We start from the raw sequence: 56877 nt of genomic DNA, 5'->3' as shown, positions 1-56877 counted from the left end.
GTCTAGGGTTCGGGCGGAAAACCGGACCAGTACGAGAGCGGCGTGCGAAGGCCGGGCGGTACGACGGCGAGGCGCACGGCCCGCGATCGGGGGACTTGGTCATGGACCGAACACAGCAGCAGGCCGATCCGCAGGAGCAGCCCGCCGGGACGCCCGGGGCGCCCGCGCGGATCGTCACCCTGACCTCAGGTGACTTCACCCTGACGGTCAACCCTGTCGACGGCAGCGAGATAGAACCGCACCGCCCCGGCACGGAGACCGGCCGCCCCGCCAAGCGCGACGCGGCCGCCCGCAGGGCCCGCGACGAGGCCGCCCGGCCTCCCGCCCTGCCCGGCCCGCCGCTCCCCGCCACGCCCCTGCTGGAGCGCACGGAGGAGCGCGAGCGGCTCGTCCGCCTGCTCGGCCGGGGCCGCTCCGTACGGCTGACGGGCCCCTCCGGATCGGGCCGTACCGCCCTGCTCGACGAGGTGGCCGCCGCCTGCGAGGGCATCGCGCCCGACGGCGTCGTACGGCTCTCCGGGCGCGGCTACCAGCAGCCCCTGGAGCTGCTCTACGCGCTGTACGCGACCGTGTACGAGGCCGCCGCGATCCGGCCGGACCGGATCGACCTCCTCGCCCGCGTCCGGGACATCGGCGCCGTCGTCCTCCTCGACGACCTGGAGTTCGGCGGGAGCGCCCTCGACGAGCTGCTGCGCGCCACCCCCGAGTGCGCCTACCTGCTGGCCGCCACCCCCGACACCCGGGCCCCCTCCGACGACTCGCACCTGGAGGAGGTCTTCCTCGGCGGGCTCGGCAAGGCCGACTGCCTGCACCTGCTGGAAGCGGGCATCGGACGGCCCCTGACGGACGCGGAGACCGCCTGGGCGGGAGACCTGCGGTTCGCCTCCGAAGGGCTGCCGCTGCGCTTCGTACAGGCCGCCGCGCTGCTGCGGCAGCGGGACGAGCTCAACCACGCCGCCGAGGACGACGACGAGGAGGAGCCCGGAGTCTTCGAGGAGCGCCCCCGCGACACGGCCCAGGTGCCGCTGCCGACCCTGGCCGAGGGCGCGGCCCCGGCCGAACTGCTGGCCTCGCGCGTCAGCGAGTCGGCGCGCGCCGCCCTGCGCATCGCCTGCGCCCTCGGCGGGGAGCTGCCGCACCACGCGCACCTGCCCGCGCTGGTGGGGGACACCCACGCGGACACGGCGGTGGCGGAACTGCTGGGCTGCGGGCTGCTGACCCCGGTCGGCGCGCGCTACCGGCTGGCGGCCGGGGTGGCCCGGCAGCTGGAGGAGGCCGGGTACGGGGAGAGTGCGCCGGAGGAGGCCCGTACGGCCGCCCGGCACTACGCCTGGTGGACCGGGCACACCTCGGTGACCCCCGAGCGGGTCGCGGCGGAGGCGGACGCGGTGCTGGCGGCGCTGGCGGGCGCCGATGTGGTGGCCGCGGTGCTGCTGGCCCGTACGGCCGCTCCGGCGTTCGCCGCCTCGCTGCGCTGGGAGGCGTGGGAGCGGGTGCTCCGTGCGGGCTCCGAGGCCGCGCGCAAGGCGGGCGAGGTGGCCGAGCAGGCCTACTTCCACCACGAGCTGGGCGTGCTCGCGCTCTGCGAGGGGCGGCTGGACCGGGCCCGGGCCGAGCTGGAGGCGTCGATCGGACTGCGCGGGGCCCTCGCCGACAAGCGGGGCACGGTCGCGGGCCGGCGCGCGCTGGCGCTCGTCACGGACCGGGAGACCGCCGCGGCGGGCGCGGGCGTGTCGCCGCCGCTGCGGCTGGAGCCGCCGCTCGCGCTGCCCGCGGGGCCGGAGGCCGGGACGCGGCCGCTGCCCGTCACCGGCCCGGCGGCCGGGGCGGTGGCAGCGGGCTCCACGTCGGCCGTGACGGCTCCGCTGCCCGCGGCGGCGGTGACCAAGGTGACGCCGGTGACGCCCGCGGCACCTGCGGCACTCGCGAAGCCTGTGACGCCCGTGAAGCCGGTGACATCCGCGAAGCCGGGGACGCCCGCGAAGCCGGGGACGCCCGCGAAGCCGGGGACGCCCGCGAAGCCGGTGTCGTCCGTGGTGCCCATGGCGTCGGTGGCGCCCGTGGTGCCGGTGGCGCCCGACGGTCCCCTGGACGCCGTGAACCCCGTGGCGACCGTGGTGCCCGTGGACGGGACCGGGCCCGGGGCGCCGGGCGTGCGGCGTCCGGAGACCCCGACGACGCTGTCCCAGGTGTTCGAGGACGCCTTCCCGATCACCCCCAAGCCCGCGCCGGAGCCCGCTCCGGCCGCCGGACCGCCCCGGCGGTCCGCCCGCCGCCGTCCCGCGCTGCTGGCCGCTGCGGGCGTGCTGACCGTGGTGGCCCTGGGCACGGTGGTGAGCCTCACGACGGGTTCCTCGGACGAGCCGCAGCCGCCCGCGCACGGGCCCTCGTCCTCCCCGACCCCCAAGCCGCTGCCGCCGCAGGTGGCCCCGAGCAACAGCGGGAACGATTCTGCGCCGGAGGAGCCGACCGATGCGGCCGAGCCGGCCGAGGCCCCGGAGCAGGAGAGCGACGCCCCCGTCCCCGGCCGCACTCCGGTCCGTACCCCCTCGCAGCGCCCGTCCCCGACGCCGGTGAAGCCCGCGCCGACGAAGCCCGGTTCGCCGAAGCCCACGCAGTCGTCCCCGGACCCGACGGTCTCGCAGACGCCGCCCGTCACCGAGACGCCGGCGCCGACGCCGACGACGCCCACCGAACCTCCGGTCACCACCACGAACTCGGTGCCGGTCACGGCCCCGGGCTCCGCGACGTGAGCGGCCCGGGTCCCGTCCGTCCGTGGGGACGGTGCGGGACCCGGGCCGGACCGGTCAGAACAGGCGGAGCTTGTCGTCCTCGATGCCGCGCATCGCGTTGTAGTCCAGCACCACGCAGTCCATCCCGCGGTCCGTGGCGAGCACCTTCGCCTGCGGCTTGATCTCCTGCGCCGCGAAGACGCCCCGGACCGGCGCCAGGTGCGGGTCGCGGTTGAGCAGTTCGAGGTAGCGGGTCAGCTGCTCGACGCCGTCGATCTCGCCGCGCCGCTTGATCTCCACGGCCACCGTCGCACCGGAGGAGTCCCGGCACAGGATGTCCACCGGGCCGATGGCCGTCATGTATTCGCGCCGGATCAGGGTGTAGCCCTCGCCCAGCGTTTCGATGCGGTCCGCGAGGAGCTCCTGGAGGTGCGCCTCGACGCCGTCCTTGATGAGCCCCGGGTCGATGCCCAGCTCGTGGGAGGAGTCGTGGAGGACTTCCTCCATGGTGATGATGAGCTTCTCGCCCGCCTTGTTGACGACCGTCCACACGCCGGCCTCGTCCCCGGTCCCCTCCTTGAGGGTGCACGGAGGCGACATCCAGTTGAGCGGTTTGTACGCCCGGTCGTCCGCGTGGATCGAGACACTGCCGTCCGCCTTCACGAGGATCAGACGGGGTGCCGAGGGCAGATGGGCGGTGAGGCGGCCCGCGTAGTCGACGGAGCAGCGGGCAATGACGAGACGCATGGTCGGCAACGCTACTCGACGGATGCGCCTCCACGCGATTCGCCCCTGAAAGCCCCGTTCGCGGATGGCGCGTTGTATGCGCATTCTCCTGGTGCGTCACCCATGGGGCGCCTACCGTGGTGAGCGGGAGGTTGCCGAACGTGCACGCAGCGTCGCGGCCTCCTTCCCTGCCCGTAAGACTCCGGCTACCCAATCGGCCGGGGTCGCGAGAGGAGAACCCATGTCGCTCGACGTCTCACCGGCCCTACTCGAACAGGCCGAGCGAGGCGAGGTCGACGAAGCCGCCTTCGTCGACTGCGTCCGGACCTCCCTGCCCTACGCCTGGGAGATGATCAGCTCGCTGGTGGCCCAGCTGAAGGTGGACGGCGGACAGTTCGCCGACAACCAGACGCCGCCGCCCGACGAGCAGGCGCGCGGCCAGTTGCTGCGCGCTCTCGCGAGTGACGCGATACGCGGTGCGCTGCAGCGGCACTTCGGAGTACGCCTGGCCTTCCAGAACTGTCACCGGTTGGCGGTCTTCCCGCTGGATTCCTCGGTGGACGACCGGCTGGCCAAGTTCACTTCGATCCGCGGGCAGCTGCTCAACCAGTCGCCCGAACTGCGGGACTGCTAGCGGTTCTCGTACTTCGCTGCCGCTCCGCGACGGGGAGCGGCAGCCCTTCTCAGCCGAGGCGGGGCAGGACTTCGGCGCCGAGGCGCCGGACGTTCTCCTCCGTCGCGGCGAGATCGCCGGAGCCCTCCGACAGCAGTGCGAACCGGGTGATCCCGGTCCGTTCGGAGGTGGCCGCCAGCCGGTCCGCCGCCCGCTTGGGGGTGCCCACCGGATGCAGGTCGCACAGCAGCTCGGTGTAGGCGACCGGGTCCCGCATCGCGCGCGCCCGGCCGTCCACCGTCACGTGCGCGTCCAGGCCCTGCTTGAGCCATCCCGGCATCGACTTCAGCAGGACCTCGCGGGCGTCCGCCGAGCGGTCCGCCAGCTGGCACACCCCCGCGGAGACGTGGCCCGCGCCCGCCACCCGCTCCTGCGAGTGCCCGGCCGCCAGCGCCGTACGCCGCCACAGCGCGACCATCGCCGCCTTGTCCTCGTCCCCGCTGTGCATGCCCAGCAGCATCGGCAGCCCCCGCTCCGCGGCCAGCCGTACGGACGCCGGCGAGGTGCAGGCCACGATCACCTCCGGCCCCGTCCCGTCACCGTCCAGGGCTTCCGAGGGCCGCGGTACGACGGCTACCTCGCGGAACCCGTACCGCTCGCCGCGGGCTCCCACCCGCGCCTCGGTCAGCCAGCGCCGCAGCAGGTCCAGTGACTCGGGGAAGCCGTTCTCGTACGCGTCCGCCCCGCCCCCGAACACCTCCAGGTCGACCCAGGGACCACCGCGCCCCACCCCGAGGCTGAACCGGCCGCCCGAGGTCAGGTGCAGCAGCGCCGCCTGCTCCCCGAGGGCCACCGGATGTGTGTTCGGCAGCACGCTCACGGCCGTGCCCACCCGCAGCCGCCGGGTCCGGCCGAGCAGCAGGGCCGCCAGCGTCACCGCCGACGGGCAGACCCCGTACGGGACGAAGTGGTGTTCGGCGAGCCAGACCGAATCGAGCCCGGCCTCCTCGGCCACCTCGGCGGTCCGTACCGCCCGGTGCAGTGCCTCGCCCTGTCCCTGGCCAGGGAACTGGGCCGCCAGAACAAACGCTCCTACGCGCATCGCCTTTAGCCTCCTTGCGGCTGGCGCGGCCTCCCCCAGGTGGACCGGCTTCTTGATCCATTACGACTAACGTCTTACTGGCAACAACGTCTGACACGTGCCAAAGGCACGGCCTGACAGGAAAGTTATTGGGATTGTCGGGCCAGTCCCCCCGAGGCGGCCGCCTCTCCCGGACACCCTGCGGCTACCCGGGCCGGCTGCGCGTAGTCTGGGAGAAAGTCACTGCCGTCCGCCCATCCGTGAGGTATACGTGTCACCGCGCCACAACCGCCCCAGGGGCGGCGGGAATCCAGCCGAGCGTCCGGACGACTCGGGTGCCGGCCCGGGGGCGGGCGCAGGGCTCGACCGGTTCGGGCTGGAGCGCACCGAGGAGTACCAGGGCGAGGAGTGGAAGGTCCGGCACGTCGCGGGCGCCAGCGCGGTGGGCAAGCGCTACCGCTGCCCCGGCTGCGACCAGGAGATCCCCTCGGGCACCCCGCACCTCGTGGCCTGGCCCGAGTACGGGGGCGTCGACGACCGGCGCCACTGGCACAAGGCCTGCTGGAACGCGAAGGACCGCCGCACCTCGCGGGTGCAGCGGTCCCGTAACGCGCCCAAGCACTGAGGCCGTCGGCGGCCTGCGCCGGGCCCCGGGCCGGACGTCTCAGACGTCCCGGCGCCCGACCGTCACGTAGGAGAGGGCCACCGCGCCGCCGGTGACCACCATGATCAGCAGCAGGTGCGCGAAGGCGGAGGGCGCCGGGCTGATCTCGCTGCCGGCGCCCGGCAGGCCGAACAGCTGCATCATCGCCACCGGCGCGTTGTACATGATGATCGTGTCGCCGATGCCGGCGGTCGCCTGCCAGACGCTGAGCATCGAGCCGATCACCGGCGGGAGCATGACCAGTCCCAGCATGGAGGCGATCGCCCCGGCCGAATGCCGCAGCAGCGCACCGACGGCGAGCGAGAGCACCCCGAGGAGGGTGACGTAGAGGCTGCCCGCGAGGGCGCCGAGCCACTCGGAGACGTCGTGCGTGCCCGAGCCCGGCCCGCCGTGCGCGATCGCGGCGGCCGCCCCGACCAGGCCGACGGACGCGGCGACGGCGGCGAAGGCCGTCATGCTGAAGACCAGGTACTTGGCGGTGAGCACCCGGTGCCGCTCGGGGGCGGCGGTGAAGGTGGTCCGCACCAGGCCGGTCGCGTGCTCGGAGGTGATCGTCAGGACGCCGAGCACGATCACGGAGAGCTGCCCGACCAGCAGGCCGAAGAGCGCGGGCGAGGGGTACGCGATCTCCCGGAAGGCGGCCTCGTCGGTCTGGCTGATGACCAGCAGCCCGATGCCGACGACCGTCACCACGAGGGAGCCGAGCGTCCACATCGTGGAGCGCACGGAGGTCATCTTGGTCCACTCCGAGGCGAGGGCGTGCCCCAGGTGCGGCCGCGGCGTGGGCAGCGGTGCGTGCCCGGTCATCACCGGGACGTTCGTCGTCGCGCCGCTGGGCGTGGGGACGGTCATCGGGTGTCCTCGGGGTTGTTCTTGGCGGCTGCGGCGAGCTCGCCGGGTTCGCTGGGCATCAGGAAGGGCTGCTGCCCGCCCGCCCCGGGCGGCGGGGGAGCGAAGAAGCCGCTCTGCGGCACCTCGGGAGCGGGCAGCTCCTCCTCCCACGCCGGGACGCTGAGCGGCTCCGGCTCGAACAGCTCGGCCCGCGGGTCCTCGGAGGAGGTGTACTCGACGGAGGAGTGGGTCATCCGCATGTACGCCTCTTCGAGCGAGGCCCGGTGCGGGGACAGCTCCCACAGCCGTACGCCCGCCTCGTGCGCGAGGTCCGCGATGCGCGGGAGCTCCAGGCCGGTCACGCGCAGTGCTCCGTCGGGCTCCTGGAGGACCCGGCCGCCCGCCTTGGCCAGGGTCGTACCCAGCGCGTCCCGGCCATCGGGATCGGTGTCGGCCGCGCGCACCCGTGCGAATCCGGCCGAGTTGTGCGTGATGAACTCCTGGGTGCCCATATCGGCCAGCAGCCGCCCCCGGCCGATCACGATCAGGTGGTCGGCGGTGAGCGCCATCTCGCTCATCAGGTGCGAGGACACGAAGACGGTCCGGCCCTCGGCGGCGAGCTGGCGCATGAGGTTGCGGACCCAGAGGATGCCCTCGGGGTCGAGACCGTTGACCGGCTCGTCGAACAGGAGCACCTGCGGGTCCCCGAGCAGGGCGGTGGCGATGCCGAGCCGCTGGCCCATGCCGAGGGAGAAGCCCTTGGCCCGCTGCCGGGCGACGTCCTGGAGGCCGACCACGGCCAGCACCTCGTCCACGCGCCGCTCCGGTATCCCGGAGAGCTGGGCGATCGACAGGAGGTGCGTACGGGCCCGGCGGCCGCCGTGGAGGGCCTTGGCGTCGAGCAGGGCACCGACGTGGCGCTGGGCGTTCGGCAGGTCCCGGAAGGGACGGCCGTTGATCGTGACATGACCGGCGGTGGGCCGGTCGAGGCCGAGGATCATGCGCATGGTGGTGGACTTCCCGGAGCCGTTGGGCCCCAGGAATCCCGTCACGTGACCCGGCCTGACCTGGAAGGACAACTGGTCGACGGCGGTCTTGGCGCCGTAGCGCTTCGTCAGTCCGACTGCCTCGATCATCTTGCTGCCCCTTACCAGGCCGGGACGACTCTCGCCCGCGTAAGGGTTAAGAGGATAACGAGTCCCCCGCGGTTCCGTCCCGAGCCGATCCCTGAGCTGCCCCTGAGACCGACCCGGGGATCACCCGTAGTACGGAGGACGTCCGTCGTACGACGGACCGGCGGACGTCCCCTCCGTCTCAGGCGTCGCGCGTCTCAGGCGTCGCGCTTCTTCAGGACGAGCAGACCGCCGATCACGGCTGCGGCGACCCAGAGGACCATGATCCCGAGACCGCCCCAGGGGCCGTACGGCGTCTCCGGGTTCCCGAAGGCGTTGGGCACGACCAGCATGATCCTCGAACCGGCGTTGCTGGGCAGGTACTGGCCCACCGAACGCGTCGCCTCGAAGCCCGCGAGGAGGTTCGAGACGATCAGGAAGAACGGGATCAGCAGGCTGATGGAGGCGACCGAGCTGCGCAGCATGGTCGCCACACCCATGCAGAACAGGGCGAGCAGCGCCATGTACACGCCGGCGCCCACCACGGCGCGCAGGACGTTCTCCTCGCCGATGCCGATGCCGGAGTCACCCAGCAGTGCCTGGGTGAGGAAGAACGACGTGAAGCTGGTCAGCAGACCGACGACCAGGGCCAGCGCCGTCGCCACGGCCATCTTCCCGGTCAGGAAGCGCGTGCGGTGCGGGACCGCGGCCAGCGAGGTGCGGATCATGCCCGTGCTGTATTCGGTGCTGACGACCATCACACCGAAGACGATCATGGCCAGCTGCCCGAACTGCATCGAGCTGAAGCTCATCGCGGTCGGGTCGAAGACCATGTCCTGGTTGCCGGTGTCGTAGGTGGCGGCGAACAGCGCGGCGAACCCGACGGTGACGAGGAAGACGAGGGCCAGCGTCCAGCTCGTGGAGGCGACCGTGCGGATCTTGGTCCACTCGGACCGGAGGACGGCAGGGTAGGACATGGTCACTCGCCGTCCTTGCGGGTTGCCTCGAAGCCGGCGCCCCAGGCGGGGACGTCGGCCGGCCGGGCCGGGTTGTCGGGGGACGTGCCGGGGGCCGCCAGGGTCCCCGGTCCCCCCGGCGCGTGGGCGTGGTATTCGACGGAATCCGCCGTCATGCGCATGAACGCTTCTTCCAGTGAAGCCCGTTGCGGGCTGAGTTCGTGCAGGACGATCTGGTGCTGGGCGGCCAGTTCGCCGAGCCGCTCCGAACCCACGCCGTCGATCTCCAGCGTTCCGGTGGCCGGAACGCTGATGGCATCGATCCCTTCCGCGTGCAGGACGTCCTTGAGGCGTTCCTGCTGCGGAGAGCGGAGCCGGACGTAACTGCGCGAGTTCTGCTGGATGAAATCGGCCATCGACGTGTCGGCCAGCAGCTTTCCCTGCCCGATCACGATCAAATGCTCGGCGGTGAGCGCCATTTCGCTCATGAGATGGGAAGAAACGAAGATCGTCCGCCCTTCCGCCGCAAGACCCTTCATGAGATTCCGGATCCAGAGAATTCCTTCCGGGTCCAGGCCGTTGACGGGTTCGTCGAACATCAGGATCTCCGGGTCACCGAGCAGCGCGGCGGCGATGCCGAGCCGCTGCCCCATACCCAGGGAGAATCCCTTCGACTTCTTCTTCCCCACGGGCGTCAGCCCGACGAGGTCGAGGACCTCGCCGACCCTGCTCTCCGGGATGCTGTTGGCCTGCGCGAGGCACAGCAGGTTGTTGTAGGCGCTGCGGCCGCCGTGCATCGCCTTGGCGTCCAGCAGTGCACCGATGTACTTCAGTGGCTCCGGCAGGTCCCGGTAGTGCTTCCCGTCGATCCGGACCGTCCCGCTGGTCGGATTGTCGAGGTCGAGCATCATGCGCATGGTCGTGGACTTCCCCGCCCCGTTGGGGCCGAGGAAGCCGGTCACCACCCCCGGTCTGACCTGGAAGCTGAGGTTGTCCACGGCGGTCTTCGCGCCGAATCGTTTGGTAAGTCCCTCAAGCTCGATCATGCGGCCACGCTAGAGCGCCGAAGGGCCGTACGCCACCTCAAACAGGTGACATACGGCCCTGATGTGCCTGTTTCGCTACCAGCGAGTAGGAACTCGGCGTACTAGCGGCTCTGCTGCGCCGGGACACCGCGGGTGACCGGCTCGTCGTCGACGATCGGGTTGGCCGCCGCGACGGCCGCACCGGTGAGCGTCGCCAGCATCTCGCGGACGTTGGTGAGCTGCGCGTTGATGGAGTCGCGGCGGTTGGTGAGCGCCGCCAGCTCGCGCTCGGACTCGCTGCGGATGCGGTCGGCCTTGGCGTTGGCGTCGGCCACGATGTCCTCGGCCTGGCGCTGCGCGGTCTCCACCGTCTGACGGGCCCGGCGCTCCGCGTCCGTACGCAGCTTCTCGGCCTCCAGGCGCAGCTGCTCGGCGCGGTGCTCGATCTCCGCGAGGCGCTTCTCGGCCTTGGCCTGGCGCGAGGCGAGGTCGCGCTCGGACTGCTCACGGCGCTTGGCCAGGTTGGTCTCGAAGTCCGCAGCGGCCTGGGCGGCCTTGGCGCGGGTCTCCTCGAAGAGGGCGTCGGCCTCCTCGCGCTTGGAGGCCGCGTCCTTCTGGGCCTCGGAGCGCAGGGTGGACGCGTCTCCCTTGGCCTTCTCGACGATGCGGACGCCCTCGTCCTCCGCCTTCGACTTGCGGTCGGCGGCGAACGACTCGGCGTCGTTGCGCACCTGCTGGGCAGCCGACTCCGCGAGCTCCCGGTGCTGCTCGGCCGCGCGACGGGCCTCCTCGCGCAGGTCCTTCGCCTCCTCCTCGGCCAGCCGCAGGATCTTCTCGACCCGGGCGCCGAGACCGGCGTACGACGGCTCGGCGTCGCTCACCTGGGCCTGGGCGTTCTGCGTCTCGAGGTGCAACTCCTCGATCCGCTTTTCCAGAGAGTTGATACGTCCAAGGGCGCTGTCGCGGTCGGAGACCAGCTTGGTAATGCGGTCGTCCACCTGACCGCGGTCGTAACCACGCCGCACGAGCTCGAAGCCGAAGGGGGAGGAAGTGTCGCTCATGGGGTTCCTGTCGAATGAGACCGATGAGGTGCTACGTGAGGTGTTAGGGGAATCCTAGGCGCCCAGGCGGCGTGTCATCGAGTCATTCCACGTTTGATCTGGACAATGACACCCCTTTTGAGTGGCAAGGCGGCAGAATGCTTGTCACTCGTTCGCCTGAACCTCCATCAGGAGCACACATCCACGTGCGCCGACTAGCTCTCTGACGTCTTACCACCCGATCGAGTGGAACCCGCTGCCGCGCCGGCCTTCACGCCCCCCGCGCCCTGGCCGCCCACCGCGGGCTTCGCGCCGCCCGAAGGCGCCTCGAATGATTCCAACGCCTCAAGAACGTCCTGGACACGGGAGATCTCCGCCTGAATGTCCTCGCGACGGCGCACCAGGACCTCCAGCTCACGGCGGCCCTCCTCGACGATCCGGTCGGCCTCCGAACGGGCCTGTCCCAGCGCCGCCTCGGCCTCCCGCGTCAGCTCGGCCTTCTTCTGCTCGGCCTCCTTGAGCAGCGCCTCCGCCTTGCGCACCGCGGCGATGCGCACCTTGCTCGCCTCGCTGCTCGCGTCCGACACCAGCTCCTTGGCCTTGGCCTCGGCCTCGACGCTCTGCTCGGTCGCCGCGCGCACCAGCTTGTCCACGCGCTCGCCCGCCGACTTCATCTGCTCGGCCGACTCCCTGCGGGCCCGCTCGTGCAGCTCCTCGACCTCCGCCTCGACGCGGCCGCGCAGCTCCTCCGCCCGTTCCCTTATGGCCGACGCGTCCGTGCGCGCGCCGACCAGCAGCTCGTCCGCGTCCGTACGGGCCTTCTCCACCATGGAGTTGCCCTCGACGGTCGCCTCCGAGGTGATCCGCGCGGCCTCCTTGCGGGCGGCGTCCACCATCGCGTCGGCCTGCTCCTCGGCCGCCGTGGTGGCGGCCAGGGCCTGCTGCTGCGCGTCGGTGGTGAGCTTGTCCGCTTCCGCCGAGGCCTCCGTGATGAGCCGGTCCACCTGCTCCGCGGCCTCGCTGCGGCGCTTGTTGGCCTCCTCGCGGGCCTCGTCCAGCAGCCGCTCCGACTCGCTGCGGGCCTCGGTACGGACTCGCTCCGCCTCGGTCGCCGCCTCCGCCTTGACCCGCTCGGCCTCCGAACGGGTACGGGTCGCGTGCTCCTGGGCCGAGGACAGCGCCTCCGCCGCCTCCGCGCGCAGCCGCTCGGCCTCGTTCGAGGCCTCGCCCACCGTGCGCTCGTTGTCCTTGCGGGTCTGCGCGGTGAGCTTGTCCGCCTCGGACGCCGCCTCGGTGATGAGCCGGTCCGCCTGCTCGGCCGCCTCGCTCCGCAGCCGGCCCGCCTCGGCGCGCGCCTCGTCCAGGGTCTGCTCGGACTCGCGCTCGGCGGCCGCCAGGGTCTCGTTCGCCGCGACCGTGACGCGGTCCGCCTCCGCGGTGGCCTCGCCGATGATCCGGCCGCCCTCCGCACGGGCGTCGTCCAGGGCCTGCGCGGCCTCCGCGCGCAGCCGCTCGGCCTCCGCCGCGGCCTCGCCGACCGTGAGCTCGTTGGCCGCGCGGGTCTCCTCGACCAGCCGGTCGCCCTCGGCACGCGACTCCACCAGGATGCGCGCCGCGTCCCGCTCGGCCGCGGCAGCCGTCGCCGCAGCCTGGGAGGTGAGCTTCTCCGCCTCCGCGGCCGCCTCGCCGACCAGGCGGTCGGCCTGTTCGGCCGCCTCCGTGCGCAGCCGGCCCGCCTCCACGCGGGCCTCGTCCAGCGTGCCCGCCGCCTCGGTACGGGTCGCCTCCGCCGCCTCGGCGGCCAGGGCGGTGATCCGCTCGGCCTCCGCCGTCGCCTCGCCGACCGTGGCCGCATTGGCCGCCAGGGTCTCCGCGGTGATCCGCTCGGCCTCGGCCGTGGCCTCGGCGACGAGCTGGGCCCCCTCGGCGCGGGACGCCTCCAGGGCCTCCGCCGCCTCGCCGCGGATGCGGTTCGCGTCGTCCCGGGCGTCCGCCCGGGTACGGGCCGCGTCCCGCTCGGCCGACGCCAGGGCGTCCGTGGCCTCGGTGCGCACCCGCTGCGCGTACTCGGCCGTGTCGCTGCGCAGCTGCTCCGCCTCGGCGATCGCGTCGCCGACCGTGCGCTCGGCCAGTGCCTTCGCCGCGTCGGTCTCGGCGCGTGCCTCGCTGCGGACCCGGTTCGCGTCCTCGGTGGCCCGCTCGCGTTCCGCGTAGGCGTCGGCGCGGACCCGCTCGGACTCCTCCTCGGCCTCGGTCCGCGTACGCTCCGCGGCGTGCTCGGCGGCGCTGCGCAGCCCGGTGATCTCCTCCTCGGCCTGCTCGTGCAGCCCGGCCACGGCGTCCCGCACCTGCTGGGCGGTGGTCTCCGCCGCCGCCACCAGCTCCGACGCGCGCCGCTCGGCCTCCTCGGTGAGCCAGATCGCCTCGGCCTGTGCGTCCTCGGAGCGCTTGCGGGCCTGCGCCAGCAGTTCCTCGCTCTGCTCGCGGGCCTGCGCCCGCTCGCTCTCCGCGTCGGTCCGCGCCGATGCCAGGGTCTCCTCGGACTCCCGGCGCCGCCGCGCGGCCTCCTCCTGAGCGGAGGCCAGTGCCTCGGCGGCCTCGGCGGCGACCCGCTCGGCGGCGGTCTTGGCCTCCGCGCGCAGCCGGTCGGCCGTCTCCTGGGCCTCGGAGCGCACGCGCTCCGCCTCGGCCTCGGCCTCGCCGCGCAGCCGTACGGCGACCTGCTCGGCCTCCGCGCGGACCCGGCCCGCGTCCTCGGCCGCGTCCGTGCGCAGCTGCTCGGCCTCCGCCTCCGACTGGGCCTGGAGGGTGCGGTTGCGCTCCGCCGACTCGGCCCGCAGCCGGTCGGTCTCCTCGGTCGTCTCCTTGCGGATGTTCTCCGCCGCGGTCCGGGCGTCGCGCAGGGTCTGCTCGGCCGTGGCCAGCCGGCCCTCGGCGTCCGTGTGCAGCCGTACGAGCTCCTCGTCGGCCTCCGCCCGCTTCGCCGCGAGGGCCTGGTCGGTCTCCTCGCGCCGCCGCCGGGCCTCGGCGTCCGCCTCGGACCGTACGGACTCGGCCTGCTCCGCGGCCTCGGCGTGCAGCCGCTCGGCCTCGGCGCGGGTCCGCTCCAGGGTCTCCTCGGCCTGCTTGCGCAGCGTGCCGGCCCGTTCCACGGCTTCGGCACGGACCCGCTCGCTCTCGGCGCTCGCCCCGCCGCGCAGCTCGTCCGCGTCCGCCTTGGCCTTGCCGAGGAGCTCCTCGGCCGTGCGGGCCGCCTCCTCGATCTGCTGGACCGCCTCGCGACGGGCCTCGCCGCGGATCCGCTCGCCCTCGGCGACGGCCTCCGCGCGCAGCTGCTCCGCCTCGCCGCGCAGCCGCCGGGCCTCCTCCTGGAGTTCGACGGTGCGGGCCCGGTACTCCTCGGTGTCGTCCTTCGCCGCGCCCTTGAGCTCGTCCGCCGTGGCGGCCGCCTGCGAGCGCAGCCGCTCCGACTCGGCCTCCGCCTCGCGGCGGATCCGCTCGGCCTCCTCGGACGCCGCCCGGGTGGTGGCCCGGGCGTCCTCGGAGGCCTTGTTCAGCACGTCCTCCGCGGTCCGCGCGGCCTTCGCCAGCTGCGCCGCGGACTCCTCGGCGGCGGCCGCACGGGCCTGCTCCCCGGCCTCGGCGCGCTGGCGCTCCACGTCACCGCGGGCGTCGGCCAGCAGCTGCTCGGCCTCGGCCTTGAGGACCTCGGCCTCCTTGGTGGCCTCGCCGACGAGGCGGGCGACCTGCTCCTTGGCCGTACGGGTGCGCTGTTCGTTGACGGACTCCGCCGAGGCGAGCTGCCGGGAAGCGCTCTCCTTGGCCTCCGCGAGCAGCTTCTCGGCCTCCGCGCGGGCCTCGCGCAGCGCGGTGTCGGCCTCCTGCACCCGCGACTCGGCGACGCGGCCGAGGTCGAGGGTCTGCTGGCGGGTCTGCTCGGCCTCGGCCGAGGTGCTGGAACGCAGCCGTTCCGCGTGCTCGGTGGCCTCCTGGGCCTGTGCGGAGGCGGCGGTCAGCAGCCGCTCGGCCTCCTTGCGGGCGCGCAGCAGGGTGGACTCGGCCTCGGTACGGGAGGCCTCGGCCTCGGAGGTCAGCCGGCGGCGGGCCTCCTCGGCGAGCCGGGCGGCCTCGGACCGGGCGGCGTTCAGGGCCTGCTCGGCCTCGGCGCGGGACTCCTCCATGAGGCGGCGCGCCTGGGCCTCCGTACGGGCGCGCAGCTGCTCGGCCCAGGCCACGTTCTCGTTGACGTGCGCCTCGACGGTCTGGCGGCGCTCGTTGAGCTCCTGGTCCAGGCGCTGGCGGCGGTTGACGGCCTCCGCGTGCAGTTCGGCCTGGAGGCGGGACTGGTGCTCGGCGTGCTCCTGGAGGATGCGCTGGGTCTGCGCCCGGGCGTCGCGCAGCTCGCGTTCGGCGTCGGAGCGCATCTGGTCGGCCTGGATCTGGGCATTGCGGAGCAGCTGCTCCGCCTGGTAGCCCATGTCCGCGCCGTCGTAGGCGGGGCGGGACGCCAGAGCTCGGCGTACCTCGTGGAGCTTGGCGCGCAGCACCTCGACCTGGTATCCCAGGTCCTCGGCGTGCTGGACGGCCTTCCCGCGCTCCTTCTTCAGCCGCTCCATCTCGGCTTCGAAGCGCGTGAGATGGTCAGCTCCGGCCTGATGGCTCTCCTGGCTTTCGTAGCCCCGCACAGCGCGGTCCCATCCGTCCCCTGGTCGCAAGCTCACTCCCAAATGAGCATCGCTCGCCCGCTGAACGACGCCCCCGGGGGAATGGTGTCAGATACCGGGGCAGGGGTCGAAGGCCCCGACCCCGTCTCCGCACCGAACCCCGGCCGAGCCATGGCCACTCTACCGGCCGGGGAATCGGGCCATCAGTGGTCAGGGTTGGCCGTGACCAGTTCGGTGAGGACTCCGTGGCAGTCCTTGGGGTGCAGGAAGGTGATCGAGGAGCCCATCGAGCCGGTGCGGGGCTCGTCGTACAGGACGCGGACGCCCTTGCCGCGGATGGCTTCCGAGTCGCCGCGGACGTCCTCGGTGCCGAAGGCGATGTGGTGGACACCCTCCCCGTTCTTGGCCAGCCACTTGCCCACCGCGGAGTCCTCGCGGGTGGGCTCCAGGAGCTGGAGGTAGGAGGCGCCGCCGTCGGACGTCTCGTTGATCTTCAACATGGCCTCGCGAACGCCCTGCTCCTCGTTGACCTCGGTGTGGAACACCTCGAAGCCGTACGTGGCACGGTAGAACTCGACGGTCTTGTCGAGGTCGAAGCAGGCGATCCCGATGTGGTCGATTCTTGTCAGCATGGGACCAGTGCACCGCTGAGGAGGGTGGTCACGCAACGTGCCAGCGATCACACCGACAGCCCGATGACGCCGCGGGTACTGCTCAGTACATTCATGTAAACCCTCGTTCACTCCTCATCCTCAAGGGGCTGTGCCTCATGTCCGGATCGAACAACACCACTTCAGTGATCGTCGCCGGGGCCCGCACGCCCATGGGGCGGCTGCTCGGCTCGCTGAAGTCCTTCTCGGGTGCCGACCTCGGCGGCTTCGCCATCAAGTCCGCGCTGGACCGGGCCGGAATCTCCGGCGACCAGGTGCAGTACGTGATCATGGGGCAGGTGCTCCAGGCCGGTGCGGGCCAGATCCCCGCCCGCCAGGCCGCCGTCAAGGGCGGCATCCCCATGAACGTGCCCGCGCTCACCATCAACAAGGTGTGCCTCTCGGGTCTGGACGCGATCGCGCTGGCGGACCAGCTCATCCGCGCCGGGGAGTTCGACATCGTCGTGGCGGGCGGCCAGGAGTCGATGACCAACGCCCCGCACCTGCTGCCCAAGTCGCGCGAGGGCTACAAGTACGGCGCCGTCGAGATGCTCGACGCGATGGCCTACGACGGCCTCACCGACGCCTTCGAGAACATCGCCATGGGCGAGTCCACGGAGAAGCACAACACCCGCCTCGGCATCGAGCGCGCCCCGCAGGACGAGTTCGCCGCGGCCTCCCACCAGCGCGCCGCGGCCGCGCAGAAGAACGGCGTCTTCGAGGCCGAGATCACCCCGGTCGAGATCCCGCAGCGCCGCGGCGAGCCGGTGATCTTCTCCCAGGACGAGGGCATCCGCCCGGAGACCACGGCGGAGTCCCTCGGCAAGCTGCGTCCGGCCTTCGCCAAGGACGGCACGATCACCGCCGGCACCTCCTCCCAGATCAGCGACGGCGCGGCCGCCGTGGTCGTGATGAGCAAGGCGAAGGCCGAGGAGCTCGGCCTGGAGTGGATCGCCGAGATCGGCGCCCACGGCAATGTCGCGGGCCCGGACAACTCCCTGCAGTCGCAGCCGTCCAACGCGATCCTGCACGCCCTGAAGAAGGAGGGGCTCCAGGTCTCCGACCTGGACCTCATCGAGATCAACGAGGCCTTCGCGGCGGTTGCCGTGCAGTCAATGAAGGACCTCGGCGTGACCCCGGAAAAGGTGAACGTCAACGGCGGCGCCATTGCCCTGGGCCACCCGATCGGCATGTCCGGCGCCCGTGTGGTGCTGCACCTGGCGCTGGAGCTGGGGCGCCGCGGCGGCGGGACCGGCGCGGCCGCGCTGTGCGGCGGCGGCGGTCAGGGCGACGCGCTGATCGTGCACGTCCGCCCGTAACCACACCCGCCGTACCCGTACCCGTAGCCGTACCGGAATCCGAGGAGCGCAGCACGTATGACGGTGGACGTCCCCACGCTGGTGGAGCAGGCCCGTGAAGGCCGGCCGCGGGCCGTGGCCAGGCTGATCTCGCTGGTCGAGGGGGCGTCCCCGCAGCTGCGGGAGGTCATGGCCGCCCTGGCCCCGCTGACGGGCGGGGCGTACGTCGTGGGGCTCACGGGCTCCCCGGGCGTGGGCAAGTCCACGTCGACCTCGGCGCTGGTGTCGGCGTACCGCAAGGCGGGCAAGCGGGTCGGCGTGCTCGCGGTCGACCCCTCCTCGCCCTTCTCGGGCGGGGCGCTGCTCGGGGACCGGGTGCGGATGTCGGACCACGCCTCGGACCCCGGCGTGTACATCCGGTCCATGGCCACCCGCGGGCACCTGGGCGGGCTGGCGTGGGCCGCCCCGCAGGCGATCCGGGTGCTGGACGCGGCCGGCTGCGAGGTGATCCTGGTCGAGACGGTCGGGGTCGGGCAGTCGGAGGTGGAGATCGCCTCCCAGGCGGACACCTCGGTGGTGCTGCTGGCGCCGGGGATGGGCGACGGGATCCAGGCCGCGAAGGCGGGCATCCTGGAGATCGGCGACGTGTACGTGGTGAACAAGGCGGACCGGGACGGCGCCGACGCCACCGCCCGGGAGCTGAACCACATGCTGGGCCTGGGGGAGTCCCGCGGGGCCGGGGACTGGCGGCCGCCGATCGTCAAGACGGTCGCGGCCCGGGGCGTGGGCATCGACGAACTGGTCGAGGCGCTGGAGAAGCACCGTGCCTGGATGGACGAGCGCGGGGTGCTGGCGCAGCGCCGGGCGGCCCGGGCGGCGCGGGAGGTGGAGACCATCGCGGTGACCGCGCTGCGGGCCAAGATGGCCGATCTGCACGGCGACGCGCATCTGGACGCGCTGGCCGCCAGGGTGGCCGTGGGCGAGCTCGACCCCTACGCGGCCGCGGACGCGCTGCTGGCGACGCTGACCGAGGCCTGAGCCCCCGCTCCGGCGGTGCGGGCGGGTGCGGCGGCCCGCCTGCCGGAGCCGGGGGCCCGGCCGCGGTCAGTTGTCGTCGTTGTCGTCGTCGTTGTCGTTGTTGTCGTTGTCGTCCGACGAGGACGCGGTGACCTTCGCCGTCGTGGGATCGACGTGGACGTTCTGGGTCTTGCCGCCGGAGGCCTTGATCTCGACCTCCCAGTAGGGGGCGCCGGCGTTGTCGTCCTCGTCCTCCCAGTTCACCGAGGTGACCTGGCCGGGATGGGCGGCGAGCGCGGCCTTCATCGCCTGCTCGGCGTCGACCTTCGCGCCGGTCAGCGTCTTGTACTCGGCGGGGTTGTCGTTCGCGTCCTTGTCACGCTGGGTGACGGCGCCGCTCGCGGCGTTCACCTCCAGCTCGACGTGCTCCTTACCGTCCTTGCTGATCACGTCGACGTGCCAGACGGAGCCGTCCTTGTCGAGGGACTCGACGACGCCCGGGGTGTGCTTCAGGGCCGCCGCGGCCGCGCCTTCGGCCGTCACGTCGACACGGGCGGCGGCTGCCGCCGGGAGGGTTCTCGCGGTGTCGGCGGATGGCGCTGCGGCGGCCGTCACCGGGCCTGCGAGGATCAGGACGGCGGATGCGGCCGCACAGACGTAGACGTTGCGCTTCATGGGCTGGACCTCCTCAGGCCGGCCACTGCGCGCACGGTTGCCCGGCACGGCCGGCAGCGGGCGGACACCGCCCATTCTCCGGCCGTCCGCCGTCCGGGGCGCGCCGAGCGCCCGCCCCGGAGCCGGACTGCTGCCCGTGGGCCCGTGGGGCCCGGGGGCCTCAGACCTTGCCGCGGTTGTCCCGCAGGTGGTCGGCCACGGGGCCGAGCGACTCGCGCAGCGCCGACAGGGCCTGCGGGGGCAGCAGGTCGATGAAATGACGGCGGACGGACGCCACGTGGTGCGGGGCGACCTTGCGCATCGTCTCCATGCCCTCGTCCGTGAGCACCGCGTACAGGCCGCGGCGGTCGGACTCGCAGTTGACCCGGCGGACCAGGCCCGCCGCTTCCATGCGCGTGATCTGGTGGGACAGGCGGCTCTTGGACTGCAGGGTGGCGGTCGCGAGGTCGCTCATCCGCATCCGGTGCTCCTGCGACTCCGAGAGGTTCACGAGGATCTCGTAGTCGTTGTTGGTGAGTCCGAAGGGTTGGAGATCCTTTTCCAGCTGGTGCATCAGCAGCCGGCTGACGTCCAGGTGGGTGCGCCAGGCGCACTGCTCGGCGTCGGTCAGCCAGGGGGTCTCCCCGGACGGCGTCCGGGGGAGGGTGGCGGTCTCGGTCTCGACGGTCTCCATGAATGAACTCTACCTAAGAAGTTGAATTACGTACAAAGAACGGGTGGTCGGAGAGGTCACAGTCCGAAGCGGCGCTGGAGATCACCCAGCTGCCCCGGCATCCGCGGCACGCCCAGCTGCCCCAGCGGACCCTGCGCGGCTCCCGGGACGCCCTGGGCGTTGCCCGTGGCCGCACCGGCGCCGACCGTACCGACCGCCTGTTCCGCCATCAGCATCTCGGAGGACTGCAGCAGCACCGTCCCGGCGCCTACGAACTCGAACTGGTGCTCCTCGCCCGAGGCGCCCCCGATACCGCTGAGCGAGCGCAGCCCGCCCATGACGCCCGACATGTACCCGTGGTCGTAGTGGTGGCACGGCGAGGGGCAGTCCGCCCAGCCCACCAGCGCCTGGGGATCCACGCGCAGCGGCGGTTCCATGAACACCACCGGTCCGTTGGACGCCGCCACGAACTTCCCGGTTCCGATCAGCGTCAGGAAGCCGGGGACGATCGACTGCTTCAGGGCGAGGGTCGGCTGGTAGGCGAGCAGGTTGCCGGACCGGATCGTCAGATTGCCGTTCTCCAGGTCGTACGAGTTCACGTCGAAGGCCCGGTCGGCGAGCAGCATCTTGCCCTGCCCCTCGGCCACCACCCAGTCACTGGCGTGCAGTGGGGAGTGAAAGCTGGTGCGCAGCAGGCGGTCGAAGCGGCCGTGGCCGATGCCGTTGAACTCGATGCTCCCGTAGTACGAGATCATCTTGCCCTTCTGCAGGAACCACTGGCTCCCCTTGAGCTCCACGCAGAAGGTGTACGCGTTCACGTTGTCGTCGGAGGGCAGGGTGTACGGGTCGAAGACCGTGGGCCCGCCCGGTCCGCCCGTCACGGGGCCAAAGTTCACAGCTTCTCCTCCGAGGCCTGTACATACACCGCGCCCTGGCCGGACAGCTCCAGCTGGAACGCCTCACCCGAACCGCGCCCCACCATGTCCCGCCAGCCGAGCGCGGTGGAGAGCTTGTTGCGGACCTCGCCGTGGTGGGCGACGTACGCCTGAGGGTCCACGTGGACCGGCCGCTGGGGGGTGATGGGGAGCTCGATGACCCCGCCGTGGGCCATCACGGCAACCGAACCGTGGCCCTTGAGGGTGGTGGTGAACAGGCCCTGCCCGGTCACCTGGCCGCGCACCATGCCCATGACGCCGCCCTGCGAGCCCATGAACATCGTGCCCTGCTGGAGGGTGCCGTCGAAGGCGAGCAGTCGGTCGGCCTCGACGTAGAGGGTCTCGCCGGTCAGGTTGATCACCTGGATGTGGTGGCCGCCGTGGCCGAACATCACGGTGCCGCTGCCCTCGACCGTCATCAGCGGGGTCTGCTCGTTCGCCACGCGGCGCCCGATCATGCCCATCACCCCGCCCTGACCACCGGTCAGGCTCGGGGTGAAGGAGACCTCGCCGCGGTACGCGAGCATCGCGCCGCGCTGGCTGTACATCTTCTGCCCGGGGACGACCTGCGCCTCGACCATCTTGGAGTTGATCTCGCGGAACGGCATCAGACGTCACCCCCGATGGTGTTGCGCTCGCTGGGCTGGACGTACACCAGGCCCTCGCCCTCGAAGCGGATCTGGAAGGCCTCGCCGGAGCCCTCGCCGATCAGCGTGCGGAAGGTGACGCCCGACTGGAACGACTGCTGGAGGTTCCCGGTGTGCGCGATGTACGCCCCCGGGTCGACGGAGAGCGGGTACTGGGCGCTGACCCGCAGCACGACCGCCGGACCGTCGGACATGATCGCCGCCTGCCCCGTGCCCTCCACGGTCGTGGTGAACAGGCCGTTGCCCGTCGCCCCGCCGCGCAGGCCGGTGAAGGTGGTGCCGGTGCGCAGGCCGGCGTCGGTGCACAGCAGGTTGCTGGACTCGACGTAGAGCTTGTCGCCGCGCAGGTCGACCAGATTGATCTCACTCGCGCGGTCGGCGAAGAAGCAGGTGCCGTGCCCCTGTACTTCCATCACCGTCATCTGTTCGCCGGTCAGCCGCCGGGTCACCATCCCCCGAAGGCCTTCACCGCCGCCGGACATCTTCTTGAAGGCCATCTGACCGTCGTACGCGACCATGGAGCCGTTCTTCGCTTTGACGGCATCCCCGGTCAGGTCGACGGCGAGCACCTTGCTGCCTTGGAGTCGGAACTGAGCCACGGGATGACGTTATCCGCAGCGGGCGTGCCCGAACAGGGCCTCGTGGCCGATATGCGCCACACTCGGGCATCCGCCGAACGCCGCAGCCGTCCGCCGCGGACCCGGGTCAAGATCCCGCAAAGCGGCTGAGACACTGGGACGGACCCTGGCCTCCACCCCGAAGGTTCTCCGTGGACATCAAGACCGCCTCCGCCCTGCACCGGCTGCGCCTCATCTCCGTCCCGGAGGCGCTGTCCTTCCCGGCGCTGCTGATCTTCGGCTCGCTGCTCAGCCGGATCTCGGACATCGACTACCTGATGATGCCGCTCGGCATCCTCCACGGAATCCTGTTCGCCATCTACGCGGTGTTCCTCCTGGATGTCTGGAACAAGGCGAAGTGGCCGTTCATGAAGGTCCTGCTCTTCTTCGGCCTCGCGGTGGTGCCCTTCGGCGGCCTGTACGGCGACAAGCTGCTCAAGCGCGACGAGGCCGACAGCGTGATCGCGGCCCGTGCCCGAGAGGTGGCCGGCGCGTGATCATCGCGTTCTCGGTGACCCCGCTGGGGGTCGGTGAAGAGGTCGGCGAGTACGTGGCCGACGCGGTCCGCGTCGTGCGCGAGTCGGGGCTGCCCAACCGCACCGACGCCATGTTCACCACCGTCGAGGGCGAGTGGGACGAGGTGATGGACGTGGTCAGGCGCGCCGTCGCCGCCGTCGAGGAGCGGGCGCCCCGCGTCTCCTTCATCCTCAAGGCCGACATCCGTCCCGGTGTCAGCGACGGCATGACCTCGAAGATCGAGACGGTGGAACGCCACCTCGCCCAGGGTCCGGCCTCCTAGGCCGTCTCCTAGAGCTGCTCCTTGGAGCGGCGGGCCAGGCCGAGGGCGTATTCCGGCCACCACTGGCCGGATGCCGGGCCGCCGCGGCAGGGGCCGTCGGACAGTCCGGGCCGCTTGATCCACAGGTGCGCGTCCACGAGCGGGTCGCCCGTGACGGTGGTCGGCGCCGCTCCCAGGGAGCGGCCCGGCGGATTGCACGAGGCCTGCTTCCCCTCGCCGGGGAGCGGGCCTTCGCCGTTGCGGCCGGTGTCGATGACGAAGTGCGCGCCGCCGGTGGCCCGGGAGAGCGCGGCGCCGTACTCCCGGGCCGCCGCGTCCGTCTGGAAACCGGAGACGTTCAGCGCGAAGCCGTCCGCGCGGGCGAGCCCGGCCCTCTTCAGGGGTTCGGCGAGGGCCTTCGGGTCCGGGACCCGGTCCGGGCCGCCCGCGTCCAGGTAGACCTTGGTGTGGCGGCTCCGCTTCAGCCGGCCGACCGCCTCCGAGAGCAGCCGGTAGCGCTCGGCCCGCTGTTCGGGCCCGGTGCAGCCGTCGACCGCGTGGACCAGGGCCCCGGGCTCCAGGACCACCAGGGCCCGGGTGTCGCCGAGGGCGTCGGCGAGCGTTCCGATCCAGCTGCGGTAGGCCCCCGCGTCGCGTGCGCCCCCGGCCGGGCGCTGCCCGCAGTCGCGGCCCGGGATGTTGTGCAGGGCGAGCACCAGCGTCCGCCCGGCCGTCCGGGCGTCCGCCGCGGCCCGGCGGATCCGGGGCCCGGGGTCGCGCACCGGCGCCCACAGGGCCAGCGGCCGCTCCGCGATCCGGCGCAGCACCTGGGCGTCGTCGTAGCGGCCCTGTGCCTCCCAGGCGGCCACCTGCCGGGCGGCCTCGCCGTGCGGGTCGACCCAGAACGGGGACTCCCCGCCCGGTTCGGTGCGCGCTCCGGCGCCCGGGGCCGGGGCGGGGACGGGCGGGGCCTGCGGGCGGTCGTCGCCGCAGCCGGTGAGCGCCGTGAGCAGCAGGGCGAGTCCGAGGGCGGCGAGGGATCTGCGCAGGGGGGCGGCGGTGTCGGCGGGGCGGCGTCGGCCTGGCATCCGGCTTCCTCGGGACGAAGGGGCGGCAAGGAACCGGGATATCGTGACATAACGGACACTCGGCCCCGTCCTGCGACACCTCCCGCCGGGCCCGACGGGCACCGCCCGGCCGCCGCACTAGACGTCGTCGCCCCTGGCCAGGGCGAGGGCCAGCGGGGTCCGTTCGTAGAGGACCCGGTGCCCGTGGCGGGTCGAGACGAGCAGCCCCGCCGCACGCAGGACCCCCAGGTGGGCCGAGACCGTGGACGGCGCCAGCCCCAGGCGGTCGGCCAGGGCCGTGGTCGAGGCCGGTTCGGTCAGGGCGCACAGCACGTCGGCCCGGACGGGCCCCAGCAGCCGGGCCAGCGCCTGCGGGGCGGGTCCCGCCGAAGCCGTCCACAGGGCCCCGATGCCCCGGGCCGGATAGACCACGGTCGGCTGCCAGGGCGGGTCGTAGCCGCCGATCACCTCCGGCCAGACGAACGCGCTCGGCATCAGCAGCAGGCCCTGGCCGCCCAGTTCGCGCTCGTGGTGGCCCGGGCGCTCGACGGTCAGGGTGTCCGTGCCCGTGTCCCAGCGCAGGTCCGGGTGGAGCCCGTCGAACAGGGCCTCCAGGCCGCCCGCCGCGAGCCGCCGCGAATGGAAGAGGATGTCGGCCTCCAGCAGCGCGCGCAGCCGCGGCCAGTGCGGGGCGATCAGGGCCCGCCAGGCCGCCTCGGTCAGATCGGCGAGCTCCTGCACCGCCCGCGCCGGATCCGCCAGCATCCGCCGCCCGATGTCGCTCTCCAGGGCGCCCGGCGTGCACGCGAGCGACCGCCGGAGCTCATCGAGGGCCGTCTGCGGATCGGTGGCACGCACCCGCGCCAGCTCCTCCTCGACGGTGACGGACGGACCGACGGGCGGCGGGCTGAGGAAGTCCGGGTGGTGCCCCGCCCGCGGCATCAACAGCCACAGCGGCCGCAGGTCGAGCCCCTCGGCCGCCGCCCGGACCCGGCTCAGCCAGGGCAGGTGGTAGGTCTGCCGGGACGGGCGCAGCAGGACGCCCACCGCTGCATGCGTCTCCCAGCGCGGGGAGAGGGAGAAGCGGCACCGCAGCAGATCGCCGGGACCGAAGCGGTAGTGGAACCCCATCGAGGCTCCTCCTTCCTGCTTCCTGGAGAGGCGGTCGGCCGCCGGGTGGCGCCGGTCGTGGTCGGGCCCCGCCCCTCAAGTTTCGTACAGGGGTGAATCTCTACGACCCGGGCCCCGCGTCCGGCGAAGGTGACGGCCATGTCGCACGTCACCGGGGCCGAGGTCCCCACCGGCTCCGCCGGATACCTCTCCGTCTTCCGCGTCCGCGAATTCCGGACCGTCTTCGCCGCACACCTGATCTCCGTGCTCGGCGTCGTCGTCTCCGAGATCGCCCTCACCGTCCTCGTCTACCGGGCCACCGGCTCACCGCTGATGAGCGCCCTCACCTTCGCCCTCGGCTTCCTCCCGTACGCCCTCGGCGGCACGCTGCTCGCCGGGATCGCCGACCGCTTCCCCGCCCGGCGGGTGCTCGTCGGATGCGACCTCCTCTGCGCGGCCTGCGCGGCGGCGATGGCCTGGCCGGGCACCCCCGTCCCGCTGCTCCTCGTACTGCGCTGCGCGCTGGCCTTCGTGGCTCCGCTGTTCCAGGGCACGCGCAACGCCTCCCTCGGCGACCTCCTCGGCACGGGCGACGCCTTCGTCCTCGGCCGCTCACTGCTGCGCATGGTCGCGCAGAGCGCCCAGCTGGTGGGCTTCGGCCTCGGCGGGCTGCTGCTGGCCTTCCTCGCACCGCGCGGGGCGATCGCCCTGACCGCCGCCGCCTTCCTCGGCTCGGCGCTGCTGCTGGGTCTGGGCACCCGCGCCCGCCCCGCCCGCGCGGGCACCGCCTCCGCAGGGCGTCCGCCCGCCCTGTCCGCCGGCCTGCGCACCGTGCTGGGCGAGCCCCGGCTGCGCGCCCTGACCCTGCTGTTCTGGCTGCCGCCCGTCTTCGTCGTGGTGCCCGAGGTGCTGCTCGCCCCGTACGCCCACGACCTCGGCGCGGGCACCGCCACCCTCGGCCTGCTGATGTGCGCCCTGCCCGCCGCGACCATCGCGGGCGAGGTGTTCGCGGGCTCCGCCCTCACCGCCCGAACGCGTTCGCGGATCGTGACCCCGCTCGCAGCGGTGGCCCTCCTTCCCCTCCTGCTCTACGCGGTCCGCCCGGGCGTACCGGGCGTGCTCGCGGCGCTGCTGCTCGCCGGGCTGGCCCAGGCCCACACCCTGGGGCTCGACCAGTGGTGGGTGGACGCCGTCCCCGCCGGAGAGCGGGGCCGCGCGATGACCCTGCTCAGCACCGGTCTGATGACCCTCCAGGGCGTCGGCATGGCCCTGGGCGGTCTCGCCGCCGAGTTCCTGCCGGTCCACGTGGTCGTGACCGGCTCCGGCGTCCTCGGCACGGCCGTGGTCCTGCTGCTCCTCGCCGCTCTGCGCGCGGCCGGTCCGGGAGGCAGCGGGCCGAGGCGTGAGACGGGTATGGCCGCCAAATGACCGCCCGGTAGGGTCTGATGCGTGCCCAAGCCGCTCAGCCTTCCCTTCGACCCCATCGCCCGAGCCGACGAACTGTGGCAGCAGCGCTGGGGACCGGTGCCCTCGATGGCCGCCATCACCTCGATCATGCGCGCGCACCAGATCCTGCTCGGCGAGGTCGACGCGGTGGTCAAGCCCTACGGTCTGACCTTCGCCCGGTACGAGGCACTGGTGCTGCTCACCTTCTCCAAGGCCGGCGAACTGCCCATGTCGAAGATCGGCGAGCGGCTGATGGTCCACCCGACCTCGGTCACGAACACGGTGGACCGCCTGGTGCGCGCCGGGTTCGTCGACAAGCGCCCGAACCCGAACGACGGCCGCGGGACCCTCGCCTCCATCACGGACAAGGGCCGCGAGGTCGTCGAGGCCGCCACCGAGGACCTGATGGGGATCGACTTCGGCCTCGGCGCGTACGACGCCGAGGAGTGCGCGGAGATCTTCGCGCTGCTGCGCCCGCTGCGGGTGGCCGCCGCGGACTTCGAGGAGAAGTAACCACCGTCACGCCGCCGCCGGATGACCCCCGGCGGGATCGCGCAAAACGGACGGTTAGGCTCAGTGGCATGAAGAAGAGCGTGCTGACCCGCTACCGGGTGATGGCCTTTGCCACTGCCGTCATGCTGCTGGTGCTCTGCACCTGCATGGTTTTCAAGTACGGCTTCGACAAGGGCGCCGACCTGACCTTCGTGGTGTCCCAGGCCCACGGCGTGCTCTTCATGATCTACCTGGTCTTCGCCTTCGACCTCAGCTCCAAGGCGAAGTGGTCCTTCGGCAAGATGCTCTGGATCATGCTCTCCGGCACGATCCCGCTCGCCGCCTTCTTCGTCGAGCGCCAGGTGCGCGCCGAGATCGAGCCGCTGGTCAGCGGCGGTCTCGCCACCGCGAAGGCCTGAGTTCCGAAACCCCCGGGGCAACTCCCCGGGGTTGCCCATCGACATTTACTAGGACGTCCTAGTAAATTCGACTCATGGACGCTCACGGCATCGAGGAAGGCCGCCGTCGCTGGCAGGCCCGGTATGACAAGGCCCGCAAGCGCGAGGCCGACTTCAGCACGCTCTCCGGCGACGAGGTGGACCCGGTCTACGGTCCCCGGCCCGGCGACGCGTACGAGGGCTTCGAGCGCATCGGGTGGCCGGGGGAGTACCCGTACACCCGCGGCCTGCACGCCACCGGCTACCGGGGGCGGACCTGGACCATCCGGCAGTTCGCGGGCTTCGGCAACGCCGAGCAGACCAACGAGCGCTACAAGATGATCCTCGCCGCGGGCGGCGGCGGCCTCTCCGTCGCCTTCGACATGCCGACGCTCATGGGCCGGGACTCCGACGACCCCCGCTCCCTCGGCGAGGTCGGGCACTGCGGCGTGGCCATCGACTCCGCCGCCGACATGGAGGTCCTCTTCAAGGACATCCCGCTGGGCGACGTCACCACCTCGATGACCATCTCCGGGCCCGCCGTACCGGCCTTCTGCATGTACCTCGTGGCCGCCGAGCGGCAGGGCGTCGACCCCGCCGTGCTGAACGGCACGCTCCAGACGGACATCTTCAAGGAGTACATCGCCCAGAAGGAGTGGCTCTTCGAGCCCGAGCCGCACCTGCGCCTCATCGGCGACCTCATGGAGTACTGCACGAAGGGCATCCCCGCCTACAAGCCGCTGTCCGTCTCCGGCTACCACATCCGCGAGGCCGGGGCCACGGCCGCGCAGGAGCTCGCCTACACCCTGGCCGACGGATTCGGCTACGTGGAGCTCGGGCTCTCGCGGGGCATGGACGTGGACCACTTCGCGCCCGGGCTCTCCTTCTTCTTCGACGCGCACCTCGACTTCTTCGAGGAGATCGCCAAGTTCCGCGCCGCCCGCCGCATCTGGGCGCGCTGGATGAAGGAGGTCTACGGGGCGCAGAGCGAGAAGTCCATGTGGCTGCGCTTCCACACCCAGACCGCCGGGGTCTCGCTGACCGCGCAGCAGCCGTACAACAACGTCGTGCGCACCGCCGTGGAGGCGCTCGCGGCCGTCCTCGGCGGCACGAACTCCCTGCACACCAACGCCCTCGACGAGACCCTGGCCCTGCCCAGCGAGCAGGCGGCCGAGATCGCCCTGCGCACCCAGCAGGTGCTCATGGAGGAGACCGGCGTCGCCAACGTGGCGGACCCGCTGGGCGGTTCCTGGTACGTGGAGCAGCTCACCGACCGCATCGAGGCGGACGCCGAGAAGATCTTCGACCAGATCAAGGAGCGCGGACTGCGCGCCCACCCGGACGGCCGGCACCCGATCGGGCCGATCACCTCGGGCATCCTGCGCGGCATCGAGGACGGCTGGTTCACCGGGGAGATCGCCGAGTCGGCCTTCCAGTACCAGCGGTCGCTGGAGAAGGGGGACAAGCGGGTCGTCGGTGTCAACGTGCACCACGGGTCGGTCACCGGTGACCTGGAGATCCTCCGGGTCAGCCACGAGGTGGAGACCGTCCAGGTGCGGGAGCTGGCCGCGCGCAAGGGCCGGCGGGACGACGCCCGGGTCACGGCGGCGCTCGACGAGATGCTGGCCGCGGCGCGCGACGGGTCGAACATGATCCCGGCGATGCTGGACGCGGTCCGGGCCGAGGCCACCCTCGGCGAGATCTGCAACGTCCTGCGCGAGGAGTGGGGCACCTACACGGAGCCGCCCGGCTTCTGACCGCGGCGGGACGGGCCGGTCACGGCGCCCACGGGGCGCGGTGACCGGCTTTTTCCGTTCCCGTGCCCGCAGGGGGGTGCCGCGCTCAGGCCGGGGACGGACCCTGGCCCTGGAGGCCGTGCATCAGCAGGGCCGTGAAGGTGGCGACCCAGAATTCGTCCACCGGCTCGGAGCTGACGAGGGCCCGGTGCACCACGGTGCCGGCGATCACGTCGAAGATCAGGTCCGTGGTGTGGCCCGCGAGGGCGTCGTCCGCCTCCGGGGGAAGTTCGCCCCGGGCCTGGGCCCGTTCGCGTCCCAGTACGACGAGACGTTTCTGCCGGTCCACGATGGCCGACCGGATGCGGTCGCGCAGGGCCTCGTCCCGGGTGGACTCGGCGACCACGGCCATCAGCGCCGTACGGGCCTCCGGGCGCCGCAGCAGCTCCGCGAACCGGAGGACGACGTACTCGATGTCGCCCTCCAGGGAGCCGCGGTCCGGCAGTTCCAGCTCGTCGAAGAGCTCCGCGACCGCGTCGACGACCAGCTCGTTCTTGCCCGCCCAGCGCCGGTAGAGGGTGGTCTTGGCGACCCCCGCGCGCGCCGAGACGTCGCCCATCGTCAGCTTCGACCAGCCCAGCTCGACCAGCGCGTCCCGGGTCGCCGCGAGGATGGCGGCGTCCGCGGCGGCGCTGCGTGGGCGTCCGGTACGGCCGGTCGTGGAGCTGGCGGCGGTGCTCGTGCCGGGGCTGGGGTTGCGCATGGCCGAGACCATACCCGTCGGTAGGGGAACCGCCGGGGCCGTCCGCACTGTGGTTCAGATCACGGGGCGCCGCAGGGCCGCGAGGAGTTACGCTACGGCTCGTAGCGTAAGAGCGACAACCACGCGAAGAGCTACTGGCGCCAGGTGGGGACCCGGCGCCGATCGTTGGACGACGGCAGTTCTGTGACCGCAGCACCCGCGTCGACCCGCAGTACGGCGGGTTCGGCACGTTAATTCACGCGATCTTTTTCGTCGACGCGCGCACACGGGGGAGGATGTACGCATGCAGCCCAGAAACATGTCCATGAGCGGCGTCGTCGACCTCGCCGCGGTGAAGGCGGCCGGCGAGGCCAAGGCGAAGGCCGAGCAGGCCCGTGCCGCATCGGCCCGGCAGGCCGGCCAGGACGGCGACGGTCCGTCCGCGACGGGCGTCGCGCCCTCCGCGCTGGTCATCGACGTAGACGAAGCCGGCTTTGAACGCGATGTGCTCCAGCTCTCCGCCGAGGTCCCGGTGGTCCTCGACTTCTGGGCCGAGTGGTGCGAGCCGTGCAAGCAGCTCAGCCCGCTCCTGGAGCGGCTGACCGTCGAGGCGAACGGCCGCCTCGTCCTGGCGAAGGTGGACGTCGACGCCAACCAGATGCTGATGCAGCAGTTCGGCATCCAGGGCATCCCGGCCGTGTTCGCCGTGGTCGCGGGCCAGGTACTGCCCCTCTTCCAGGGGGTGGCCCCCGAGCAGCAGATCCGCGAGACCCTCGCCCAGCTGGTGCAGGTCGCCGAGGAGCGCTTCGGGATCATCGGCATCGAGGTGGACCCGGACGCGGAAGGCGGCGCTCCGGCCGCCGCGGCCGAGGTCCCGGCCGGTCCGTACGACGCGCTGCTGGAGGCGGCCGTCGTCGCGCTCGACGCGGGCGACCTGGGCGGCGCCGTGCAGGCGTACAAGAACGTACTGGCCGACGACCCGGCCAACACCGAGGCCAAGCTGGGCCTGGCCCAGGCCGAACTGCTCACCCGTGTGCAGGACATGAACCCGCAGGCCGTGCGCACCGCGGCCGCCGAGAACCCGCGCGATCCCGCGGCCCAGATCGCCGCGGCCGACCTCGACCTGGTCGGCGGTCACGTGGAGGACGCCTTCGGGCGCCTGGTGGACACCGTGCGCGTGACGTTCGGTGAGGACCGGGACGCCGTACGGCTGCGGCTGCTCGAGCTGTTCGAGGTGATCGGGGCGGACGACCCGCGGGTCACGGCGGCGCGTACCGCGCTTGCCCGGGTGCTCTTCTAGGCCCGCTCCGGAAGGGCTCCCGGACGCCGGTGGCCCACCGGTGATTTGTTGACACATCGCTTAACAGCGGCCGTGCTTTACCAAAACTTGGTAATCGCGGCCGCTGTTACTCGCAGTAAATCGAACCCCGTGAACTGTCCGGAGTGTTCACTCTTCCGCCGTTCTGTCGTGGCCTTCGGTAACACCCTGTGTTGCAGCCCGACGGCAGTGGGTCGCCCCCCGGTTATCGGGCCGTTACCCGCCAGTAACGAACCCCCTTGTGCCCCGGCCGGGAATGGACCACGATCGGCGACGCTCGGTCCTTCCCGCAGAGCCGCTCATCCGGAGTTGCGGTGGAGGGTCCCCACCGAGCCGGCCGGTGGCAGTGGCACCGGCCGTGGGACAGGGGGGTCTCTGCCGCACCGGCAGGGCCTGTCCTCCAGGTTGCGCGAACGCGTGGCCCAGTGGTTGTCGCTCGGGGGTGAACGCCGGTGTATCGGACGTGGCACAGCTGCGGCCGGGCCGCCTGCGCTCCTTCCCGAGGACGTAGCACTTCTCCCATCCCAGGACGGGCACGGCCCGGACCGGAGATGTACGTCCGAGAAGGAGGAACGATATGAGTTCTCAGGTTCGTGGCGGGACCAGATGGAAGCGCTTCGCGCTCGTCATGGTGCCGAGCATCGCGGCCACGGCCGCGGTCGGTGTGGGTCTGGCGCAGGGTGCCCTCGCGGCGTCCTTCAGCGTCTCCGGCCAGGACTTCAAGGTCTCGGCCGACAAGCTCGACGGTGACAACCTCATTCAGTACGGCGGTATCGCCGAGGGGCACGACCTCAAGGGCAACCCGCAGAAGCACCCGGTCACCATCTCCGGGTTCAGCCACGCGGAAATCACCAACATGTGCCAGTCCCTGGTGACTCCGACCCCGCTGGGCAACATCACGTTGCAGCTGCGGACGGGCCACAAGGGCAAGCCGGCCGTCGCCGACAACATCTACCTGGATGTGGCCGAGCTCGACACCGACGCCGAGTTCAAGAACCTCGACATCGGTGTCGCGGTCGGTGACCCGGGCCACAAGACGAAGCCGCAGGCCGGTACGGTCACCAGCCCGTACGCGTTCTCGCAGCGTGCCGACAAGGCCGTCCTGTCGAACGTGCGTCAGAAGGCGTGGGCCACCACGGCGGGCACCTTCAAGCTGCCCGACCTGAAGCTGCGCCTGCTCGGCGGCGACCAGCCGTGCTACCAGGACGAGAAGTAATCCGTCCCGGCGAGTGACCGGAGGGCGGTCGGCGGCGCGTGCCGCCGCCCGCCCGTCCGGGCTCCACAGATTTCTCGAGTACCACCGTTTCCAGGGAGCTGTTGTCCATGAACCCCGAGGCCCCGGTTCACGAGCGCGCCAAAGACGACGCCTGGCTCACCGTGATGTATTACCGCTTCTACGCCTGGCGCGGCCGCCGTCCGTTCTGGGCCGGGTTGTTCACGCTCCTCGGTGGCTTCCCCATCGCCTACTTCCCCTACGCGGACCTCCGGCTGGGCAACATCACGCTCGCCATGGCCACCACGGGTGGTGCGGGAGCACTGATCATCGGTGTCCTGCTGATCACGCTCGGACTGGCCCTCTGGTTCCAGCAGGCCATCCGCGTCTTCGCCGGAGTCGCCTCCATCCTGCTGGCCCTGGTGTCCCTGCCGGTGTCCAACCTCGGCGGCTTCTTCATGGGCTTCATCTTCTCGCTGCTCGGCGGCGCCCTCGCCCTGTCGTGGGTCCCCGGTGAGCCGGCGGAAGAGGTGCCCGCGGAGGCCGCGGCGGTGGGTCCGGCGGACCGGGAGCAGCCGGTCAGCCTCGGCAAGGCCGATGCGATGGCGGGCCCCCAGGGCATCCCCGGACCCCGTGAGACGGAAACGGCACACACGAGCGAGACGACTGCCCACGCCGATGGCGGGAGGAACAGTGCGGGGTGACGAGACGCAGCGGGGCGTGGCCCCAGGCGCAGAGTCCCGTGAGAGCAAGGGGCCGCGGCACGCCGCCCCCAGGAAGTCGCTGCTGAACAAGCTCCAGATACCCGTCGGCAAGACGATGGCGCTGGCAGCGATGCCGACGGCCGTGTTCGTCGGGATGGGCATGGCGCCGAAGCTGGCCGTGGCCGACGACAAGGAGATCCCCTTCGCTCCCGGGCCGTGCGTGACGCGCTCCGACGAGCCGGAGGAGTCGGCCTCGCCGACGCCCTCGAAGTCGCCGTCGCCGAGTGCGTCGCCCACCGCGACGCCCTCGCCCTCCGCCTCCGGGAAGCCGGAGCCGGGCGTGACCCCGCCGGCTGCCAAGCCGGAGGCCAAGCCCACCGCGGAGAAGCCGGCCGAGACCCCGGAGGCGAAGAAGGCGGACCCGTCCGCCTCGCCCTCGCCCTCGCCGTCCAAGACCACGAACCCGCTCGACCCGCTGGGCGTCGGAGACGCGCTGGGGGGCCTCGTCGACGGGATCGGCAAAGCGCTCACCGGGCAGGAGAAGGCGACCCCGGCTCCCGCGCCCACCCCGAGCGGTGCGCAGACCCCGGACCCGGCCGCCGAGGCGATCCGCGACGCGGCCAAGCAGGCCGGCGCCGCGGTCGAGGAGCTGCCCCAGGACGTCAAGGACACCGCCAAGACCCCGAAGGACGAGACGGGCAAGAAGCCCGGGGCGTCCGAGGACGGCGCGGAGAAGGACGGGTCCGACAAGGCCGAGGACGAGGCCAAGGCGGAGGACGACAAGGACAAGGACAAGGCCAAGGACGAGGAGACGAAGGACCCGGACGGGAAGGAACCCTTCCCCTGTCCGACCTACGACGCCCAGGCCCTGGCCGACGCCGAACTGGAACAGGGCATCCCGCTCCTGCCCGATGAGCCCTGGTACCTCGACAGCTCCCTGCTGACCCTCTACGGCCTGGACTACCACGGCATCGTCGAGGTGAAGACGGGCAGCGGCAAGATCAAGAAGGTCCTGAAGTTCACCGCGGACTCGCTGGACATCAAGGACCTGTACCAGACGGTCGGCAAGGGGGGCAACGTCGCCCACCTGAAGTCCCGTCCGGGCTCCACGTCCAAGATCCGCGGCGGCACGGTGACGATGTACACCGAGAGCCTCAAGGGGAACCTCTTCGGTCTGATCCCGATCGAGTTCACCCCCAACAGCCCGCCGCCCCTGAACGTCCCCTTCGCGTTCTTCACGGACGTCAAGGTCGTCCAGGCCGGCCAGTTCGGCGGCACCCTGACCGTCCCGGGCCTGAAGAACTACATCGGCCCGCCGGAGTAGTCCCGTACGGCCGCACGCGCGAAAGCGCCGAGGGCGGCACCCCGCATCACTGCGGGGTGCCGCCCTCGGCCTCTGTGCGGCAGAGTCCTGCGGTGGCGGGTCAGGCCTGGACGGCGGCGCCGCCCAGGTGGTGGACCCGGACCATGTTGGTGGTGCCGGGGACACCGGGGGGCGAACCGGCGGTGATCACCATGGTGTCGCCGTCGTTGTAGCGCTGGAGCTTGAGCAGCTCGCCGTCGACCAGGTCGACCATCGCGTCGGTGGTGTCCACGTGAGGGACGATGTAGGACTCGACGCCCCAGCTCAGCGTGAGCTGGTTGCGGGTGTTGGCGTCGGTGGTGAAGGCCAGGATCGGCTGGGTCGCGCGGTAGCGCGACAGCCGGCGGGCCGTGTCACCGGACTGGGTGAAGGCGATGAGCGCCTTGCCGCCCAGGAAGTCCGCGATCTCGCAGGCCGCGCGGGCCACGGAGCCGCCCTGGGTACGGGGCTTCTTGCCGGGGACCAGCGGCTGGAGGCCCTTGGAGAGGAGCTCCTCCTCGGCCGCCGCGACGATCTTCGACATCGTCTTGACGGTCTCGATCGGGTAGGCACCCACCGAGGACTCGGCCGAGAGCATGACCGCGTCCGCGCCGTCGAGGATCGCGTTGGCGACGTCCGAGGCCTCCGCGCGGGTCGGGCGGGAGTTGGTGATCATCGACTCCATCATCTGGGTCGCGACGATCACCGGCTTGGCGTTGCGGCGGCACATCTCGATGAGCCGCTTCTGGACCATCGGGACCTTTTCGAGCGGGTACTCGACGGCCAGGTCACCACGGGCCACCATGACCGCGTCGAAGGCGTCGACGACGGCCTCCATGTTGGCGACGGCCTGCGGCTTCTCGACCTTGGCGATGACGGGGACCCGGCGGCCCTCCTCGTCCATGACCTTGTGGACGTCCTTGACGTCGTTGGCGTCACGCACGAAGGACAGGGCGACCATGTCGCAGCCCATCCGCAGGGCGAAGCGCAGGTCGTCGACGTCCTTCTCCGACAGGGCGGGGACGTTGACGGCCGCACCCGGCAGGTTGATGCCCTTGTGGTCCGAGATGACACCGCCCTCGATGACGATGGTCTTGACCCGCGGGCCCTCGACCTCGGTCACCCGGAGCTCGACGTTGCCGTCGTTGATCAGGATCTGGTCGCCCTTGGAGACGTCGCCGGGCAGACCCTTGTAGGTGGTGCCGCAGATGGACTTGTCGCCGGGGACGTCCTCGGTGGTGATGGTGAACTCGTCACCGCGCACCAGCTCGACGGGACCCTCGGCGAAGGTTTCCAGACGGATCTTCGGGCCCTGGAGGTCGGCGAGGACGCCGACGGCGCGCCCGGTGTCCTCGGAGACCTGCCGGACGCGGTCGTACCGCTCCTGGTGTTCTGCCTGGGATCCGTGGCTGAAGTTGAATCGGGCCACGTTCATACCTGCCTCGATGAGCGCTTTCAGCTGCTCATACGAGTCGACGGCGGGGCCCAGCGTGCAGACGATTTTGGAACGGCGCATGGAGCGGATCCTATCGGTTTGTTTCGTAGCGGAATATTCCGTCTGGCGGAAAGTCCAAAGTGACTACTGGGTAACCAGAGCGTAGGCCTGGGTGGCGATCTCCAGTTCCTCGTCCGTGGGGACCACGGCGACCGCCACCCGGGCGTACTCCGCCGAGACCAGCCGCGGCTCGGGCGAGCGCACCGCGTTCGCCTCCAGGTCCAGTGCCAGGCCCAGCTCGGCCAGACCGTCCACGGCAGCCTCCCGGACCTGGTGCGCGTTCTCGCCGACCCCGGCCGTGAACGTCACCGCGTCCACCCGCCCGAGCACCGCCGAATAGGCGCCGATGTACTTCTTCAGACGGTGCACGTAGGAGGCGAAGGCCGTGGCCGCCGCCTCGTCGCCCTCGCCCGCCCGCCGCAGTACCTCGCGCATGTCGTTGTCGCCGCACATGCCCAGCAGACCGCTCTTCTTGTTCAGGAGCGAATCGATCTCATCCACCGAGAGGCCGCCCACCCGGGCCAGGTGGAAGACCACCGCCGGATCCAGGTCGCCCGAGCGGGTTCCCATGACCAGTCCCTCCAGCGGGGTCAGGCCCATGGAGGTCTCCACGCACACGCCGCCGCGGACGGCCGAGGCGGAGGCCCCGTTGCCCAGGTGCAGCACGATCACGTTCACGTCCTCCACCGGCTTGCCGAGCAGGGCCGCGGTCGCCCGGGACACGTAGGCGTGGGAGGTGCCGTGGAAGCCGTACCGCCGGATGGAGTACTTGTCGGCCGTCGCGGCGTCGATCGCGTACCGGGCGACGTACTCCGGCATCGTCGAGTGGAAGGCGGTGTCGAAGACCGCGACCTGCGGGACGTCCGCGCGCAGCCGCCGGGCCACCTCGATGCCGGTCACGTTCGCCGGGTTGTGCAGCGGGGCCAGCGGGACCAGGCTGCGGATCTCCGCGAGCACCTCGTCGTCGACCACGGTCGGCTGGGTGAAACGGGTCCCGCCGTGCACCACCCGGTGTCCCACGGCGGCCAGTTCGGGGGAGTCCAGGCCCATCCCGTCGGCGGCCAGCTCCTGCGCCACGGCGCCGAGGGCCGCCTCGTGGTCGGCGATCGGGCCGAGCCGCTCGCGCTTGTCGCCCCCGGCCCCCGCGGCCCCGTCGGCGCCGACGAGCCGTTCGTGCACCAGCCGGGAGGTCTCCTCCCCGATGCGCTCCACCAGACCCACGGCGAGGCGGGAGCGGTCCGCCATGTCGAGGAGCTGGTACTTGACCGACGAGGAGCCGGAGTTGAGGACGAGTACGCGCGATGCGGTCACGGGTGCGGAGCCTTCTCGTGTGGGGGTGGTGACGGTCGTACGGGCGGTCATGCGGGCGGTCATGCGGAGGGGGAGAGGTCCTCGGCCGGGGTCTGCGCCGGGGTCTGCGCCTGGATCGCGGTGATCGCGACGGTGGTGACGATGTCCTGGACGAGCGCCCCGCGCGAGAGGTCGTTGACCGGCTTGCGCAGACCCTGGAGCACCGGGCCGACCGCGACGGCGCCCGCCGAACGCTGCACGGCCTTGTACGTGTTGTTGCCCGTGTTCAGGTCGGGGAAGATCAGGACGGTCGCCCGCCCGGCCACGTCGGACTCGGGCAGCTTGGTCGCTGCGACCGAGGGCTCCACGGCCGCGTCGTACTGGATCGGGCCCTCGATCAGCAGGTCGGGACGCTGCGCCCGGACGATCTCGGTGGCCTTGCGGACCTTGTCGACGTCCGCGCCCGAGCCCGAGGTGCCGGTCGAGTACGAGAGCATCGCGATCCGCGGCTCGACGCCGAAGGCCGCGGCGGTGGCGGCCGACTGGACGGCGATGTCGGCGAGCTGCTCGGCGCCCGGGTCCGGGTTGACCGCGCAGTCACCGTAGACGAGGACCCGGTCGGCCAGGCACATGAAGAAGACCGAGGAGACGATGGACGCGTCCGGCTTGGTCTTGATGATCTCGAAGGCCGGGCGGATGGTCGCGGCGGTGGAGTGCACCGAGCCGGAGACCATGCCGTCGGCCAGGCCCTCCTGGACCATCAGGGTGCCGAAGTAGTTGACATCGGTGACCACGTCACCGGCCAGCTCCACGGTCATGCCCTTGTGGGCGCGGGCCTTGGCGTAGTACTCGGCGAACCGTTCCCGCAGCGGGGAGAGCGCCGGGTCGATGAGCTGCGCGCCCGAGATGTCGATGCCGAGGTCGCCGGCCTTCTTCAGGATCGCCTGCTCCTCGCCCAGCAGGGTCAGGTCGCAGACCCCGCGGCGCAGCACCACGTCCGCGGCGCGCAGCACGCGCTCCTCGGTGCCCTCGGGCAGGACGACGCGGCGCCGCTGGGAGCGGGCCCGCTCCAGCAGCTCGTGCTCGAACATCATCGGAGTGACGCGCTCCGAGCGGGACACCGACAGCAGGTCCCGCAGCTCGCCGGTGTCCACGTGCCGCTCGAACAGGCCGAGCGCGGTCTCCAGCTTGCGCGGCGTCGCGGAGTTCAGCCGGCTCTGCAGCGAGAAGAGTTCGGCCGCGGTCGGGAAGCTGTTGCCGGCCACCGACACCACGGGGGTGCCCGGCGCCAGCTTCGAGGCCAGCGCCAGGACGTCCTTGCCCGGGCGCTCGTTCAGGGTCAGCAGCACGCCGGCGATCGGCGGGGTGCCCGAGGTGTGCGCGGCCAGCGCGCCGACGACCAGGTCGGAGCGGTCGCCGGGGGTGACCACCAGGCAGCCGGGGGTCAGGGCGTTCAGGAAGTTCGGCAGCATGGCGCCGCCGAAGACGAAGTCCAGCGCGTCACGGGCCAGCCCGGCCTCGTCGCCGAGCAGCACCTCGCCGCCGAGGGCGCGGGTGATCTGCGCGACCGTCGGCGCGGACAGCGACTTGTCGTCCGGCAGCACGTAGCAGGGGACGGGGAGCCGGGCGGCCAGACGCTCGGCTATGGCGTCCCGGTCCTCGGCGGCCACCCGGTTGACGACCATCGCGACGACGTGGCAGCCCAGGCTCTCGTACGCGCGGTAGGCGTTGCGGGTCTCGGCGCGCACGGCCTCGGCGGGGTGCTTGGTGCCGCCCACGACGGGGACCACGACGGCGCCGAGCTCGTTGGCGAGGCGGGCGTTGAGCGCCAGTTCGTCGGGGAGGTTGGTGTCGGCGTAGTCGGTGCCGAGGACCAGCATGACCTCGTAGTCGCGGGCCACCCGGTGGTAGCGGTCCACCAGCTGCGAGACCAGCTCGTCGGTGCCCTTCTCGGCCAGCAGGACGGAGGCCTCCTGGTACTCCATGCCGTACGCCGTCGCGGCGTCCTGCTCGATCCGGTAGCGGGCCTTGAGCAGGTCGAAGAGCCGGTCGGGTCCGTCGTGGAGCAACGGACGGTAGACGCCGACCCGGCCCGTCTGCCGGGTGAGGAGCTCCATGATCCCCAGCTCGACGACCTGTCGCCCGTCTCCCCGCTCGATACCGGTCACGTACACGCTGCGCGTCACGCGTGCTCTCCGTCCATGCTCTGAATGTCTGTTTAATGGGGCTTGACCTCTTGACAATACCTCCGCCAGTGGATAGGGCGCCCGCCGGCAAAAAGGCCTGGTTGGAGGGGTCGAAAGGCCTGGTGGCCGGAGTATCAGAAGACGCGGGGGACCGCGGGCCCGTGGAACAATCGGACAGGCTTCATCATTACGCCCTTCATTTGTACGGCAGGAGACACAGCACGATGCGTATCGGAGTTCTCACCGCAGGCGGCGACTGCCCGGGACTGAACGCTGTCATCCGTTCGGTCGTGCACCGCGCCGTGGTCGGCCACGGCGACGAGGTCATCGGCTTCGAGGACGGCTTCAAGGGCCTCCTCGACGGCTATTACCGCCCCCTCGACATCAATGCGGTCAGCGGCATCCTCGCCCGCGGCGGCACGATCCTGGGCTCGGCCCGCATGGAGCGCGCCCGCCTTCACGAAGCCGCCGAGAACGCGCAGGAATTGGCGAAGCGGTACGGCATCGACGCCCTCATCCCGATCGGCGGCGAGGGCACCCTGACCGCCGCCCGGATGCTGTCGGACGCCGGGATGCCGGTCGTCGGCGTGCCGAAGACCATCGACAACGACATCTCCTCCACGGACCGGACCTTCGGCTTCGACACCGCCGTCATGGTCGCCACCGAGGCCATCGACCGCCTCAAGACCACCGCAGAATCGCACCAGCGCGTCATGGTCGTCGAGGTCATGGGGCGCCACGCGGGCTGGATCGCCCTGGAGTCCGGCATGGCCGGCGGCGCCCACGGGATCTGCCTGCCGGAGCGCCCCTTCGAGGTGGACGCCCTGGTGAAGATGGTGGAGGAACGCTTCTCCCGCGGTAAGAAGTTCGCCGTCGTCTGCGTCGCCGAGGGCGCGCACCCGGCCGAGGGCTCCATGCCGTACGAGAAGGGGGCGATCGACCAGTACGGTCACGAGCGCTTCGCCGGCATCGGCAACCGCCTGGCCGTCGAACTGGAGCGGCGCCTGGGCAAGGAGGCCCGCCCGGTCATCCTCGGCCACGTCCAGCGCGGCGGCACCCCCACCGCCTACGACCGCGTGCTCGCGACCCGCTTCGGCTGGCACGCCGTGGAGGCCGTCCACCGCGGCGACTTCGGCAACATGACCGCCCTGCGCGGCACGGACATCGTGATGGCCCCGCTGGCCCACGCGGTCACCGAGCTGAAGACCGTCCCCGAGGAGCGGATGTACGAGGCCGAGTCGGTCTTCTGATCCGCAAGGGCCGCCCGGCCCGGGCCGGGCGGGCCCCGTGGCCCTTCCCGGGAGGGACTTCCGCCCCCGATCGCGGAGCCGAACGGCCCCGGCCCCGTCCGTACGAGGACGGCGCCGGGGCCGTCCGCCGTCCTCGGGGGCCGCCGGAACGTGTCCTACGCCGCACCGCCCGCCAGGCGCCAGAACCGGTCCACGATCTCCGCGAGGAACTCCCGGCCCGAATCCCCGCGCCCGGCCTCGCCCTCGCCGCCGCCCCAGCTCAGGGTCGCCACCATCCGCGACTGGTACTCCCCGTGCAGCTGGTCCAGGACCCGCTCCAGGTGCCCCTTGGGGATCGGCAGCAGCTTGCCCACCGGCTTCACGTACGCCTGCCAGCGCGTGGTCACCGCGCTGCGCAGGAGCTCGGCGAGCTCCTCCTGCTTGCCGGTCGCCGTCACGAACTGCGCCAGGGTCAGCCCCAGCAGCGCGGCCAGCGCCGCGGACTGCCGTTCGTTGCCGCGCCAGCGCCCGGTGTCCTCCATCTTCTGGTAAGAGTTCGCCTCCACGCCGACGCGCCGGGCCAGCTCGTCGGCGGTCAGCCCCTTGGCCATCCGGTGTTCCCGCAGGGTGACCGGCTCGGCGAGCAGCTCGCCGGGGGAGCACCACAGGACGCCGGCGAGGGCCGTGAGTTCGGCCGAGGAGGGCGATATCTCGCCGCGCTCCCACGCCATCACGGTCTCGGGCGTGACGAGCAGGCCGTACTGGGCGCGGAGACCATAGGCGACATGGCCGGGCGCCATGCCCAGGGCCGCGCGCAGACGACGCGCGGCGGGGGCATTGAAAGGTGGGCTGGAGTGCACATGGCACACCGTAGGAGTGGCTGGGGTGTGGCGACTACAGACCAAACAAACAAGCCCATAACTCGTAGGAAAGTCCTATGGAGTTAAGGGCATTAGTCGGTTTTCTTAGCGACTGTCCGGTAATCGGTTCCGGGAGAAGATCGAATCTCAGGATACGGTTCCAGCCACCGTCCGCGGGCGCAAGACCCGTGACACCCCTCACACCATCTGAACCGCCCGCCCCTCCGGTACGTGATCCATACCGGGGCCCCCTCGCATACGGGGGTGGCGAGGGGGCCCGGACCACCTCTTGCCTTGACGTCCGCGTCAAGGATTACCGTCGGGGCATGCGAATCGGCGAGCTGGCCGAGCGGGCCGGCACCAGTACACGGACGCTTCGGTACTACGAGTCGCGGGGACTGCTGCCCGCACGGCGCACCGGCAACGGCTACCGGACCTACGACGAGGAAGACCTGCGGCTGCTGCGCCAGATCCGCATGCTCCAGGACTTCGGCTTCGAGCTGGAGGAGACCCGGCCGTTCGTGGACTGCCTGCGGGCCGGCCATCCGGCCGGGGACTCCTGCCCGGCCTCGCTCGCCGTCTACCGCCGCAAGCTCGCCGAGCTGGACGGACTGATCGGCCAGCTGACCGAGGTGCGCGAGCAGGTGGCGAAGCAGCTGGCCGGCGCCGAGGAAGCCGCCGCGGCAGCCGCACGCGAAGCCGCACACGAAGCCGCCGGGACGCCCGCGAGCCCGCGCTGCGAGATGACGGGCTGACCGGCCCGCCGGACCGGCGCGACCGATCGACCGATCGACCGATCGACCGATGCGACCGACCGACATGAGAGGGGACACGACATGCTGCACGCACAGGGCGTGGCAGAAGTGACCGACGCCGACTTCGAGGCCGAGGTGCTGGGGGTGCGGGGACGGCCCGTCCTCGTGGAGTTCACCGCCGACTGGTGCGGCCCCTGCCGCCAGCTGGCGCCCGTACTGTCCGCGGTCGCCGCCGAGGAGGCCGACCGGCTCAAGGTCGTGCAGATCGACGCGGACAGCAACCCCGGGACCGTCACGCGGTACGGGGTGCTGTCCATGCCGACCCTGCTCGTCTTCCGCGACGGCGAGCCCGTCAAGCAGATGGTCGGGGCCCGGGCCAAGCGCCGCCTCCTCCAGGAGCTGGAGGAGGAGCTCGCCGCGGCCGTTACGGCCTGAGCCAGACCGTCGCCAGGGGCGGGAGGGTCATGCGCAGGCTCGCCGCGCGGCCCTGCGCGGGCACCGGCTCGGGCCGCAGCGGCTGCGTGTGGTGCACACCGCTGCCGCCGTAGGCCTGGAGGTCGGTGTTGAGCACCTCCCGCCACAGCGGCACCTCCTCGGGGACCCCGACGCGGTAGCCGTGCCGCACCACCGGCGAGAAGTTCGACACCGCCAGCAGCTGCGACCCGTCCTGCGCGTACCGCAGGAAGGCGAAGACGTTGTCCTCCGCCGCGTCCGCCTCCACCCAGGCGAAGCCCTCCGGCACGCTGTCCCGCTCCCACAGGGCGGGCGCCGCCGTGTACGCGCGGTTCAGGTCGCGCACCAGGTCGCGCACGCCCCGGTGGTCGGGGGCCGCGGGGTAGGAGGAGTCCAGCAGCCACCAGTCCGGCCCGTACGTCTCCGACCACTCCGAACCCTGGGCGAACTCCTGCCCCATGAAGAGCAGTTGCTTGCCCGGGTGGGCCCACATGAAGCCCAGGTAGGCACGGTGCGCCGCCCGCTTCTGCCACCAGTCCTCACCGGGCATCCTCGACACGAGCGAGCCCTTGCCGTGCACCACCTCGTCGTGCGAGATGGGCAGGACGTAGTTCTCGCTGAAGGCGTACACCATCCCGAAGGTCATGTCGTGGTGGTGGTACTTGCGGTGCACCGACTCCTTCGACATGTAGCGCAGGGTGTCGTGCATCCAGCCCATGTTCCACTTCAGCCCGAAGCCCAGCCCGCCGCTGTCCGTCGGCCGGGTCACACCGTTCCAGGCGGTGGACTCCTCCGCGATCGTCACCACCCCGGGGCAGCGCCGGTACACGGTCGCGTTCATCTCCTGGAGCAGCGCCACCGCGTCCAGGTTCTCCCGCCCGCCGTGCTCGTTGGGCGTCCACTGGCCCTCGCTGCGCGAGTAGTCGAGGTAGAGCATCGAGGCCACCGCGTCCACGCGCAGCCCGTCGACGTGGAACTCCTCGCACCAGTACACGGCGTTGGCGACGAGGAAGTTGCGGACCTCCTTGCGGCCGTAGTCGAACTCCAGCGTCCCCCAGTCCGGGTGCGCGGCCCGCTGCGGGTCCTGGTGCTCGTACAGCGGCCGCCCGTCGAACTCGGCCAGCGCCCAGTCGTCGCGCGGGAAGTGCGCCGGCACCCAGTCGACGATCACCCCGATCCCCGCCCGGTGCAGCGCGTCCACCAGGCCGCGGAACTCGTCCGGGGTGCCCATCCGAGAGGTGGGCGCGTAGAAACCGGTGACCTGGTAGCCCCACGACCCGCCGAAGGGGTGCTCGGCGACCGGCATCAGCTCCACGTGCGTGAACCCCAGCTCCTTCACGTACGCCGGGAGCTGCTCCGCCAGCTGCCGGTACGAGAGCCCGGGCCGCCAGGACGCCAGGTGCAGCTCGTACACGGACATGGGGGCCTGGTGCGCCGGACGGGCGCCCCGGGCCGCCATCCACGCGGCGTCCTGCCACTCGTACCGGGAGGCGGTGACCACCGAGGCGTTCGCCGGGGGGACCTCCGCCGACCGGGCCATCGGGTCGGCGCGCAGGGTGTGGCTGCCGTCGGGACGGGTGATGTCGTACTTGTACAGGGCGCCCGCCCCCACGCCCGGCAGGAACAGCTCCCACACCCCGCTCGCGCCCAGTGAACGCATCGGGTACGCGACGGAGTCCCAGTAGGAGAAGTCACCGCTGACCCGGACCCCCTGGGCGTTGGGCGCCCACACCGTGAACCGGGTCCCGGCCACCCCCTGGTGCTCCATGGGCTCGGCCCCGAGCGCCTTCCACAGCTGCTCGTGGCGGCCCTCGCCGATCAGGTGCAGGTCCAGCTCGCCGATGGCGGGCAGGAACCGGTACGGGTCGTGGACCTCGATCTCGTCGCTGTCGTACGTGACCAGGAGCCGGTAGTCCGGTACCCCGGTGAGCGGCAGCAGCCCGGAGAACAGCCCGTCGCCGTCGTCGACGAGCTCGGCGCGCAGCCCCTTGGCCACGACGGTGACCGCCTTGGCGTAGGGACGCAGCACGCGGAAGACCACTCCGCCCCGCTGGGCGCGGGCGCCCAGCACGCCGTGCGGATCGTGGTGGCGTCCCTCCAGCAGCCGGGCCCGTTCGTCACCGCCGAGGGCGGGCGCCGGCCGGACCCCGTGCGCGCGGGCCCTGCGGGCACGCGGTGCGGGCGTCTTGGCGTTGCGCCCCGCCGTGGCCGCGGCGGGGCGGCCCGGAGCCGGAGCCGGGGCCGGGGCCGCGGCCGCAGCGGGGACCGGGGCGGCAGCCGGGGCCGGGGTCGGCGAGGTGGTGGACGGTGACTGACGGGCGGGGCTCACGTGTGCGGCCTCCTAGGCGGCTGCGGGCGGGGGTGCGGGGAGAGAGCGGGGAATCCTTCACCGGGGCCGGGACCGGCGCCCGGACCCGGCCGGGCGACGGGACCCGGACCCGGCTGGGTCCGGCCGAAGCCGCGGTCCGTGCCCGAGGCGAGCCGCCGGATCGCGGCCATCGGCACGTGCAGCCAGTCGGGACGGTGCCGGGACTCGTACCGGGCCTCGTACACCGCCTTGTCCGTCTCGTACGCCCGCAGCAGTACGGGGTCCTCCCGCGGGTCGCGCCCGGTGGTGCGGGCGTAGCCCTCGCAGAAGGCGGCCCGGCAGTCGTCCGCCCAGGCGGGGGCGAACGGCCGGTGCGAGCGGGCGGCGTAGTCGAAGGAACGCAGTATCCCGGCGATGTCGCGGACGGCCGGTTCGGGACGGCGCCGGTCGGCCAGCGACCGGGCCGGCTCGCCCTCGAAGTCGATCAACGACCAGGAGCCGTCGAGGGTGCGCAGGGTCTGCCCCAGATGGAGGTCCCCGTGGATCCGCTGGGCGCGGACCCCGGCCCCCCGGGAGGCGGCCAGCGCGTCGAAGGCCCCGCGCAGCCCCGGTTCGTAGGGCCGCAGGGCGGGCACCTCGCGGGCGGTGGCGGCCAGCCGCGCCGTCATCCCGGCGGCGAGCCGGGCGGTCTGCTCGGGGCCGAGCGCGAGCGTCGGCAGGGCGTCGGCGAGCGCGCTGTGCACCTCGGAGGTGGCCCGGCCGAGCGCGTGCGCCTCGGCGGTGAAGTCCTCCCCGGCCCCCAGCCGGCGCAGCGCCAGCTGCCAGCCGTCGTCGGAGCCGCGCAGGTACGGCTGGAGCACGCCCAGGGTCAGCGGTTCGCTGCCGGGCAGCTCGGCCTCGTACCAGGCGACGGGCGCCGGGACCCGGGCGCAGCCCGCGGCGGCCAGGGCCCGGGGCAGCTCCAGGTCCGGGTTGACCCCGGGGCCGACCCTGCGGAACACCTTGAGGATGAACGAATCTCCGTAGATGAGAGAGGAGTTGGTCTGCTCCCCGGACAGGGGCCGCGGGACCAGCCCCGCCGGGACCGGCGCCTGCGGGTCCCGGTCGAAGCGCAGGGGCCCCAGGGTGCCGGGGGAGCGCAGCCGCTCCAGCAGCATGGCCGCCAGCTTCGGGTCGCCGAGCGCCTCGTACACGGCCCGGCCCGCGTACGGACCGTCCTCGGCGTGGCCGATGAGGGCGGGTGCGAGTGCGGGCGGCAGGGACGGGCGGATGCCCAGCAGCAGCTGGTAGCAGTCCCCGTCCACGTCGAGGAGCAGGTGCAGCAGTCCGGGGGTGGAGCCCGGTGGCAGCAGTTCGGCGGCCGAGACCGCCCTGAGCCCGGTGATGGTGCGGCCCTTGCCCGCGAACCAGCGCTGTGCGGGCAGCCAGGCCCGCAGCATCGGTTCCAGCGGGCCGATCCCGGCGGCCGGGTCGGCCGCCAGTCGGCTCCGGGCGGATGCAGCCTCCGACATGGCGTCGCGTCCTTTCCCCGGGCCGTCACAGAATGCGCAGAGTGTCCCGGATGTGCGGCAGTTGCTTCTCCGGCGTGTGCGAGTGTCGGGTCAGGATGATCCGTACAGGGGCGGGCGGTTGACCCATTCGCGTTGCCCGCCCCCTTTTCGGGGCTCGTCCGCCTCCGGGGCGGCGCCTGTTGCGCGCGCCCCTTCGGCCCCTCGCCCGAGACGGCTACTCGGGTCGCGGCTCGGTCCGTTGTTCGGTCCGCAGCCGGAACCAGTAGAAGCCGTGTCCCGCCAGGGTCAGCAGGTACGGCCACTCGCCGATCGGGGGGAAGCGCACGTCACCCGTGAGCTCCACCGGGACCCGCCCGTTGAACGACCGCAGATCCAGCTCGGTGGGCTGCGCGAAGCGCGAGAAGTTGTGCACGCACAGCACCAGGTCGTCCCCGAACTCGCGCAGGAAGGCGAGTACTGCCGGGTTGGACGAGGGCAGTTCGGTGTACGAACCGAGGCCGAAGGCGGGGTTCGCCTTGCGGACCTCGATCATCCGCCGGGTCCAGTGCAGCAGTGAGGAGGGCGATGCCATCGCGGCCTCGACATTGGTGACCTGGTACCCGTGGACCGGGTCCATGATGACCGGCAGGTTCAGCCTGCCCGGATCGCACGAGGAGAAACCGGCGTTGCGGTCCGGGGTCCACTGCATGGGCGTGCGCACACCGTCGCGGTCGCCCAGCCAGATGTTGTCGCCCATGCCGATCTCGTCGCCGTAGTAGAGCACCGGCGAGCCGGGCAGCGACAGCAGCAGGGCGGTGAACAGCTCCATCTGGTTGCGGTCGTTGTCCAGGAGCGGGGCGAGGCGGCGCCGGATGCCGATGTTGGCCCGCATCCGCGGGTCCTTGGCGTACTCGGCGTACATGTAGTCGCGCTCTTCGTCGGTGACCATTTCGAGGGTGAGCTCGTCGTGGTTGCGCAGGAAGATGCCCCACTGGCAGCGGTCCGGGATCGCAGGGGTCTTGGCCAGGATCTCGGAGACCGGGTAGCGGGACTCTCTTCGTACGGCCATGAAGATGCGCGGCATGACGGGGAAGTGGAAGGCCATGTGGCATTCGTCCCCGCCCTTCGCGAAGTCCCCGAAGTAGTCGACGACGTCCTCGGGCCACTGGTTGGCCTCGGCGAGCAGGACGGTGTCCGGGTAGTGCGCGTCGATCTCGGCCCGGACCCGCTTGAGGAGCTGGTGGGTGCGGGGGAGGTTCTCGCAGTTGGTGCCCTCCTCGGCGTACAGGTAGGGCACGGCGTCGAGGCGGAAGCCGTCGATGCCGAGGTCCAGCCAGAAGCGCAGGGCCGAGACGATCTCCTCGACCACGGCCGGGTTCTCGTAGTTGAGGTCCGGCTGGTGCGAGAAGAAGCGGTGCCAGTAGTACTGCTTGCGTACGGGGTCGTACGTCCAGTTGGAGGTCTCGGTGTCGACGAAGATGATGCGGGCGTCCTGGTACTGCTTGTCGTTGTCGGCCCACATGTAGTAGTCGCCGTAGGGACCGTCCGGGTCCTTGCGGGACTGCTGGAACCACTCGTGCTGGTCGCTTGTGTGGTTCATGACGAAGTCGATGATCACCCGCATGCCGCGGTGGTGCGCGGCGTCCACGAACTCCACGAAGTCGGCGAGGTCGCCGAACTCGGGGAGCACGGAGGTGTAGTCGGAGACGTCGTAACCCCCGTCGCGCAGGGGTGAGGCGAAGAACGGGGGGAGCCAGAGGCAGTCGACGCCGAGCCACTGGAGGTAGTCCAGCTTGGCGGTGAGCCCCTTGAGGTCCCCGACGCCGTCGCCGTTGCTGTCGTGGAAGGAGCGGACGAGGACCTCGTAGAAGACGGCCCGCTTGAACCAGTCTGGGTCGCGGTCCTTGGCTGGGGTGTCCTCGAAGGTGTCGGGGACGGGATCGTTGATCATCATGTGGTGGGTGACCCTCCGGTGGGCGGGGACGGTCGCAGAGCGGCCAGTACGTGCGCGGGCGTACGGCCCGGCTCTAGGCGCACGTAGTTCGCCCTGCCCCAGTGATAGGTCTCGCCGGTGAGCTCGTCGCGCACCGCGAGGGACCCGTGCCAGTCGAGGCCGAGTACCGGCATGTCCAACGAGACCGTCGCCTCCTGGGTGTGGTGCGGATCGAGGTTGACGACCACCAGTACGGAATTGGCTCCCGCGTGCTTCGAATAGGCGATCACCTGTTCGTTGTCGGTCGGGTGGAAGTGGATGTCGCGCAGCTGCTGGAGCGCGGGGTTGCGCCGGCGCAGCCGGTTCAGGGCGGTGATCAGCGGGGCGATGGTGCGGCCCTCGCGGTCGGCGGCGGACCAGTCGCGCGGCCGGAACTCGTACTTCTCCGAGTTCAGGTACTCCTCGCTGCCCTCCCGCACCGGGGTGTTCTCGCACAGCTCGTACCCGGCGTAGACCCCCCAGGACGGGGACAGGGTGGCGGCGAGCACGGCCCTCACCTCGAAGGCGGGGCGCCCGCCGTGCTGGAGGTACTCGTGCAGGATGTCCGGCGTGTTCACGAAGAAGTTCGGCCGCATCACGGAGGCCGACCGGGTGTCCGAGAGCTCGGTCAGGTACTCGGTGAGCTCGGCCTTGGTGTTGCGCCAGGTGAAGTACGTGTAGGACTGCTGGAAGCCGACCGCCGCGAGCGCGCGCATCATCGCCGGACGGGTGAAGGCCTCGGCCAGGAAGATCACGTCGGGGTCGGACTTGTTGATGTCCGCGATCACCTTCTGCCAGAAGACGACGGGCTTGGTGTGCGGATTGTCGACCCGGAAGATCCGGATGCCGTGCTCCATCCAGTACCGCAGGATCCGGACCGTCTCCTCGACGATGCCGGCCATGTCGGTGTCGAAGTGGACGGGGTAGATGTCCTGGTACTTCTTCGGCGGGTTCTCCGCGTACGCGATGGTCCCGTCGGCGCGGTGGCGGAACCACTCCGGGTGCTTCTCCACCCAGGGGTGGTCGGGGGAGCACTGGAGGGCGAAGTCGAGCGCGATCTCCATGTGCAGCTCGCGGGCCCGCGCCACGAAGGCGTCGAAGTCCTCGATGGTGCCGAGGTCGGGGTGCACGGCGTCGTGCCCGCCCTCCGTGGAACCGATGGCCCACGGCACACCGGGGTCCCAACTCCCCGCGGACAGCGTGTTGTTCGGGCCCTTGCGGTAGGTGCTGCCGATCGGGTGGACGGGCGGCAGGTACACCACGTCGAAGCCCATCGCAGCCACCGCGGGAAGCCGGTCGGCAGCCGTCCGGAAGGTCCCGCTGACCGGCACCTCACCGGGCTCGACCTCGGCCCCCTCGGAGCGCGGGAACATCTCGTACCAGGAGCCGAAGAGGGCCCGTTTGCGCTCGACCAGCAGCGGCAGCGCCTTGGCGGCCGTGACCAGCTCCCGGTACGGGCGCTTCGCGAACGCCGCGTCCACCTCGGGGGCGAGGGCGGCCGCGTACCGCTCGGCGACCTCGGCGTCCTCGTCCCGCATCAGCTCGGCGGCGGCGAGCACGGCCCCGCGGCCGTCGCGCTTGGGGATCCGGGCGGCGGCCCGCTCGTAGAGCTCGGCGCCCTCCAGCAGCACCAGCCCGGTGTCGATCCCGGCGGGGATCTTGATCGCCGCGTGGGACCGCCAGGTGGCCACCGGGTCGCTCCACGCCTCGACGGCGTACGTCCACCTCCCCTCGGCATCGGCGGACACCCGCGCCCCCCACCGGTCGGTACCGGGGGCGAGCTCGCGCATGGGCACGGGGGGCCGCAGCCGCCCGCTCGGATCTCGGAGTACGACGTGTGCGGCCACGGCGTCGTGTCCCTCGCGGAACACGGTGGCGGAGACTTCGAAGACCTCGTCCACCACCGCCTTGGCGGGTCTGGCGCCGCAGTCGACGGCGGGGCGGACGTCCAGCACGGGAATGCGACCGATCATGATGGGATCACCTGGGGGCAGTTCGCAGGGCTCGGTGACAACAGCGCAGCCGGGGAACCGGCTGGTCGTGCACGCTCTGTTCGCTCTGTTTCTAGCCGCTCGGAAGACGGCTGGGCTGCGGGCATGGCCGCTCCTGTCCGCGTTCACTCGGGTGGCGGGGAGAGGTTGGGGGCGGGTGCGCCGTGCGTGTACCGCGTGTACCCGGTGAGCCCTTCCCACTCTCCCCCCGCCCAATCCGGGCCCTCGGTTAACTACTCGTACGTAGGGTCACGGCCGATACCAAGCCCCGGATCGACATCGGCCGAGGCTCCGTCAAGTCGGCCAGGACTACCCGAGGTACGAGAGGCGGCTCATCCGTCTCATGGGTCCCAGTGGTCGCTTCAGTGCCGTTCCGCGCCCGGGCGCGCGCCCCTTCCGCGCGGTGCGTGCCGGTGATTTCGACCGGTGCGGACCGGGATTTCGGCGCCGAAACCAGCAGGGAATCCGGCGGGATCTCGACACCGTTCCGACGGGATCCGGCCATGAGGGCCGCGGCGGACGCGATCCGGGCCGCGCGCGGGCCGCCCGGCGCCCGCGAGGGCGCCGTGGCCGGAAGGCGTCCGTCTCGCTAGCCTTCCGGGGGTGATGCGCGGGTGCACAGCGTGGTGCGGCCGCTCCGATCCGCAATCCCCTGCGAAGGTGGAACGTGTGAAGGCTATCCGTCGATTCACCGTGCGCCCCGTCCTCCCGGAGACCCTGCTGCCGCTCAACGACCTCGCGCGCAATCTGCGCTGGTCGTGGCATGCCGAGACCCGCGAACTCTTCCAATCCGTCGACCCCGAGGGCTGGCAGGCCGCCGACGGCGATCCCGTCCGGCTCCTCGGTGCCGTGTCCGCCGCCCGGCTGGCCGAACTGTCCGCCGACCGCCGCTTCCTGCGGAGGCTCGCGGCCGCCGCAGCCGACCTCGATGACTACGTGACCGGCGGGAGGTGGTACCAGGGACACGAGTCCGAGGGCGGCCTGCCCGCCGGGATCGCCTATTTCTCCCCCGAGTTCGGTATCACCGCCGCCCTGCCCCAGTACTCCGGCGGCCTCGGCATCCTCGCCGGGGACCACCTGAAGGCCGCCAGCGACCTCGGAGTCCCGCTCATCGGCGTGGGACTGCTCTACCGGCACGGCTACTTCCGCCAGTCGCTCTCCCGCGACGGCTGGCAGCAGGAGCAGTACCCCGTCCTCGATCCCGACGAGCTGCCCCTCGACCTCGTGCGCCAGGCCGACGGCACCCCCGCCCGGGTCTCGCTGACCCTCCCCGGCGGCCGGGCCCTGCACGCGCACGTCTGGCGGGCCCGCGTCGGCCGGGTGCCCCTGCTGCTGCTGGACTCCGACGTCGAGGACAACGACAGCGCGGCCCGCGAGGTGACCGACCGGCTCTACGGAGGCGGCAGCGACCACCGGCTGCTCCAGGAGATGCTCCTCGGTATCGGCGGCGTCCGCGCCGTCCGCCTCTACTGCGAGCTGACGGGCCACCCCGACCCCGAGGTGTTCCACACCAACGAGGGACACGCCGGCTTCCTCGGGCTCGAACGCATAAGGGAACTGGAACGGGAGCAGGGCCTCGGCTTCGACGCCGCCGTCGAAGCCGTCCGCGCCGGGACCGTCTTCACCACGCACACCCCCGTCCCCGCGGGCATCGACCGCTTCGAGCGGGCCCTGGTCGCCCGGCACTTCGGCGAGGGCGGGGAACTGGAGGGCGTACCGGTCGAGCGGATCCTCGAACTCGGCGCCGAGTCCTACCCCGGGGGCGACCCCGGCGTGTTCAACATGGCGGTCATGGGGCTGCGCCTGGCCCAGCGGGCCAACGGGGTCTCCACCCTGCACGGCGCCGTCAGCCGGGAGATGTTCGCCGGGCTGTGGCCGGGCTTCGACGCCGCCGACGTGCCGATCACCTCCGTGACGAACGGGGTGCACGCCCCGACCTGGGTGGCCCCCGAGGTCGTCCGGCTCGGCGCCCGCCAGATCGGCGCCGGCCGCACCGAGGACGCCCTCTCGGTCGGCGGCTCCCAGCGCTGGGACGCGGTCGCGGACATTCCCGACCAGGACGTCTGGGACCTGCGCCGGGTGCTCCGCGAACAGTTGGTGCAGGAGGTGCGCGACCGGCTGCGGGCCTCCTGGCGCCAGCGCGGGGCCGCGGACGCCGAACTGGGATGGGTGGACTCCGTACTCGATCCGGACGTGCTCACCATCGGCTTCGCCCGCCGCGTGCCCTCGTACAAGCGCCTCACGCTGATGCTGCGCGACCCGGAGCGGCTGCGCAGGCTGCTGCTGGACCCCGAGCGGCCGGTGCAGATCGTGGTCGCGGGCAAGGCGCACCCGGCGGACGACGGCGGGAAGCGCCTCGTGCAGGAGCTGGTGCGCTTCTCGGACGACCCGCGGGTGCGCCACCGGATCGTCTTCCTGCCCGACTACGGCATGGCGATGGCGCAGAAGCTCTACCCGGGCTGCGACGTCTGGCTGAACAACCCGCTGCGCCCGCTGGAGGCCTGCGGGACGAGCGGGATGAAGGCCGCCCTGAACGGCTGCCTCAACCTGTCCGTGCTGGACGGCTGGTGGGACGAGTGGTTCGAGTCCGACTTCGGCTGGGCGATCCCCACCGCGGACGGGCTCGGGGCCGACGAGGACCGCCGGGACCACCTGGAGGCGAACGCCCTCTACGAGCTGATCGAGGGCCGGGTCGCGCCCCGCTTCTACGACCGGGCCGGGGGCAGCGGGCTGCCCGTGCGCTGGATCGAGATGGTCCGGCGCACCCTGGTCTCGCTGGGGCCCAAGGTGCTCGCGGGCCGGATGGTGCGGGAGTACGTGCAGCGGCTGTACGCACCGGCCGCGCTCGCCCACCGCGCCCTGAGCGCCGGGGCGGCGCGGGACCTCGCCTGGTGGAAGGGGCGGGTCCGGGCCGCCTGGCCGGGCGTCGCCGTCGAGCACGTGGAGGCGCTGGCCGCCGCGCCCGTGAACGGCACCGCCGAACTCGGGGCCACGCTCACGCTGCGGGTCCGGGTCTCGCTGGACGCGCTCTCGCCCGAGGAGGTGGAGGTGCAGGCCGTCGCGGGCCGGGTGGACCCGCAGGACGTGATCCGGGACGCGCGGACCTTCCCGCTCAAGCCGGCCGCCGGCCCCGACCTGGAGGGCCGCTGGGTGTACGAGGGCCCGCTCGCCCTCGACCGCACGGGGCCGTTCGGGTACACCGTCCGCATCCTGCCCGCGCACCCGCTGCTGGCGACCCCGGCCGAACTGGGCCTGGTCGCGGGCCCGGCGGTCAGCGAGGCGGTTCCGGGGGACGGCGTGGTCCTGCGCTGAGCGACCCGCCCGGGGACGGGCCGGCCGTGCGCACCGGAGCCCTGCGGGGGCCGGTGCGCACGGGTGTCGTTCCGCGCTGCCGGATGGGCTCAGGACCGCCTTCCGGGAGGGTGAACCTCCGACCGCGCTGAGCATGCAGAAACGTTTCGCCGTACTGGTCCGCTCCTACGCTGCCCGCGGATGCCACCGGACCCGGGCATCCGCGGACCCCGAGAAACGGACTCCTCATGCGTCTTCGCACCACCGCCGCCGCCGTGTTCGTCGGCGCCGCCGCGCTCGTCCTTCCCACAGCCGCCCCGTCGCTGGCCGACGGCCCCGACGGGCGCGGCCTCGGCACGCTGCACTACCGGTTCGTCGAGGACGACGGGGACGAGCGCAGGGCGCAGATCCGGCCCGCGGACAACGACACCTGCTACCTGCTCACCCACACCTCGCGGCGCGAGCCCGCCGTAGAGGTGATCAACGAGACCCGGTCGCAGGCCGTCCTCTTCGACAACCCCGGCTGCAGCGGCCGGGCGGAGCGGGTCCTGCAGCCGGGCCAGCGGGCGCGGAACCTGGAGGTCGTCGCGGTCTTCTTCAAGCCGGCCGACGGCAACGGCCGGGGTGACCAGGGCAACGGGGGCTGGAACGGCCGCGAGGACGAGGGCCGCGGGGAGCAGGGCCGCGGTGACCAGACCGGCGATCAGACCGGTGACGACCAGGACAGCACGGACGCGGGCCGCGGGGAGCAGGGCCGGGGCGACGAGGCCGTCGAGGAGGAGTCCGGTGAGGACGAGGCCGTCGAGGAAGGCGGCAGCGAGGACGCCACGGAGGAAGAGGAAGCAGTAGAGGAAGAGGAGGCAGAAGAAGAGGAAGGGCTGGATGAGGAGATGACGGAGGAGGCGGAGGAGTTCGTCAACCGCATCGTCCGTTCCATCGGCTGACCGCCCCTGGACGCCCGGTGGCCCGGCCGTCAGCCGCGCGCCTGCGCGCCGGTCCCGGCGGCCAGCCACCGCACCACGTCGGCCGCCGTGTAGGGCCCGGCGTCGGGGGAGAGCTCCGGCAGGAACGACAGGTCCTTGCCGATGGTCACCAGCGGCGGTTCCACCCGGCCGCCGGGCCGCCGCTGCGCCAGCCCGATCGTGGCGAGCAGCCCGTTGCACAGGCACCGCCGGCCCTTGGTGTCCGCCGCGTCCCCGCCCTTGCGGACGTACGCGGCCTCGGGCTCGGCCGCGCACCGGTAGGCGAGCCCGCGGGGGCCCCGTACCGGCGTGCGCAGGAAACCGAGGTCGCACACCCGGCGCCGGGCCGCCGCCACCTCAGGTTCGGACACCGTGCCCGCCAGCTCCGCCACCTTGAAGGGGAAGGCGGTCGGTGAGGCCTGGGGGTCGTTGCGGACGGTGAGGGTGCCCTCGTGGGCCCGGCCGCGCAGTTCCTCGCGCAGGTGCCGGGCCATCCCCGACTCCTCGCACAGGGCGAAGGCGCTGCCGACCTGCACCCCGGCCGCGCCCGCGGCCCGGGCCGCCGCGACGGCCGCGGGGCTCGCCTGGCCCCCGGCGAGCCAGAACGGCAGGCCGAGCGCCGCCATCTTGGCCAGGTCCGGGTGATCGCGCGGGCCGTAGACCGGTTCGCCCTGCGCGTCGAGCGTCATCGGACCGCGCGGCGGGGCGCTGTGCCCGCCCGCCCCGCTCGTCTCGATCACGAACCCGTCGGGGCGGGTCGCCTCGTCCCGGGCCAGGTAGGCGGCCAGCACCGGGAGGGAGACGATCGCGAGGACCTCCGGGCGCCGCAGCGGGCCCGGCAGGTGCCCGGCCAGCAGCGCCCCCGGGTCGAAGAGGTGGTCCAGCGGCTCCTCCTGGCCCTCCACGGCGATCCGGGTCACGCAGGGTTCGTAGCGCGCCAGCCGAGAGGCGAGGGCAGGGATCTGACCGGGGACTCCCGCACCCACGAGCACGTGGTCGACGCCTGCCAGGATCGCGCCGAACATCGCGGGGGCGGTGGCCAGCTGGATCTTTTCCAGGTAGTTGATGCCGACGAGTCCGTCATGTCCCTCCTTCGCTAGCCAGACCTCGGCGAAATTGCCGAGGACGGTGAGGATCTCTGCCTGGGCCCCGCCGGTCGCCCGCAGCCGCGGGGTGGTGCGCATGGGGACGCCCTCGTCCAGTCCGTCCTCGCGGAAGTAGCAGTCGAGGGCGGTCTGGGCGAGCTCGGGGAGCGGGAAGGCGGCCAGTGCGCGGCGGGCGTGTCCGCCGGGGTCGCCGGTCTGCAGGACGCGGGCGAGCACGACGTCCAGGGCGGTGCCGGAGACCACGCCCAGCTGTCCTTCCCGGGACACGGCCCGGGCCAGCCGCCAGCCGGAGACGCCGACGCCCATGCCGCCCTGGATCAGCCACGGGCGCTGGGCGGCGGGAGCCGGCGGAGAGGTGGAAGGGAGCTGCGGCATGGGGGCACGTCCGTCATTCGGGGGTCACCCGAACCTACGCCTCCGTAGGTTCGCTCGGGTTCAGTCTCCCTGGAGGGGGGCTCGCGCGACGGCGCCGGAGGTCACCGGCCGCAGGGCAGTTGGTCCCGGGCGGACGCGGACCAATGGGGGGGGCACGGACCGATGGGGGCACGGACCAATGGGACAGGGCCGCCCGGGGAGGTTTCCTCCCGGGCGGCCCCGTGTCTAGCGGTTCAGCTGTCCTTCACCTGTACCCGGTGGGGTCAGAAGGTGAGCTTCCAGCTGTTGATGTAGCCGGTGTCCAGGCTGGCAGCGTCCCTGACGCGGAGCTTCCAGGTGCCGTTCGCGACCTCGGAGGAGGCGTTCACGGTGAAGGACTGGACGATGTTGTCCGCGCTGCCGCCGGAGCGGTTGCGCAGGTTGTAGACGCTGCCGTCGGGGGCGACCAGGTCGACCACCAGGTCACCGACGTAGGTGTGGACGATGTTCACGTCCACCTTCAGCGTGCTCGGGGCGTTGCCCGTGCGGGTCACCGCGAGCGGGGACTCGACCGTGGCGTTGTCCGCGATCTGGTAGTCGTTCGTGTTCTCGAAGACGTTCTGCTGGGCGGTGCCGACCGTCCAGGTGAAGGCCGCCGTACCCGTCTTGGCCTGCGAGTCGGTCACCGTGACGGTCACGTTGGACGTGCCCGCGGTGGTGGCCGTGCCGGAGATCAGACCGGTGGAGGAGTTGATCGACAGGCCGGCCGGCAGGCCGGTCGCCGCGTAGCTCAGCGCACCCGGGTTGGTGCTGGT

47 protein-coding genes (1 of these 47 cut by a window edge) are annotated in these 56877 nt (G+C 72.1%); 20 read left to right on the top strand and 27 right to left on the bottom strand.

Translation table 11 applies throughout. From position 1 onward, the window contains the following. Window positions 1-101: 101 nt before the first annotated feature. On the top strand, window positions 102-2753 hold the full coding sequence (locus IO30_RS0136745) for an ATP-binding protein (RefSeq protein WP_051902816.1): 2652 nt from the start codon (window positions 102-104) through the stop codon (window positions 2751-2753). Between the two features lie 54 nt (window positions 2754-2807). On the opposite strand, the gene nucS is transcribed toward IO30_RS0136745, so the two are convergent. Further along, complete coding sequence (nucS, locus tag IO30_RS0136740) at window positions 2808-3479, bottom strand: endonuclease NucS (RefSeq protein ID WP_031150502.1); 672 nt, start codon at window positions 3477-3479, stop codon at window positions 2808-2810. A gap of 220 nt (window positions 3480-3699) precedes the next feature. Here nucS and IO30_RS0136735 point away from each other — a divergent pair, with 220 nt between their 5' ends. Next, entirely contained in the window at window positions 3700-4092 is a 393-nt protein-coding gene (locus IO30_RS0136735; protein ID WP_031150500.1) for an SCO5389 family protein, read from the top strand. Window positions 4093-4141: 49 nt separating this feature from the next. Here the strand turns inward: IO30_RS0136735 and IO30_RS0136730 are convergent, their stop codons facing one another. Continuing rightward, window positions 4142-5173 (bottom strand): LLM class flavin-dependent oxidoreductase, encoded by a 1032-nt coding sequence (locus IO30_RS0136730; protein ID WP_031150499.1) that lies wholly within the window; start codon window positions 5171-5173, stop codon window positions 4142-4144. A 250-nt stretch (window positions 5174-5423) separates the two neighbouring features. On the opposite strand from IO30_RS0136730, the gene IO30_RS0136725 reads away from it, so the two are divergent. Further along, window positions 5424-5777 carry a hypothetical protein gene (locus tag IO30_RS0136725; protein ID WP_031150497.1) on the top strand — a complete coding sequence of 118 codons (354 nt, stop codon included), beginning with the start codon at window positions 5424-5426 and terminating at the stop codon, window positions 5775-5777. 39 nt (window positions 5778-5816) lie between these two features. On the opposite strand, the gene IO30_RS0136720 is transcribed toward IO30_RS0136725, so the two are convergent. From IO30_RS0136720 to mce, 7 genes are all read right to left on the bottom strand, one after another. Next, the gene (locus IO30_RS0136720; protein ID WP_051859105.1) at window positions 5817-6668 is read right to left on the bottom strand and encodes an ABC-2 transporter permease; all 852 of its coding nucleotides are present in this window, start codon (window positions 6666-6668) and stop codon (window positions 5817-5819) included. Beyond that, entirely contained in the window at window positions 6665-7783 is a 1119-nt protein-coding gene (locus IO30_RS0136715) for an ABC transporter ATP-binding protein (RefSeq protein WP_031150493.1), read from the bottom strand. Before IO30_RS0136715 ends, IO30_RS0136720 begins: the two co-directional genes overlap by 4 nt. Window positions 7784-7977: 194 nt before the next feature. After that, complete coding sequence (locus IO30_RS0136710) at window positions 7978-8736, bottom strand: ABC transporter permease (RefSeq protein ID WP_031150491.1); 759 nt, start codon at window positions 8734-8736, stop codon at window positions 7978-7980. 2 nt (window positions 8737-8738) lie between these two features. Beyond that, window positions 8739-9761 (bottom strand): ABC transporter ATP-binding protein, encoded by a 1023-nt coding sequence (locus tag IO30_RS0136705; RefSeq protein ID WP_037896221.1) that lies wholly within the window; start codon window positions 9759-9761, stop codon window positions 8739-8741. A 101-nt stretch (window positions 9762-9862) separates the two neighbouring features. Further along, window positions 9863-10801, bottom strand: a complete 939-nt coding sequence (locus IO30_RS0136700) for a coiled-coil domain-containing protein (RefSeq protein ID WP_031150487.1) — start codon at window positions 10799-10801, stop codon at window positions 9863-9865. Between the two features lie 194 nt (window positions 10802-10995). After that, on the bottom strand, window positions 10996-15465 hold the full coding sequence (gene scy / locus IO30_RS0136695; RefSeq protein WP_031150485.1) for a polarized growth protein Scy: 4470 nt from the start codon (window positions 15463-15465) through the stop codon (window positions 10996-10998). A 182-nt stretch (window positions 15466-15647) separates the two neighbouring features. Continuing rightward, window positions 15648-16076: a methylmalonyl-CoA epimerase gene (gene mce / locus IO30_RS0136690; RefSeq protein WP_031150483.1), complete on the bottom strand. Its 429-nt coding sequence runs from the start codon at window positions 16074-16076 to the stop codon at window positions 15648-15650. Between the two features lie 137 nt (window positions 16077-16213). Here mce and IO30_RS0136685 point away from each other — a divergent pair, with 137 nt between their 5' ends. Together IO30_RS0136685 and meaB are read left to right on the top strand one after the other, a co-directional pair. Beyond that, a complete protein-coding gene (locus IO30_RS0136685) occupies window positions 16214-17413 on the top strand; it encodes an acetyl-CoA C-acetyltransferase (protein WP_031150481.1) in 1200 nt (399 codons plus the stop codon). Window positions 17414-17470: 57 nt separating this feature from the next. Then, window positions 17471-18430 (top strand): methylmalonyl Co-A mutase-associated GTPase MeaB, encoded by a 960-nt coding sequence (gene meaB / locus IO30_RS0136680; protein ID WP_031150479.1) that lies wholly within the window; start codon window positions 17471-17473, stop codon window positions 18428-18430. Between the two features lie 66 nt (window positions 18431-18496). Here meaB and IO30_RS0136675 read toward each other — a convergent pair whose 3' ends face one another. The 5 genes from IO30_RS0136675 to IO30_RS0136655 all read right to left on the bottom strand — a co-directional run bounded on the left by IO30_RS0136675 (window position 18497) and on the right by IO30_RS0136655 (window position 21917). Continuing rightward, window positions 18497-19084 (bottom strand): PepSY domain-containing protein, encoded by a 588-nt coding sequence (locus IO30_RS0136675; protein WP_031150477.1) that lies wholly within the window; start codon window positions 19082-19084, stop codon window positions 18497-18499. Window positions 19085-19244: 160 nt separating this feature from the next. Continuing rightward, the gene (locus IO30_RS0136670) at window positions 19245-19757 is read right to left on the bottom strand and encodes a MarR family winged helix-turn-helix transcriptional regulator (RefSeq protein WP_031150475.1); all 513 of its coding nucleotides are present in this window, start codon (window positions 19755-19757) and stop codon (window positions 19245-19247) included. A gap of 56 nt (window positions 19758-19813) precedes the next feature. Beyond that, window positions 19814-20617: an AIM24 family protein gene (locus IO30_RS0136665; RefSeq protein ID WP_031150473.1), complete on the bottom strand. Its 804-nt coding sequence runs from the start codon at window positions 20615-20617 to the stop codon at window positions 19814-19816. Window positions 20618-20628: 11 nt separating this feature from the next. Then, complete coding sequence (locus IO30_RS0136660; RefSeq protein WP_031150471.1) at window positions 20629-21279, bottom strand: AIM24 family protein; 651 nt, start codon at window positions 21277-21279, stop codon at window positions 20629-20631. Further along, entirely contained in the window at window positions 21279-21917 is a 639-nt protein-coding gene (locus IO30_RS0136655) for an AIM24 family protein (RefSeq protein WP_031150469.1), read from the bottom strand. Before IO30_RS0136655 ends, IO30_RS0136660 begins: the two co-directional genes overlap by 1 nt. Before the next feature lie 170 nt (window positions 21918-22087). Between IO30_RS0136655 and IO30_RS0136650 the strand changes: the two genes are divergently transcribed. Next, window positions 22088-22432: a DUF3817 domain-containing protein gene (locus tag IO30_RS0136650; RefSeq protein ID WP_031150467.1), complete on the top strand. Its 345-nt coding sequence runs from the start codon at window positions 22088-22090 to the stop codon at window positions 22430-22432. Next, window positions 22429-22734 (top strand): MTH1187 family thiamine-binding protein, encoded by a 306-nt coding sequence (locus IO30_RS0136645; RefSeq protein ID WP_031150465.1) that lies wholly within the window; start codon window positions 22429-22431, stop codon window positions 22732-22734. Before IO30_RS0136650 ends, IO30_RS0136645 begins: the two co-directional genes overlap by 4 nt. Window positions 22735-22742: 8 nt before the next feature. Here the strand turns inward: IO30_RS0136645 and IO30_RS0136640 are convergent, their stop codons facing one another. Both IO30_RS0136640 and IO30_RS0136635 read right to left on the bottom strand, forming a co-directional pair. Further along, window positions 22743-23801, bottom strand: a complete 1059-nt coding sequence (locus IO30_RS0136640) for a glycoside hydrolase family 6 protein (protein ID WP_031150462.1) — start codon at window positions 23799-23801, stop codon at window positions 22743-22745. Between the two features lie 117 nt (window positions 23802-23918). Next, window positions 23919-24911, bottom strand: coding sequence for an ArsR/SmtB family transcription factor (locus IO30_RS0136635; protein WP_031150460.1), 993 nt, complete (start codon window positions 24909-24911; stop codon window positions 23919-23921). A gap of 138 nt (window positions 24912-25049) precedes the next feature. Between IO30_RS0136635 and IO30_RS41445 the strand changes: the two genes are divergently transcribed. The 4 genes from IO30_RS41445 to icmA all read left to right on the top strand — a co-directional run bounded on the left by IO30_RS41445 (window position 25050) and on the right by icmA (window position 29022). After that, window positions 25050-26318 carry an MFS transporter gene (locus IO30_RS41445; RefSeq protein WP_078904923.1) on the top strand — a complete coding sequence of 423 codons (1269 nt, stop codon included), beginning with the start codon at window positions 25050-25052 and terminating at the stop codon, window positions 26316-26318. 21 nt (window positions 26319-26339) lie between these two features. Beyond that, on the top strand, window positions 26340-26849 hold the full coding sequence (locus IO30_RS0136625) for a MarR family winged helix-turn-helix transcriptional regulator (RefSeq protein WP_031150458.1): 510 nt from the start codon (window positions 26340-26342) through the stop codon (window positions 26847-26849). A 68-nt stretch (window positions 26850-26917) separates the two neighbouring features. Then, entirely contained in the window at window positions 26918-27247 is a 330-nt protein-coding gene (locus IO30_RS0136620; RefSeq protein ID WP_031150456.1) for a DUF3817 domain-containing protein, read from the top strand. Window positions 27248-27321: 74 nt separating this feature from the next. After that, complete coding sequence (gene icmA, locus IO30_RS0136615) at window positions 27322-29022, top strand: coenzyme B12-dependent isobutyryl-CoA mutase large subunit (RefSeq protein WP_031150454.1); 1701 nt, start codon at window positions 27322-27324, stop codon at window positions 29020-29022. Between the two features lie 85 nt (window positions 29023-29107). Here icmA and IO30_RS0136610 read toward each other — a convergent pair whose 3' ends face one another. Further along, window positions 29108-29764 carry a TetR/AcrR family transcriptional regulator gene (locus IO30_RS0136610; RefSeq protein ID WP_037896254.1) on the bottom strand — a complete coding sequence of 219 codons (657 nt, stop codon included), beginning with the start codon at window positions 29762-29764 and terminating at the stop codon, window positions 29108-29110. 283 nt (window positions 29765-30047) lie between these two features. Here IO30_RS0136610 and IO30_RS0136605 point away from each other — a divergent pair, with 283 nt between their 5' ends. The 4 genes from IO30_RS0136605 (at window position 30048) to IO30_RS0136590 (ending at window position 34302) form a co-directional block, all read left to right on the top strand. Continuing rightward, window positions 30048-31043 (top strand): tetratricopeptide repeat protein, encoded by a 996-nt coding sequence (locus IO30_RS0136605; RefSeq protein ID WP_031150450.1) that lies wholly within the window; start codon window positions 30048-30050, stop codon window positions 31041-31043. Between the two features lie 595 nt (window positions 31044-31638). Beyond that, window positions 31639-32277, top strand: a complete 639-nt coding sequence (locus IO30_RS0136600; RefSeq protein ID WP_031150448.1) for a DUF6230 family protein — start codon at window positions 31639-31641, stop codon at window positions 32275-32277. A gap of 107 nt (window positions 32278-32384) precedes the next feature. After that, a complete protein-coding gene (locus tag IO30_RS0136595) occupies window positions 32385-32978 on the top strand; it encodes a DUF6114 domain-containing protein (RefSeq protein WP_031150446.1) in 594 nt (197 codons plus the stop codon). After that, window positions 32968-34302, top strand: coding sequence for a hypothetical protein (locus tag IO30_RS0136590; RefSeq protein WP_031150444.1), 1335 nt, complete (start codon window positions 32968-32970; stop codon window positions 34300-34302). The genes IO30_RS0136595 and IO30_RS0136590 overlap by 11 nt, the downstream gene beginning before the upstream one ends. Before the next feature lie 100 nt (window positions 34303-34402). Here the strand turns inward: IO30_RS0136590 and pyk are convergent, their stop codons facing one another. From pyk to pta, 3 genes are all read right to left on the bottom strand, one after another. Beyond that, window positions 34403-35836, bottom strand: coding sequence for a pyruvate kinase (gene pyk, locus IO30_RS0136585; protein ID WP_031150442.1), 1434 nt, complete (start codon window positions 35834-35836; stop codon window positions 34403-34405). Between the two features lie 63 nt (window positions 35837-35899). Further along, entirely contained in the window at window positions 35900-37177 is a 1278-nt protein-coding gene (locus IO30_RS0136580) for an acetate kinase (RefSeq protein ID WP_037896251.1), read from the bottom strand. An 8-nt stretch (window positions 37178-37185) separates the two neighbouring features. Then, window positions 37186-39291, bottom strand: a complete 2106-nt coding sequence (gene pta / locus IO30_RS0136575) for a phosphate acetyltransferase (protein WP_031150438.1) — start codon at window positions 39289-39291, stop codon at window positions 37186-37188. A 224-nt stretch (window positions 39292-39515) separates the two neighbouring features. On the opposite strand from pta, the gene IO30_RS0136570 reads away from it, so the two are divergent. Further along, on the top strand, window positions 39516-40541 hold the full coding sequence (locus IO30_RS0136570) for an ATP-dependent 6-phosphofructokinase (RefSeq protein WP_031150435.1): 1026 nt from the start codon (window positions 39516-39518) through the stop codon (window positions 40539-40541). A 155-nt stretch (window positions 40542-40696) separates the two neighbouring features. Here IO30_RS0136570 and IO30_RS0136565 read toward each other — a convergent pair whose 3' ends face one another. Next, the gene (locus IO30_RS0136565) at window positions 40697-41320 is read right to left on the bottom strand and encodes a helix-turn-helix domain-containing protein (RefSeq protein ID WP_031150433.1); all 624 of its coding nucleotides are present in this window, start codon (window positions 41318-41320) and stop codon (window positions 40697-40699) included. Between the two features lie 386 nt (window positions 41321-41706). Here IO30_RS0136565 and IO30_RS0136560 point away from each other — a divergent pair, with 386 nt between their 5' ends. Both IO30_RS0136560 and IO30_RS0136555 read left to right on the top strand, forming a co-directional pair. Continuing rightward, window positions 41707-42135 carry a MerR family transcriptional regulator gene (locus IO30_RS0136560; RefSeq protein WP_031150431.1) on the top strand — a complete coding sequence of 143 codons (429 nt, stop codon included), beginning with the start codon at window positions 41707-41709 and terminating at the stop codon, window positions 42133-42135. A gap of 81 nt (window positions 42136-42216) precedes the next feature. Further along, on the top strand, window positions 42217-42570 hold the full coding sequence (locus IO30_RS0136555; protein WP_031150429.1) for a thioredoxin family protein: 354 nt from the start codon (window positions 42217-42219) through the stop codon (window positions 42568-42570). Here the strand turns inward: IO30_RS0136555 and glgB are convergent. From glgB to IO30_RS0136535, 4 genes are all read right to left on the bottom strand, one after another. Next, window positions 42560-44917, bottom strand: coding sequence for a 1,4-alpha-glucan branching enzyme (gene glgB, locus IO30_RS0136550; RefSeq protein ID WP_031150427.1), 2358 nt, complete (start codon window positions 44915-44917; stop codon window positions 42560-42562). The genes IO30_RS0136555 and glgB overlap by 11 nt on opposite strands. Next, window positions 44914-46407 carry a maltokinase N-terminal cap-like domain-containing protein gene (locus tag IO30_RS0136545; RefSeq protein ID WP_063768159.1) on the bottom strand — a complete coding sequence of 498 codons (1494 nt, stop codon included), beginning with the start codon at window positions 46405-46407 and terminating at the stop codon, window positions 44914-44916. The genes glgB and IO30_RS0136545 overlap by 4 nt, the downstream gene beginning before the upstream one ends. Before the next feature lie 214 nt (window positions 46408-46621). Further along, window positions 46622-48340, bottom strand: a complete 1719-nt coding sequence (treS, locus tag IO30_RS0136540) for a maltose alpha-D-glucosyltransferase (RefSeq protein ID WP_031150423.1) — start codon at window positions 48338-48340, stop codon at window positions 46622-46624. Beyond that, the gene (locus tag IO30_RS0136535) at window positions 48337-50331 is read right to left on the bottom strand and encodes an alpha-1,4-glucan--maltose-1-phosphate maltosyltransferase (protein WP_031150421.1); all 1995 of its coding nucleotides are present in this window, start codon (window positions 50329-50331) and stop codon (window positions 48337-48339) included. The genes treS and IO30_RS0136535 overlap by 4 nt, the downstream gene beginning before the upstream one ends. 687 nt (window positions 50332-51018) lie before the next feature. Here IO30_RS0136535 and glgP point away from each other — a divergent pair. Continuing rightward, window positions 51019-53661, top strand: coding sequence for an alpha-glucan family phosphorylase (gene glgP / locus IO30_RS0136530; protein WP_031150419.1), 2643 nt, complete (start codon window positions 51019-51021; stop codon window positions 53659-53661). Between the two features lie 227 nt (window positions 53662-53888). Continuing rightward, complete coding sequence (locus IO30_RS42470) at window positions 53889-54584, top strand: hypothetical protein (protein ID WP_051902815.1); 696 nt, start codon at window positions 53889-53891, stop codon at window positions 54582-54584. A 29-nt stretch (window positions 54585-54613) separates the two neighbouring features. On the opposite strand, the gene IO30_RS0136520 is transcribed toward IO30_RS42470, so the two are convergent. Together IO30_RS0136520 and IO30_RS0136515 are read right to left on the bottom strand one after the other, a co-directional pair. After that, window positions 54614-56083, bottom strand: coding sequence for a nitronate monooxygenase (locus tag IO30_RS0136520; protein WP_037896213.1), 1470 nt, complete (start codon window positions 56081-56083; stop codon window positions 54614-54616). A gap of 263 nt (window positions 56084-56346) precedes the next feature. Continuing rightward, on the bottom strand, window positions 56347-56877 hold the end of the coding sequence (locus IO30_RS0136515; protein ID WP_031150416.1) for a M4 family metallopeptidase. Its footprint extends 1737 nt past the window's final position; 531 of the gene's 2268 nt are visible here — the last part of the coding sequence; the start codon falls outside the window, past its right edge; its stop codon occupies window positions 56347-56349.

It is taken from the genome of Streptomyces xanthophaeus, assembly GCF_000725805.1.
In the GTDB taxonomy this organism is placed as follows: Bacteria; Actinomycetota; Actinomycetes; order Streptomycetales; family Streptomycetaceae; genus Streptomyces; species Streptomyces xanthophaeus.
This window is presented reverse-complemented; position numbering and strand designations above follow the sequence as displayed.

Coding starts and splice junctions, on each gene's coding strand:
- IO30_RS0136745 (WP_051902816.1), top strand. CDS start 102: ATGGACCGAACACAGCAGCAGGCCGATCCGCAGGAGCAGCCCGCCGGG.
- nucS (WP_031150502.1), bottom strand. CDS start 3,479: ATGCGTCTCGTCATTGCCCGCTGCTCCGTCGACTACGCGGGCCGCCTC.
- IO30_RS0136735 (WP_031150500.1), top strand. CDS start 3,700: ATGTCGCTCGACGTCTCACCGGCCCTACTCGAACAGGCCGAGCGAGGC.
- IO30_RS0136730 (WP_031150499.1), bottom strand. CDS start 5,173: ATGCGCGTAGGAGCGTTTGTTCTGGCGGCCCAGTTCCCTGGCCAGGGA.
- IO30_RS0136720 (WP_051859105.1), bottom strand. CDS start 6,668: ATGACCGTCCCCACGCCCAGCGGCGCGACGACGAACGTCCCGGTGATG.
- IO30_RS0136715 (WP_031150493.1), bottom strand. CDS start 7,783: ATGATCGAGGCAGTCGGACTGACGAAGCGCTACGGCGCCAAGACCGCC.
- IO30_RS0136710 (WP_031150491.1), bottom strand. CDS start 8,736: ATGTCCTACCCTGCCGTCCTCCGGTCCGAGTGGACCAAGATCCGCACG.
- IO30_RS0136705 (WP_037896221.1), bottom strand. CDS start 9,761: ATGATCGAGCTTGAGGGACTTACCAAACGATTCGGCGCGAAGACCGCC.
- IO30_RS0136700 (WP_031150487.1), bottom strand. CDS start 10,801: ATGAGCGACACTTCCTCCCCCTTCGGCTTCGAGCTCGTGCGGCGTGGT.
- mce (WP_031150483.1), bottom strand. CDS start 16,076: ATGCTGACAAGAATCGACCACATCGGGATCGCCTGCTTCGACCTCGAC.
- IO30_RS0136685 (WP_031150481.1), top strand. CDS start 16,214: ATGTCCGGATCGAACAACACCACTTCAGTGATCGTCGCCGGGGCCCGC.
- meaB (WP_031150479.1), top strand. CDS start 17,471: ATGACGGTGGACGTCCCCACGCTGGTGGAGCAGGCCCGTGAAGGCCGG.
- IO30_RS0136675 (WP_031150477.1), bottom strand. CDS start 19,084: ATGAAGCGCAACGTCTACGTCTGTGCGGCCGCATCCGCCGTCCTGATC.
- IO30_RS0136670 (WP_031150475.1), bottom strand. CDS start 19,757: ATGGAGACCGTCGAGACCGAGACCGCCACCCTCCCCCGGACGCCGTCC.
- IO30_RS0136660 (WP_031150471.1), bottom strand. CDS start 21,279: ATGCCGTTCCGCGAGATCAACTCCAAGATGGTCGAGGCGCAGGTCGTC.
- IO30_RS0136640 (WP_031150462.1), bottom strand. CDS start 23,801: ATGCCAGGCCGACGCCGCCCCGCCGACACCGCCGCCCCCCTGCGCAGA.
- IO30_RS0136635 (WP_031150460.1), bottom strand. CDS start 24,911: ATGGGGTTCCACTACCGCTTCGGTCCCGGCGATCTGCTGCGGTGCCGC.
- IO30_RS41445 (WP_078904923.1), top strand. CDS start 25,050: ATGTCGCACGTCACCGGGGCCGAGGTCCCCACCGGCTCCGCCGGATAC.
- IO30_RS0136620 (WP_031150456.1), top strand. CDS start 26,918: ATGAAGAAGAGCGTGCTGACCCGCTACCGGGTGATGGCCTTTGCCACT.
- icmA (WP_031150454.1), top strand. CDS start 27,322: ATGGACGCTCACGGCATCGAGGAAGGCCGCCGTCGCTGGCAGGCCCGG.
- IO30_RS0136610 (WP_037896254.1), bottom strand. CDS start 29,764: ATGCGCAACCCCAGCCCCGGCACGAGCACCGCCGCCAGCTCCACGACC.
- IO30_RS0136605 (WP_031150450.1), top strand. CDS start 30,048: ATGCAGCCCAGAAACATGTCCATGAGCGGCGTCGTCGACCTCGCCGCG.
- IO30_RS0136600 (WP_031150448.1), top strand. CDS start 31,639: ATGAGTTCTCAGGTTCGTGGCGGGACCAGATGGAAGCGCTTCGCGCTC.
- IO30_RS0136595 (WP_031150446.1), top strand. CDS start 32,385: ATGAACCCCGAGGCCCCGGTTCACGAGCGCGCCAAAGACGACGCCTGG.
- pyk (WP_031150442.1), bottom strand. CDS start 35,836: ATGCGCCGTTCCAAAATCGTCTGCACGCTGGGCCCCGCCGTCGACTCG.
- IO30_RS0136580 (WP_037896251.1), bottom strand. CDS start 37,177: ATGACCGCCCGTACGACCGTCACCACCCCCACACGAGAAGGCTCCGCA.
- IO30_RS0136570 (WP_031150435.1), top strand. CDS start 39,516: ATGCGTATCGGAGTTCTCACCGCAGGCGGCGACTGCCCGGGACTGAAC.
- IO30_RS0136565 (WP_031150433.1), bottom strand. CDS start 41,320: ATGGCGCCCGGCCATGTCGCCTATGGTCTCCGCGCCCAGTACGGCCTG.
- IO30_RS0136560 (WP_031150431.1), top strand. CDS start 41,707: ATGCGAATCGGCGAGCTGGCCGAGCGGGCCGGCACCAGTACACGGACG.
- IO30_RS0136555 (WP_031150429.1), top strand. CDS start 42,217: ATGCTGCACGCACAGGGCGTGGCAGAAGTGACCGACGCCGACTTCGAG.
- IO30_RS0136545 (WP_063768159.1), bottom strand. CDS start 46,407: ATGTCGGAGGCTGCATCCGCCCGGAGCCGACTGGCGGCCGACCCGGCC.
- treS (WP_031150423.1), bottom strand. CDS start 48,340: ATGATGATCAACGATCCCGTCCCCGACACCTTCGAGGACACCCCAGCC.
- IO30_RS0136535 (WP_031150421.1), bottom strand. CDS start 50,331: ATGATCGGTCGCATTCCCGTGCTGGACGTCCGCCCCGCCGTCGACTGC.
- IO30_RS42470 (WP_051902815.1), top strand. CDS start 53,889: ATGCGTCTTCGCACCACCGCCGCCGCCGTGTTCGTCGGCGCCGCCGCG.
- IO30_RS0136520 (WP_037896213.1), bottom strand. CDS start 56,083: ATGCCGCAGCTCCCTTCCACCTCTCCGCCGGCTCCCGCCGCCCAGCGC.